Annotated in this window: 51 protein-coding genes (1 of these 51 running past the window's edge); 18 read left to right on the forward strand and 33 right to left on the reverse strand. The window is 34.9% G+C overall.

Features of this window, described 5'->3' with window-relative positions; genetic code table 11:
• Positions 1-102 precede the first annotated feature (102 nt).
• From yiaA to ahcY, 6 genes are all read right to left on the reverse strand, one after another.
• On the reverse strand, positions 103-495 hold the full coding sequence (gene yiaA, locus WH267_RS21270) for an inner membrane protein YiaA (protein WP_115971139.1): 393 nt from the start codon (positions 493-495) through the stop codon (positions 103-105).
• Between the two features lie 163 nt (positions 496-658).
• Positions 659-1,492: a hypothetical protein gene (locus tag WH267_RS21275; protein WP_340010833.1), complete on the reverse strand. Its 834-nt coding sequence runs from the start codon at positions 1,490-1,492 to the stop codon at positions 659-661.
• 289 nt (positions 1,493-1,781) lie between these two features.
• Complete coding sequence (locus tag WH267_RS21280) at positions 1,782-2,564, reverse strand: hypothetical protein (RefSeq protein ID WP_340010834.1); 783 nt, start codon at positions 2,562-2,564, stop codon at positions 1,782-1,784.
• A 164-nt stretch (positions 2,565-2,728) separates the two neighbouring features.
• Positions 2,729-3,535, reverse strand: coding sequence for a hypothetical protein (locus WH267_RS21285; RefSeq protein ID WP_340010836.1), 807 nt, complete (start codon positions 3,533-3,535; stop codon positions 2,729-2,731).
• 234 nt (positions 3,536-3,769) lie between these two features.
• The gene (locus WH267_RS21290; protein ID WP_340010837.1) at positions 3,770-4,918 is read right to left on the reverse strand and encodes an acyltransferase family protein; all 1,149 of its coding nucleotides are present in this window, start codon (positions 4,916-4,918) and stop codon (positions 3,770-3,772) included.
• Between the two features lie 83 nt (positions 4,919-5,001).
• Entirely contained in the window at positions 5,002-6,315 is a 1,314-nt protein-coding gene (gene ahcY / locus WH267_RS21295) for an adenosylhomocysteinase (protein WP_115971143.1), read from the reverse strand.
• 166 nt (positions 6,316-6,481) lie between these two features.
• Here ahcY and WH267_RS21300 point away from each other — a divergent pair, with 166 nt between their 5' ends.
• Both WH267_RS21300 and WH267_RS21305 read left to right on the forward strand, forming a co-directional pair.
• Positions 6,482-6,997 (forward strand): pyridoxamine 5'-phosphate oxidase family protein, encoded by a 516-nt coding sequence (locus WH267_RS21300; RefSeq protein WP_340010839.1) that lies wholly within the window; start codon positions 6,482-6,484, stop codon positions 6,995-6,997.
• Between the two features lie 173 nt (positions 6,998-7,170).
• The gene (locus WH267_RS21305) at positions 7,171-7,785 is read left to right on the forward strand and encodes a 4'-phosphopantetheinyl transferase family protein (RefSeq protein ID WP_115971145.1); all 615 of its coding nucleotides are present in this window, start codon (positions 7,171-7,173) and stop codon (positions 7,783-7,785) included.
• Here WH267_RS21305 and WH267_RS21310 read toward each other — a convergent pair.
• The 4 genes from WH267_RS21310 to porU all read right to left on the reverse strand — a co-directional run bounded on the left by WH267_RS21310 (position 7,766) and on the right by porU (position 16,176).
• A complete protein-coding gene (locus WH267_RS21310; RefSeq protein WP_340010840.1) occupies positions 7,766-8,494 on the reverse strand; it encodes a hypothetical protein in 729 nt (242 codons plus the stop codon). The two genes, WH267_RS21305 and WH267_RS21310, sit on opposite strands and share 20 nt — an antisense overlap.
• Before the next feature lie 73 nt (positions 8,495-8,567).
• Entirely contained in the window at positions 8,568-10,823 is a 2,256-nt protein-coding gene (locus tag WH267_RS21315; RefSeq protein WP_340010842.1) for an FUSC family protein, read from the reverse strand.
• 248 nt (positions 10,824-11,071) lie between these two features.
• Positions 11,072-12,220, reverse strand: a complete 1,149-nt coding sequence (gene porV, locus WH267_RS21320) for a type IX secretion system outer membrane channel protein PorV (protein WP_115971148.1) — start codon at positions 12,218-12,220, stop codon at positions 11,072-11,074.
• A 59-nt stretch (positions 12,221-12,279) separates the two neighbouring features.
• Complete coding sequence (porU, locus tag WH267_RS21325) at positions 12,280-16,176, reverse strand: type IX secretion system sortase PorU (protein ID WP_115971149.1); 3,897 nt, start codon at positions 16,174-16,176, stop codon at positions 12,280-12,282.
• Positions 16,177-16,341: 165 nt separating this feature from the next.
• On the opposite strand from porU, the gene gldJ reads away from it, so the two are divergent.
• The 3 genes from gldJ to WH267_RS21340 all read left to right on the forward strand — a co-directional run bounded on the left by gldJ (position 16,342) and on the right by WH267_RS21340 (position 19,959).
• A complete protein-coding gene (gldJ, locus tag WH267_RS21330; RefSeq protein ID WP_115971150.1) occupies positions 16,342-17,943 on the forward strand; it encodes a gliding motility lipoprotein GldJ in 1,602 nt (533 codons plus the stop codon).
• A 143-nt stretch (positions 17,944-18,086) separates the two neighbouring features.
• Positions 18,087-19,358: a UDP-N-acetylmuramoyl-tripeptide--D-alanyl-D-alanine ligase gene (locus tag WH267_RS21335; RefSeq protein ID WP_115971151.1), complete on the forward strand. Its 1,272-nt coding sequence runs from the start codon at positions 18,087-18,089 to the stop codon at positions 19,356-19,358.
• 223 nt (positions 19,359-19,581) lie between these two features.
• On the forward strand, positions 19,582-19,959 hold the full coding sequence (locus WH267_RS21340) for a helix-turn-helix domain-containing protein (protein WP_340010845.1): 378 nt from the start codon (positions 19,582-19,584) through the stop codon (positions 19,957-19,959).
• A 309-nt stretch (positions 19,960-20,268) separates the two neighbouring features.
• On the opposite strand, the gene WH267_RS21345 is transcribed toward WH267_RS21340, so the two are convergent.
• The 4 genes from WH267_RS21345 to WH267_RS21360 are packed head-to-tail and all read right to left on the reverse strand — an operon-like array spanning position 20,269 to position 25,815.
• Positions 20,269-21,558: a tetratricopeptide repeat protein gene (locus tag WH267_RS21345; protein ID WP_340010846.1), complete on the reverse strand. Its 1,290-nt coding sequence runs from the start codon at positions 21,556-21,558 to the stop codon at positions 20,269-20,271.
• The gene (locus tag WH267_RS21350) at positions 21,555-24,125 is read right to left on the reverse strand and encodes a hypothetical protein (protein ID WP_340010848.1); all 2,571 of its coding nucleotides are present in this window, start codon (positions 24,123-24,125) and stop codon (positions 21,555-21,557) included. Before WH267_RS21350 ends, WH267_RS21345 begins: the two co-directional genes overlap by 4 nt.
• A 23-nt stretch (positions 24,126-24,148) precedes the next feature.
• The gene (locus tag WH267_RS21355; protein WP_340010849.1) at positions 24,149-24,652 is read right to left on the reverse strand and encodes a DUF4280 domain-containing protein; all 504 of its coding nucleotides are present in this window, start codon (positions 24,650-24,652) and stop codon (positions 24,149-24,151) included.
• Between the two features lie 32 nt (positions 24,653-24,684).
• The gene (locus WH267_RS21360) at positions 24,685-25,815 is read right to left on the reverse strand and encodes a hypothetical protein (protein WP_340010851.1); all 1,131 of its coding nucleotides are present in this window, start codon (positions 25,813-25,815) and stop codon (positions 24,685-24,687) included.
• A 198-nt stretch (positions 25,816-26,013) separates the two neighbouring features.
• Here WH267_RS21360 and WH267_RS21365 point away from each other — a divergent pair, with 198 nt between their 5' ends.
• Complete coding sequence (locus WH267_RS21365; RefSeq protein WP_340010853.1) at positions 26,014-26,358, forward strand: helix-turn-helix transcriptional regulator; 345 nt, start codon at positions 26,014-26,016, stop codon at positions 26,356-26,358.
• Positions 26,359-26,448: 90 nt separating this feature from the next.
• Here WH267_RS21365 and WH267_RS21370 read toward each other — a convergent pair whose 3' ends face one another.
• Entirely contained in the window at positions 26,449-27,060 is a 612-nt protein-coding gene (locus WH267_RS21370) for an NUDIX hydrolase (RefSeq protein WP_123318333.1), read from the reverse strand.
• 528 nt (positions 27,061-27,588) lie between these two features.
• On the opposite strand from WH267_RS21370, the gene WH267_RS21375 reads away from it, so the two are divergent.
• The gene (locus WH267_RS21375; protein WP_115971153.1) at positions 27,589-27,978 is read left to right on the forward strand and encodes an SRPBCC family protein; all 390 of its coding nucleotides are present in this window, start codon (positions 27,589-27,591) and stop codon (positions 27,976-27,978) included.
• 372 nt (positions 27,979-28,350) lie between these two features.
• On the opposite strand, the gene WH267_RS21380 is transcribed toward WH267_RS21375, so the two are convergent.
• From WH267_RS21380 to WH267_RS21390, 3 genes are read right to left on the reverse strand one after another with little or no spacing between them, the layout of a single operon-like run.
• On the reverse strand, positions 28,351-29,394 hold the full coding sequence (locus WH267_RS21380; RefSeq protein WP_340010855.1) for an anhydro-N-acetylmuramic acid kinase: 1,044 nt from the start codon (positions 29,392-29,394) through the stop codon (positions 28,351-28,353).
• Between the two features lie 10 nt (positions 29,395-29,404).
• On the reverse strand, positions 29,405-29,995 hold the full coding sequence (gene lptC / locus WH267_RS21385) for an LPS export ABC transporter periplasmic protein LptC (protein WP_115971155.1): 591 nt from the start codon (positions 29,993-29,995) through the stop codon (positions 29,405-29,407).
• A gap of 1 nt (position 29,996) precedes the next feature.
• Complete coding sequence (locus tag WH267_RS21390; protein WP_340010856.1) at positions 29,997-31,298, reverse strand: hypothetical protein; 1,302 nt, start codon at positions 31,296-31,298, stop codon at positions 29,997-29,999.
• A gap of 377 nt (positions 31,299-31,675) precedes the next feature.
• Between WH267_RS21390 and WH267_RS21395 the strand changes: the two genes are divergently transcribed.
• On the forward strand, positions 31,676-32,794 hold the full coding sequence (locus tag WH267_RS21395; protein ID WP_115971157.1) for a DNA polymerase III subunit: 1,119 nt from the start codon (positions 31,676-31,678) through the stop codon (positions 32,792-32,794).
• A gap of 51 nt (positions 32,795-32,845) precedes the next feature.
• Here WH267_RS21395 and WH267_RS21400 read toward each other — a convergent pair whose 3' ends face one another.
• Positions 32,846-33,067 (reverse strand): hypothetical protein, encoded by a 222-nt coding sequence (locus WH267_RS21400; protein ID WP_123318338.1) that lies wholly within the window; start codon positions 33,065-33,067, stop codon positions 32,846-32,848.
• A 48-nt stretch (positions 33,068-33,115) separates the two neighbouring features.
• A complete protein-coding gene (locus WH267_RS21405) occupies positions 33,116-34,240 on the reverse strand; it encodes a hypothetical protein (RefSeq protein ID WP_340010858.1) in 1,125 nt (374 codons plus the stop codon).
• A gap of 97 nt (positions 34,241-34,337) precedes the next feature.
• On the opposite strand from WH267_RS21405, the gene WH267_RS21410 reads away from it, so the two are divergent.
• The 5 genes from WH267_RS21410 to WH267_RS21430 all read left to right on the forward strand — a co-directional run bounded on the left by WH267_RS21410 (position 34,338) and on the right by WH267_RS21430 (position 40,173).
• Entirely contained in the window at positions 34,338-34,976 is a 639-nt protein-coding gene (locus WH267_RS21410; protein ID WP_165852219.1) for a TetR/AcrR family transcriptional regulator, read from the forward strand.
• Positions 34,960-36,276 (forward strand): TolC family protein, encoded by a 1,317-nt coding sequence (locus WH267_RS21415; RefSeq protein ID WP_115971161.1) that lies wholly within the window; start codon positions 34,960-34,962, stop codon positions 36,274-36,276. Before WH267_RS21410 ends, WH267_RS21415 begins: the two co-directional genes overlap by 17 nt.
• A 16-nt stretch (positions 36,277-36,292) precedes the next feature.
• Positions 36,293-37,396, forward strand: a complete 1,104-nt coding sequence (locus WH267_RS21420) for an HlyD family secretion protein (protein ID WP_115971162.1) — start codon at positions 36,293-36,295, stop codon at positions 37,394-37,396.
• A gap of 116 nt (positions 37,397-37,512) precedes the next feature.
• Positions 37,513-39,090: a DHA2 family efflux MFS transporter permease subunit gene (locus WH267_RS21425; RefSeq protein WP_115971163.1), complete on the forward strand. Its 1,578-nt coding sequence runs from the start codon at positions 37,513-37,515 to the stop codon at positions 39,088-39,090.
• Between the two features lie 486 nt (positions 39,091-39,576).
• On the forward strand, positions 39,577-40,173 hold the full coding sequence (locus WH267_RS21430; RefSeq protein WP_340010861.1) for a hypothetical protein: 597 nt from the start codon (positions 39,577-39,579) through the stop codon (positions 40,171-40,173).
• Between the two features lie 324 nt (positions 40,174-40,497).
• On the opposite strand, the gene WH267_RS21435 is transcribed toward WH267_RS21430, so the two are convergent.
• The 3 genes from WH267_RS21435 to WH267_RS21445 are packed head-to-tail and all read right to left on the reverse strand — an operon-like array spanning position 40,498 to position 42,874.
• A complete protein-coding gene (locus WH267_RS21435) occupies positions 40,498-41,511 on the reverse strand; it encodes a TQO small subunit DoxD (RefSeq protein ID WP_340010863.1) in 1,014 nt (337 codons plus the stop codon).
• Between the two features lie 53 nt (positions 41,512-41,564).
• Positions 41,565-41,921: a hypothetical protein gene (locus tag WH267_RS21440; protein ID WP_123947335.1), complete on the reverse strand. Its 357-nt coding sequence runs from the start codon at positions 41,919-41,921 to the stop codon at positions 41,565-41,567.
• A 38-nt stretch (positions 41,922-41,959) separates the two neighbouring features.
• Positions 41,960-42,874 carry an alpha/beta hydrolase gene (locus tag WH267_RS21445; protein WP_340010865.1) on the reverse strand — a complete coding sequence of 305 codons (915 nt, stop codon included), beginning with the start codon at positions 42,872-42,874 and terminating at the stop codon, positions 41,960-41,962.
• Positions 42,875-43,211: 337 nt separating this feature from the next.
• On the opposite strand from WH267_RS21445, the gene WH267_RS21450 reads away from it, so the two are divergent.
• Positions 43,212-43,772, forward strand: a complete 561-nt coding sequence (locus WH267_RS21450; protein ID WP_340010866.1) for a DNA-3-methyladenine glycosylase I — start codon at positions 43,212-43,214, stop codon at positions 43,770-43,772.
• A 188-nt stretch (positions 43,773-43,960) separates the two neighbouring features.
• On the opposite strand, the gene WH267_RS21455 is transcribed toward WH267_RS21450, so the two are convergent.
• Positions 43,961-44,341 carry a winged helix-turn-helix transcriptional regulator gene (locus WH267_RS21455; RefSeq protein WP_123318349.1) on the reverse strand — a complete coding sequence of 127 codons (381 nt, stop codon included), beginning with the start codon at positions 44,339-44,341 and terminating at the stop codon, positions 43,961-43,963.
• 91 nt (positions 44,342-44,432) lie between these two features.
• Between WH267_RS21455 and WH267_RS21460 the strand changes: the two genes are divergently transcribed.
• Positions 44,433-45,020: an NAD(P)H-dependent oxidoreductase gene (locus WH267_RS21460; RefSeq protein ID WP_340010870.1), complete on the forward strand. Its 588-nt coding sequence runs from the start codon at positions 44,433-44,435 to the stop codon at positions 45,018-45,020.
• On the opposite strand, the gene WH267_RS21465 is transcribed toward WH267_RS21460, so the two are convergent.
• From WH267_RS21465 to WH267_RS21485, 5 genes are all read right to left on the reverse strand, one after another.
• Entirely contained in the window at positions 44,965-45,720 is a 756-nt protein-coding gene (locus WH267_RS21465; RefSeq protein ID WP_340010871.1) for a hypothetical protein, read from the reverse strand. The genes WH267_RS21460 and WH267_RS21465 overlap by 56 nt on opposite strands.
• Positions 45,721-46,018: 298 nt before the next feature.
• Complete coding sequence (locus WH267_RS21470) at positions 46,019-46,246, reverse strand: hypothetical protein (RefSeq protein WP_340010873.1); 228 nt, start codon at positions 46,244-46,246, stop codon at positions 46,019-46,021.
• Position 46,247: 1 nt separating this feature from the next.
• Positions 46,248-46,748: a DUF2199 domain-containing protein gene (locus tag WH267_RS21475; protein ID WP_340010875.1), complete on the reverse strand. Its 501-nt coding sequence runs from the start codon at positions 46,746-46,748 to the stop codon at positions 46,248-46,250.
• Positions 46,749-46,788: 40 nt separating this feature from the next.
• Positions 46,789-48,375, reverse strand: coding sequence for a patatin-like phospholipase family protein (locus WH267_RS21480; protein WP_340010876.1), 1,587 nt, complete (start codon positions 48,373-48,375; stop codon positions 46,789-46,791).
• Between the two features lie 254 nt (positions 48,376-48,629).
• On the reverse strand, positions 48,630-49,529 hold the full coding sequence (locus tag WH267_RS21485; RefSeq protein ID WP_123318355.1) for a magnesium transporter CorA family protein: 900 nt from the start codon (positions 49,527-49,529) through the stop codon (positions 48,630-48,632).
• Positions 49,530-49,601: 72 nt separating this feature from the next.
• Between WH267_RS21485 and WH267_RS21490 the strand changes: the two genes are divergently transcribed.
• A complete protein-coding gene (locus WH267_RS21490) occupies positions 49,602-50,624 on the forward strand; it encodes a 3-oxoacyl-ACP synthase III family protein (RefSeq protein ID WP_115971177.1) in 1,023 nt (340 codons plus the stop codon).
• Positions 50,625-50,705: 81 nt separating this feature from the next.
• Here the strand turns inward: WH267_RS21490 and WH267_RS21495 are convergent, their stop codons facing one another.
• Positions 50,706-51,866 (reverse strand): thioredoxin family protein, encoded by a 1,161-nt coding sequence (locus WH267_RS21495; protein ID WP_340010879.1) that lies wholly within the window; start codon positions 51,864-51,866, stop codon positions 50,706-50,708.
• Between the two features lie 294 nt (positions 51,867-52,160).
• Between WH267_RS21495 and WH267_RS21500 the strand changes: the two genes are divergently transcribed.
• Positions 52,161-53,789 (forward strand): tetratricopeptide repeat protein, encoded by a 1,629-nt coding sequence (locus tag WH267_RS21500; protein WP_340010880.1) that lies wholly within the window; start codon positions 52,161-52,163, stop codon positions 53,787-53,789.
• 381 nt (positions 53,790-54,170) lie between these two features.
• Here WH267_RS21500 and WH267_RS21505 read toward each other — a convergent pair whose 3' ends face one another.
• The gene (locus tag WH267_RS21505; RefSeq protein ID WP_340010882.1) at positions 54,171-54,374 is read right to left on the reverse strand and encodes a hypothetical protein; all 204 of its coding nucleotides are present in this window, start codon (positions 54,372-54,374) and stop codon (positions 54,171-54,173) included.
• Positions 54,375-54,583: 209 nt separating this feature from the next.
• Between WH267_RS21505 and WH267_RS21510 the strand changes: the two genes are divergently transcribed.
• Positions 54,584-56,077, forward strand: a complete 1,494-nt coding sequence (locus WH267_RS21510; RefSeq protein WP_340010884.1) for a serine hydrolase — start codon at positions 54,584-54,586, stop codon at positions 56,075-56,077.
• A gap of 80 nt (positions 56,078-56,157) precedes the next feature.
• On the opposite strand, the gene WH267_RS21515 is transcribed toward WH267_RS21510, so the two are convergent.
• Together WH267_RS21515 and pruA are read right to left on the reverse strand one after the other, a co-directional pair.
• A complete protein-coding gene (locus tag WH267_RS21515; protein ID WP_340010886.1) occupies positions 56,158-56,367 on the reverse strand; it encodes a cytochrome C551 in 210 nt (69 codons plus the stop codon).
• A gap of 344 nt (positions 56,368-56,711) precedes the next feature.
• Positions 56,712-57,671, reverse strand: partial view of an L-glutamate gamma-semialdehyde dehydrogenase gene (gene pruA, locus WH267_RS21520; protein ID WP_340010888.1) — the 3' portion only. 666 nt of this gene lie beyond the right edge of the window; only the last 960 of its 1,626 coding nucleotides appear in the window; its start codon lies off the right edge, out of view; the stop codon is at positions 56,712-56,714.

The following is a 57,671-nucleotide window of genomic DNA, read 5'->3' on the forward strand; positions in this document are numbered from 1 at the left end:
TTATTTTATTAACTATTCGAAAGTATATTTGGCGTTTTTATAAATGATATGATTAGAAATCTGCAAAATAAAAAACTCTCCAGCATAGGGAGAGTTTCTGTATTATTCCTGAAGCATATTATCTCTTGTATTCTTCTGGACAGCAATAGCACCAAAAAGTGCCAGCAGGAAAGCAAAGGCATAAAATCCTTTCTCACTTGGAAGGATGGTGGCGTTCCAAAGTCCAACGGCGAGTAATACGATGGAGGACAAGGTAGCAAACCAACAGATTCCATAGTAAATATCCGTTACCGGGATATTTTCCAATTTATCACGAACAGCTTTCTGTAAGGAAACAACAGCAAATAAACCATATAATAAGATCGTAAAATAGTAACCTTTCTCATTCAGCAGCATCTCTGCCCTTACAAGTCCTACAATATACCCAATCATTCCTGCTCCCAATGCGACCCATGAGGCTGCAATAAATGCATTTGATACTCTTTGTTTTTTCATGAATTTAATGTTTTGTTTAAAAAGCTAAATATATTCATTTTTTGTTAACATTGTTGTAATCATGAGAAAATATGGGCAAAATACGGATTGATAAACCTCTGATCTTCATCTTCCATCTTATTATATGTAAGTTGGAAATCTGCTTTAAAAAAGCAAAACGTTCCTAACCTGGAAAGGTTGTATATTGTTTTTGTAAGGTAATATATTCGTAATTATACTCTATCAAGGTCTTACCATTAGCCTCTTTTCCTATGACCTTAGAAGGTAATTGAGAGCTATTATATTGAATTTCATACGTCATGTTTTGAATCTGGATCCAATTTCCTGCACTATCCTTACGGCTTATTTTTTCTGATGTATAATTATTTTGACTTAAAAATTCTGTGCTGGCTAAATAAGTTCTAAAGTATGTATTGGTCAGAGAATAAGGATTTATCTTGTTATCATAGGAAAACTCTCTTTTAAAAGTAGATGGACCACCTATATTATCACTGAATGAAATTTCTGTTGAAACATTATCACCGCTGTAAGTATATGATGAAGTAGATGGAATAGTACAATTTAATGAAAAACAAAGAGAAGTACCAGTGACTTTATCGTTGTTATAGGTGTAAACCTTTGTTGTGTTATTATTAGAATCTGGATAGATTGATTTAATTGTAGTTAGCTGATTTTCATTATAAGTCCAGGTTGTATAATAAGCAATTGTTCCATCCGTATTATAGTAATTTGTTTTTGAAAGTTTTCCGGTAGCATCATATTCAAAGCTTGTTACTCTGCCTTGTGATGAAACTTTGCTTAATTGTTTTTTGCTGTTATAATCAAATGTTACTACACTTGTATTAGGGTTAGAAGGATTAGTGTAATTAACAGTTGTGACTTTACTTAAGAATATTTGAGACTCAGGATTATTGGATGTATCATGATCATCATCACCGCTGCAGCTGCTAAAGAATAAGACTGAGCTTAAAGCCCCCAGAAATAAGTAAGTTTTCATAGTATATTTTTTGCACTCAAAAATAGAAAATGTTCTAAGGGTAGGTAATAAAAAATCCCATTATTTCAAAATAGTGGGATTAAATCATGTTTTTGCTTCTATAGTTTATTGTATTCAGTCATAATTTTCTTTTACAATTATTATTCTAGCCCCGATAGCAGTGGTTACCTAGGAACATATATCAGGAAGTTGTAAGGCTTGAGGTGAGCCAGCTTTGGAGTGAGGAGTATAAGCGTATAGCAGGAATCAGCTACTGAAGAAGAAAAGCTCCCCAAAAATTGGAGAGTTTTTATAAGGTAATATATTCGTAATTGTATTGAACAAAAGTGAATTGATCACTATCTTTTCCTGTGCCTTTAACTGGTAATCCTGAGCTGTTATATTCATAGGTATAAGTAAGAGTATTAACAAAGTCTGATACTTCACCACTAATGGTAGATTTACGAGCTATATAATTGTTGTTGTTATTTATATGATTTAAATCAAATCTTTCTAACCAAATTTTTATATACTTGTTCATGTAGGTATAAGGACTTAATTTATTATCATAAAAATACTCAAATTTTGTAGATGAGAGTTTTTTTACAGAAATATTATTTCCTGAATAAGTATAAAATGTAGTGTTGGATTCGGAACAATCCGGAGACCAGCAGCTGCTACTGGAGGCTATCTGACCATTAGTATTATAAGTATACTTTAAAGTGATGTATTTATCTGTAATAAATGGATAATGTTGTTCTATTTTGTTGATCTGATTCCCATTATAATAAACCTCTGAATCATAGTTTTCTTTATGTTGGTCATCAACATGATAATTTAGTTTTATTGGTTTGTCTTTATCATATTCAATAGTGGTAAATCCATAGTCATTTGATATTTTTATAAGCTCCCCTTGGGCGTTGTATTCATATTTATCTATATAGATTTGGGTTTTAGTATCTTTATAAAAATAAGTTGTGGTTACTTTGCTTAGTAATAATTTCTTTTCTGTAGGTTCATTTTCATCATTACTACTGCAGCTGTTAAAGAATATAGCAGCACCCATCATCCCCAGAAATAAGTGTTTTTTCATCTAATTTTAAATTTTTGGCAAAAATAGAAAATACAATGAGGTTTTAAGATAAAAGGTTTTATTATTTCAAAATACTGGGACTAAATCATATTTTTATCACAGAAGTCCAGCATATAAAGGATTATAAAACAAAAGCTCTCCAATACTGGAAAGCTTGTTTGTTATTAATTAATATACTCGTAACTATATTGTACATAATTATTTCCATTGGCTTCTTTTCCAACAACCTGAACCGGTAGGCCGGAGCTGTTATATTGTATGGTGTAAGTTATAGTCTGGTTTTGCAGCCATACCCCGTTATCTTTATAGCTTATCTTCTCTATGAGGTAATTATTTTTACTTAAATTGTATGCGCTCCCCATCATAATTTTAAGATACTTATTGATATTGGTGTAAGGATTGAGCTTATCATCATAAGAAAAATCCTTTTTATTGCTGTAAGTCATAAATCCACCCCATGTTGAGGTTTCAGATGAAATATTATTTCCATTATAAACATATGTATCAGTTGCAGGGCTGGAACATTCCGGATTCTGACAGAGGGTGGATGAGATCATCTGTCCGTTGGTATTATAATTATAGGTAACCGTTCTGTTGTCATCAGAGTTAGCGTAGATTGCTTTAATGTTTGTGAGCTGGTCACCACTGTAAGTATAGGTTGAATAATAATCTAATGTGCCATCTGAATTATAATAATTCGTTTTTGAAGGCTTTCCGGTAGTATTATATTCGACAGTCAAAGTTCTGCCTTCTGAAACAGTCTTGATTAATTGTTTCTGATTGTTATAACTCAAAGTTGAAACAGTTGTTTCAGGCTTGGAAGGATTATCATAATAAATGGTCGTGACTTTACTTAGCAATAGCTGAGGTTGTTCGGAAGGGATATCAGTTCCTTCATTATCATCATTACTGCTGCAGCTGTTAAAGAATACAGCTGTACTTATTATCCCAAGAAATAAGTAGTTTTTCATGCTATTTTAAATTTTCTGCAAAAGTAAAGAATACCTTACAGGTTGGGAAGCAAAAAATCCTACTATTTCAGATTAGTGGGGTTTTATCATATTCTTTTGCATTTTAGTATCCGTAGTATTCAGGCTTGAATGGCCCCTTTTACATCTACTCCGATATTGTTTTTCTAATCCTTAAAGACTTATGTATTTGTGGTTATATTTTAAATAAAAACTATCTTTTTTGGAACGTTATACTTACTTCTTACTTATTATTTTATAGTATAAATTTATAAATGGCTTCTCAATTAAATAAAATGTAAATGAGCAAATTATATTTAGAAAAATTGCAATGATAAAAATCAAAAACATATAGGTGTTTCCATTCATAATTTTTACAGTATCAAAACCAATACAATAAAAAGTTGTGAATAATAAAATCCCATGAATTAGATAAGTGCTATATGAAATCTCCCCTAAAAATTTTAAAAAATTGATTTTTAAAAAACCAAATAAATTATTACCTAAAGCAATAATAGTAAATGCTATGATTAGAAATGTTTTAGAAAAATAATTACGGCTACTCGAATCGAAAGACAGACCTATAATTAAACACAAAATTGCTAAAAGTGTATATAGTTTATTGCTTACTTTTATATTAGGATGAAAGTAATGAATTATTGCTGGAATCATACCTCCTAAGAATGAAATAACATGGGTTAGGCTAATTGTATTATGATTTATATATACTAAAATAAATAGCATCGATACAATTATAGAGATAACATTTTTATTCTTCAACATAAAAGCTCCAATAATTGGAAGGGTAAAATAGAATAACCATTCATATGGTAATGACCAGACCACACCAGCCAGCATAAAATCAATATTGTAAGTTTGTCCAATAATTACTTTCCCTTTAATATTGAACATATACCACTTTAAGCATTGTGCTAAAAAAACATATAGAGTTGAGTTAAAAATAAAATGATCTATAGCTAATGCGAAAAATATACAAATAGTGACCACAAAAAAATATAAAGGGAACAGTCTGAAAATCCTTGAATACAATAAGTTTCTCCAAAAAGTCAAATTCTGATTTCCTGATTTTAAAAGTTTATTAGTGAATAAAAAACTGGTAATCATGAAGAAAAATGCTACAGAACTTTCACCAAGATGTACAGCAAGATGATTTTTAGGTAATTCCCATGTATTAGAGCTGAGATAATTTTTCCAAATTATAGAATGGTGAATAAAAACCCCAGTTGCTAGAAGCCCTCTAAAACCATCAATACTTTCAAAACGATTGGTTGCAGTCTTAAAATTGACAATCCTGGAAATAAAAAATCCAGAAATAAATATCGATGAGTAACAAATTAATATAAAGAGGTAGCTATCTATGCTCATTAATTAAATTTTCGATAAATATAATGTATAAAAAATTCCTTTACAATGACATGCAAAGGAATTTTTTATAAAAATTAAAGTTCTTAGTATCTGTAGTATTCAGGCTTGAATGGCCCTTTTACATCAACTCCGATATACTCAGCCTGCTCAGGAGAAAGCGTTTCAAGTTCTACGCTTAATTTCTTAAGGTGTAGAGCTGCTACTTTTTCATCTAAATGCTTAGGCAGCATGTATACTTCGTTTCCGTACGCTGCAGAGTTGTTCCATAATTCGATCTGAGCCAAAGTCTGGTTAGAGAAAGAGTTAGACATTACGAAACTTGGGTGTCCAGTTGCGCATCCTAGGTTTACCAGTCTTCCTTCTGCAAGGATGATTACTTCTTTACCTTCAATAGTGTAGATATCAACCTGAGGCTTCACTTCAGATTTAGTCTGACCATAGTTTTGGTTTAACCAAGCCATATCGATTTCATTATCGAAGTGACCGATGTTACAAACAATCGCTTTATCTTTCATCTTAAGGAAGTGTTCTCCTCTTACGATGTTGAAGTTACCTGTTGTAGTGATGATGATATCTGCGTTATCTACCACAGTATCTAATCTTTTCACTTCATAACCGTCCATAGCAGCCTGAAGCGCACAGATTGGGTCAATTTCAGTAACAGTAACAATAGAACCAGCTCCTCTGAAAGAAGCAGCAGTACCTTTACCTACGTCTCCATATCCGCAAACTACCACTCTTTTTCCAGCCAACATTACGTCAGTAGCTCTTCTTACAGCATCTACTGCAGATTCCTTACATCCGTATTTGTTGTCGAATTTAGACTTAGTTACAGAGTCGTTTACGTTGATAGCAGGCATTACCAAAGTTCCGTTCTTCATTCTTTCGTAAAGTCTGTGAACTCCGGTAGTAGTTTCTTCAGAAAGACCTTTGATATCTTTTGTGAATTCAGGGTATTTATCAAACACCATGTTTGTTAAATCTCCACCATCGTCAAGGATCATGTTCAGTGGTTTTCTGTCTTCCCCAAAGAATAAAGTCTGCTCAATACACCAGTCAAATTCTTCTTCATTTAAACCTTTCCAGGCATAAACCGGAATTCCTGCAGCTGCAATAGCCGCAGCAGCGTGATCCTGTGTAGAGAAAATATTACAAGATGACCAGGTAACTTCAGCTCCTAAAGCTACCAATGTCTCGATAAGCACAGCCGTTTGGATCGTCATGTGAAGACATCCTGCGATTCTTGCTCCTTTAAGCGGTTGAGATGGTCCGTACTCTTCACGGATAGCCATCAAACCTGGCATTTCTGCTTCTGCAAGGGTAATTTCTTTTCTTCCCCATTCTGCAAGGGAGATATCCTTAACTTTATAAGGAACGTATTGTGTTGTTGTACTCATATGTAATGAATAAATTTAAATTCAGTTGATAACGAAAGGCAAAATTACAATTTATAATTAAGATAAAAAAACAACAGATCAATTTCAGTTTCATGAGATTAAACATAACTTAATATTATTTAGTCTTAATATAAATAATTATTTTTACCCTTATAAATTATATCTTATGAATACCCATACAGAGAAAAAAACAAAACCTGTAGCTCCCAAGGTACAGGAACTTATTGACAGATCCAAAAGTGTAATTCTGGCTACTGTAGATGCTGAAGGAAATCCTAATTCCAGCTATGCACCGTTTGTGCAGGTAGACAATACATTTTATATCCTGGTTTCATTTATGGCAAGACATACTAAAAATCTTTCGGAAGGAAGAAAAACTTCAATCATGTTTATTGAAGATGAGTCTGCTACCAAACAGATTTATGCAAGAGAGCGCTTAACAATAGAAGCAGCCACTTCCCAGATTGAAAGAGACTCAGAAAAATGGACTCATGTAGTAACAAAATTAAAAGAAACTCACGGAAAAGTAGTGGATGTTATTTCTGAAATGGGTGACTTTATTTTAATTGCTTTGCAGCCTGCAAAAGGTTCTTACGTGAACGGATTCGGAAGTGCTTATTTTGTAGATCCAAATCTAGAAATTATTGAGCACAGGAATGATGTGAATCATCAGGCTAAATAAATTGGAAGGGATGCTGGAAGAGGGAAGCAGGAGGTTATACTTGTTAAACTAGGAGTAGAGCTGCTTTTTAATAGGTCTTCTGCATGAGTATTTGTTTTATCGCCAAATAGAAACTTCCATCTTCCAGCTCCCATCTTCCAACTTTTTCCTTATTTTTGTCCAATAAAAAAAGAATGCCCCTTTACCGAGATTTTTCAGATGATAGTGCCATAATCCTTGTTTGGAAGTATGATGAAAGTGAAGAACTTGACATCAATGAACTTCTGGAACCGGAGAATGCTGAAAAAGTAAAGGATTACCATCCTAAAAAACTATTGGAGGTATTGATGGTTCGTAAGCTTCTGAAAGGTTTAAAACCTAATTCCAAAATTCTATACAGAGAAAGAGAACCTTTTCTTTCTCCCTATGATGCTGAGATTTCCATTACCCATTCTTTTCCATTTGCAGCCATAGCTATTTCTAAAAATAAAATAGGAATAGATGTGGAAAAGTTCAATCCTAAGATCTTAAGGGTCATCGATAAATTCACCTATGAAAATGAAAGAGGTTTTATTCCTGAAGATAAAGCCGATACTTTTTATACGATCATCTGGAGTGTAAAGGAAAGCATGTATAAGATTCACCATTCCAAATATTGGTCGCTGAAGAAAAATTATGAAGTAAAACCTTTTGAATTAAAGCATCTTCATAAGATAAGCTGCCGTGTGTATGACGAGCAGTTTTCCGATGAATTTAAGGCAAGAGTGGAATTTTTTGATGATTACTGCTTTACGATTGTGGAGGAGTAGGCTGTTTCTGCCTGAGTAGCTGCCGTATTGAAACCAGGTGTCCAAAAAGAACTACCGGAACAATAAAAGTAGGTAACCAGCTGAAAGGAAAATACAATATAGCAATATTAGGCTGGTCAAAGGCTATCCTCTGTAACGGTGATGGAGCTGAAAGAAAAGCAATAATGACTATATTGAGCAGCAATGCAAGCCCTATAATATGCCAGTACAAAATCAGGTTTCTGCTTATTTTCGACATTCTTATTCCATAGTAAGCAATAAATGGAGCCGAAATACCTGCCAGAATATCAAAGTTGATTCCTTTAAACGTCATAATTTCCGGTACCATTTTGTATAAGAACAGTTTATACAAGGCTATCTCAACAAAGATCCTTATTATATTAAGGTAAGTAATATGTAAAAGAGAAAGGCTGTCAATAAAGAGTTTCCCTTTTGGTGTATTAAACATAAATAATATTACCAGAACCGGAGGAAGGATACCCAGCAGTACAATTTTTGGGGGAAGAGAATTTAAATGACTATTATAGACATCATTTAAAGATAAAGCTGCCTGAATGATTAGCCAACAGAGAAGGATAAGAAAAATCTTTCCTGTTCCGGATTTTATGATCGCTGAAGCAGAATTTTTTATTGCCCAACAAAATAGCAACAGAGTCACGAAAGTGATGATTCCAAACAGTAATGAAATGGGAATAGTAAGGTTTTCCATGGTTAATTTTTAACTAAGATATTATAATCAGCCAAAAATTAAATTGCCGTAGGACAAGAAACAAAATAAGAGATTAGGATTCCTCTACTTTTTCAGCTTTATACTTTTCTATCACTTTTCTTTGCTCCTTGGCAACATCGTAGATCAGTTCCAGAATATCATGAATGTTTTTAAGTTCCGTTAAATGGGATATTTTATCGGGATCCCTTCGGTCAATAATATCATTTTCCTCAATTTCGGTCTTTCTCTTCAAAAGCATATCTTCAATGGATGAATCTTCAGGTTCCAGGCGGCTTTCCATTCTAAGAGCTTCAGTGATATCATCTCCATTTAATAACGTTGAGGTTTGCTGCATTTCAGCCTCTATTTTTCGGCTCCAGCTTTCTGCATCTATTTCGGGATATTGCTCATTGCTTTTAGAGTATTGAGATAAAGAAGCAGTATAAGCGGTGACAAGATGTGAGGTCGCTACAAACTGGTGAACCACTTCTAACTTTTTCTGCTGATTTTTAGGGTCCGAAATCATTCTCTGAAAATTATCAGAAAGATTGGCTAATGAAATGATGGCATTTTTTCGCTTTACTTTATAGTCTTCAATATCGAAGTTCCCTTGCAAAAATTTAGACATTACACTCTGAAAATAGATCAGATTGTCTGCAGCAGACTTTTTCATCAGATCCAGGTTTTGTGTATGTTCCCAAACAGGTAACACAATATAGGAAACCGCAAATGCTATAATTCCGGCAATAGCTGTATCTACAACTCTGTCTTTAAAAATGATATTTACTTTTCCGGGATTTAAAAAATTAAAACTCAGAAAAACATAGATCGTCATGAAAAGGACTGCCCAAAAATACTTTCCCTTTAAGAAACTGAAGCACATAATCATGCTGATCAGCAGGATGGCAAACAAAACACTATTGATGTGTATGAAATGCAGGATGATATAGGCTATTGTGGCTCCGGTCACCGTTCCGTAGAGACGCAGGAGGTTTCGCTGCTTTGTGATGGAGTAGGCCGGTTTTAAAATAGCTGTAATGGTAATTAATATCCAATACGTATGCCCCAAGCCAAGAAAATCAAACATAGAGAAAAGATATCCCACCAGCAAGGCTGTTGTAATTCTTATTGCATGGCGGAATTGGGAAGATGATAATGAAATATTATTCCTTAAAACCTTAAAGTTCAGTTTGGGCTCATTAGGCATGAACTTTTTTAAGTCTAGCCCGGTGGATAAACTTTTTGCCAGTTTTACATCCTGTGAGAAAACTTTGTAAATCTCATTGATCTCCTTGGTAATTTCATTAATACGCATCAGGATCTGTCGCAGAACCATGAAGTTTTCCAGACTATCAGGTGATAGCTGCCTATTTCTAAGTTCGAAGTAATTATAGTTGAGATTCTTTAATTCTAATTCAAGATTCAACATAGGCTTTGCCCTTGTTCCGCTTTGGAGGGCAATTCCGATATTGGTGATCTCTTCAGCAAGCAGATTAAGATAATCATGGATATTAACCAGGATCATGCTGTCTTCAAAGCTCTGCTGTAGCTTCTGATAATCGCTTTCAGAAGTCATCAGCTTTTCATGAAGGTCCATAGAATTCAGGAACATCAGCATCAATAAGCGGCTGGTCGTCGTAGATTCATTGACGATGGTTCTTGTTTTAAAAACAGTTTCTCTGGTATCTTCCTGAAGGTTTTTAATTTCAATCTGTTTGGCAATAACCTGAGTGGTAAGTTTGTCAAAGTCCGGATTCTTCTGATAATAATTAGCTTTGATCTTTAAAAATTCTGCCAGCTGAAGATAATTTTCTCCAATCATCTGGCTAGCCAATTTATAAGGACGGATAGTTGTTACCACAAGGAATATCAGTAAAAACCAAATACATCCACAGGCAAAAATGAGGAGACTTTTAAAGATATCCGCTCCTGTAAGATGCCCGTCAATAAAGATGGCAAGTACCACGAGTGATAGTGAACCCACTGCTGCCAGTCGCTGGCCATAGACCCCGATGAGGGAGAAGAACATCCCGAAGACGATAATCTCCAATAATACCAATATCTTAAAATTCATTACCAGACTAGCAATGAGTGCCACAAAGACAAAACAGCAAATGGCAAATGCCAGCGCATTTCTTCTTCTTATAAAAGGGCCGGGTTGATCGGTAAGGGCAACAAAGCTGGTCCCGAGTGGGAAAAGAAAGTATTCTTTTAAAATTCCAAAGTGAGCGAGAACCAAACAAGGGAGAACAGTAGCTAATGTAATTCTGATTGCAGAATACAAATACTGACTGGTCACAAATTTTTTTAGTTCCGCCGAATAGTTCATACTACAAAAATAGCTATTGAATTTAAAAAAATAGCCATAAAAGGAAGACTTTTGTGAACTTAAATGTTATATTTTTTTAATAAAGCCGGAGAAAGTGTGAGGAGTGGGGATAGGAGTATTGTCAATGGTCAGTTTTTGTTTTACCAAGTGAATAGGTAGGTATAGAAATTGACTGGTGCGGTGGGGTTAATTAAATAAAAAAGCCTCATACAAAATGGATGAGGCTTTTTTATAATTGTTGAAATGTGTTAACGTTCGTTGTTGGATGTTTCTTCACCAATGTTCCAGGTAAGACCGAAACGGAGTGTGTTATCCAATGCCGTGTTTATTTTAGACATATTGATCAGATAAGAAAGATCAAGCCCGAAAGAACGGTACTTTAATCCGATACCTGCTGTAGCAAACTGTCTTGCTCCCTGCTCTTCACTTTCATGGAAGTAACCTCCTCTTACAGAAAAAGCATTGTCATAAGAATATTCTAAAGCACCACTGTACATGATACTGTTTTTATTTTTAAATGATTTTCCGATACCGGCAATTGGACCTACATTCGGAATTTCGTATCTAGGCTCTCTGTAAGCATTTAATCCAACGTATTCAGATCCGGGTACCAAAAGTTTTGAACCTTCCACGGAGATTCCGATTCTGTTCATATCATCCATATACATATCATATCCAACCCCTAATCTTGCCATAGTTGGAAGATAAGATCTTGATTCTTCATTTCCGGTATAGTCAAGTTTCGGACCAAGGTTCTGGATGGCTAAACCTGCATTTAATTTACCGTCATATCCTCCAAAACTTGAGAATCTCTCGGAAGTATAGTATGCTGAAATATCTACAGCAAAAGAGTTTGCTGCTTTAAGGGTATTATCTGTATTGAATCCTCCGGCTAAGTCTGAACGGATAAATCTACCTGTAACAGCCATGGAGTAGGAGTCAGAAAGTTTAAGACCATAAGCAACATCAATGGAGAATTCATTAGGTTTTGATACCCCATTGGAAGTAACATCATTACCTACCAGCTGAGTAAGGTCTACTTCCCCCATGTTGAAGTAATAGATACTCGCGGAAATAGTAGATCTTTCATCCTGTCCAAGAAATTTATGGAAAGATCCATATAATAAGAATACATCATTGGTAAGTTTTCCCATATAGGGTGTATAGGTAAGACCTATGGAAGAACTTGTTCTGCTGAAAGGATATTTAGCTGCATTCCAAAATTGTGAAAATGCATCAGGAGAGGTTGCTACCCCTTGATCTCCCATACCTCCCGATCTTGCATCTGGCGCAATTCTCAGGAAAGGAGCTCCGGTAAGTACAGGGTTTATTTGTGAATAACCCAGAAAACCAGCACTTAACCCAAGTCCTAAAAGCAGTTTAGTAGTTAAATTCATATATTGTCTTTTATATATTATCAGTTTTTTATTAATTTTATTGTCTATGTTTTATATAATTATTTCAAAAGTACCATTTTTTCTACAGCTGTGGCACTTCCTTTGCATTTTTCTTGGTTTTGACTTTTTGCAAATATCTTAAAAATATATGTACCTTTTGCAACAGTTGCCCCAAAATCATCTCTTCCATCCCATTCTATAGCCTGACGGGGAGTTCTGAATCCCTGTAGGAATGGTTCTGCAACCACTGCCTGAGATAAGGTTCTTACTAATCTTCCGGTTATGGTATAAATCTGCACATTTACATTCAGTATATCATCACAATTATGTTCAAACTGAACATATGTCTTATTGGTGAATGGATTTGGCCAGTTCAACGGACGGTTGATTATCAGATGCTGGTCAGCTTCATCCTTAACCTCAAAATTTAACGTAGCAGTTGTCGAATTATTGTTTATATCCCAAACTTTAAATGTTAATTGATGTTGTCCGACCGGAAGATTCCTGAAAGGATAGCTTACATTTCCTTTTTGATACTCAGCAAGACTCGGGTTTAAGCATCCGTTTCCTTCCCCCGGAGAATAAAAATCATTCAGAATAACAGTATTGATCACCTGACCGTCTAAATATACAGTAATGTCATGACCTATCCCTGATCCTGCAGAATTAATTCCTGTATCATCTGTAAGACACGCCAGAAGCATTGGGTTCTGGTTAGTAATTCCACCATCAGCAAAGTTGGTATTGTTCATATACAGCTTTACTTTTGGCGGCTGGTTATCATTAATTCCGTTAGGATTGATGTCTCCAATCTGTACAGCCTGATTATTGAATACATCGGTTGCTTTATTGTCTGCATAGCCCATTATTCTTCCTTCTCCAACAGCATAATTGATGTCTTTCGGAACATAGAATTCTGCAGTGAACACACCGTTTACTGCAATTCCTGATGCTTTTACAATAGCACTTCCTTCTTCTGTATAATTAAGTATAGGGTGAGACCAGTTATTATTGTTCAGCGTTTTCTTATTCAGTCTTTTATCAAAAATATTTATAGAAACCCTTCCGTTGAAAGTATTGTTCAAAGTTCCGTTAGGGTTATTGATGTGTCCTTTTATTTTAACAAAATCAAGTCCACGGATCAATCCCGGGACAGGTGTTTCAATATTGTCAATGGTAAGTAATCTTTGAGGTCTGCTAAGTTTCATCGCCGGATCACCCAGTAAATTTACTCTTAAATGGTTCTCATTAACTCCTTTTTCCTTTTTTGCGTTTAAATGGGCATACCCTAACGTATTGAAGTCATCATTGGCCAATTTGAAAATATTTCTGGTAAAAATATCGGTGAAAGTACGCCCATAACCAATATCTATGGCACGGCTTGAAGTGACCATTGTAGCAGGACCTCCCTGCTTAAGCTTCATGAACTGCTCTCCTGCAGAATTGGTAGAAGGCTCGTCCCACAATGTAAACTCACAGGTTATGGTAGAGACCAAAGGGAATCTGCTGTATACGCTGGTGAAGTTATTGGAATTTTGCACCTCTGTAGTGGTTAATATCCTTTCCTGGGCCCAACCGTTGACTCCTCCATGTCCAAAATAGAATAAATATAAGCTGTTTCCTATACTGTTGGAGATGGCCTGGTTTACCTGTGGATATCTTGGTCCTGCTGCAGTACTTTGCATGGTAAAAGCATCCAGGTACAGTTTTCTTACATTATATTCTTTCAGAGTCGGTACACCCGGCTGTTCAAATATATCGACCAGTGCTTTATTCATAACATCATGGAAAGGGCTGCCACCTTCTTCATTATCATCTACCACAAAATCCAGTTTCATTCTCCAGTCTCCAAAAGGACTTGATTGTCCCGGAAGGGCATTGTAATATGCCAGAGTTTTATCAATCATATTAGCTGCCTCCGTATTATTGGTAGCAGGAATTCTTCCTACAGGCAGATTCGGCAAATTGTATCCTATATTAGTGGCAGTCTGCGGCTGAGTCATTACAATATAGTCATCCGTAACGTAGGACTGTACATAATCTGAGGAATGCTCGCTTTGATACGCTGAAACAATATTGTTATTACCAGATATTCTGTTCTTGTAGTCATAAGAAGCATCTCCCAGAATGAATACATACTGAAGTCTGCCTTGCGGGGTATTTAATTTGGTAACGAAATCCCTTACTGCGGTAATATCCTTACTTCCGTTTCCAAATTCTTCATAGACCTTATTTACATCTACAATTTCTACTTTGTAATTGTTTTTTGTCTGATGATAGTTGGCCAGTCTTTGTGCCTGTCCCATCAGTTCAGGTACAGTAAGGATCAAATAATCTATATTAGAGATCGCAGAGAGGTTCTGATTGGCAATTCTTCCTACAAACTGAGGCGTAAAAGCAGCATCAGCACGGAACGCTACAAATTCATTATTGAAATCTGTACTGGAAGCTTTATATGCAAAATTGAAAAACCCTGTTCCTGTCTTATTGACTCTTCTGTTGGCATTGGTGATATCAGTAACATCCCATACCTGTTCTATAGAAGACGCATTAGAAATACTGAAACCATAATCCGTATTGCTTCCGCTTATTATAGAATAATCCCTGAAGTTCATCTGAGAACCGTTGAATGCAAGATTCTCTTTATACTGTACCTCCAGGTAATCAAAGTAGAATGTTCCGTTAGGGTTTTTAGAAATATCCGGATTGTATTTCAATGTGATCTGATTTCCGCTTTGGTTGGTAATAAAACCATTATATCTCATCGGATAATAATTGTACTGATAGGTTGGGTCATCAGTAGGAACGGAATTATGGTACAGGTTCAGATCATTGATTTTAATATCAATGGAATTCAGCTGTGACCTGTATCCTATTACCTGTGATCTGTATTTTATGATATCATTAGGCTGTATAGGCGAATTGGTGGTCAGAGTAATAACCTTTTCAGTACTGAAAGGAGTATCTTCTACCCATATTCTACCTACTTTCAATAAATTTTTCTGATCATTGTTGATCACCTGGTAGCTATCGTAACGGGTAATCATCTGAGCAGGTAAATCCCCATCTATAGTTGCGACTCTTTTCCCTGCACCTTTATCAAAGTTGATATAATAATAGGCAGAGTCATCATATATATTTTTGAGATTGTTACTTGTATCGGATCTTGTTTCTCTTCTCTTAAAGCCTTTCCCATTATTGGTATCATAAAGATTGTAACCGTTCGGGCCCTGTGCATAGAATAAAGCATAATCATTGTCATTCCATATTCCGTCATCTTCACCCGCTACCTGAATAGCGTTTTCCTGTAAAGAATTATATCGCGGGTCCTGATTGAATTCAGGCAGCATGACTCCTCCGTTTCCGTAAACTCTGAGATTTTTTGGATTTACAGAAGCAGGATTAATTCCGTTATCTCTTAAAAACTGTGCCGTGATTTTGAAGATTCCGGATTTATCCACCTTTATTTTATAAAAGTTTCCGCTGGCAAGAGGATTGACTGTAGTTCCTATTTTATTGGTGCCTCCAAAAGTATTGATAGGAGTAGAAGCTTCTGAAACATTAAACGAAGATAATCTCTGAACCTGCCCATTTATATTTTTAAACAGACCTACACTGATACCTGCATATCTTTCTCCATCTAATGTATAATAGGTTACTTCAGCAATGTCATGATCAGGAAGTACTCCTTTTTTGAGTTCATATAAATCCTGGTTGGAAACTCCATCCCAGACAAGATCCGAAATTTTCAGCTCCTTTTCTCCGATTTTTTGCTTGGTTACTATAAAAACATTATTTTGGCTGAAAGAAAAACCTTCATTTTTAAAGTTGGGAAGATTTAATTTTGTCTCACCAAAATCCTGAATTTTAGAACCATTCCATTCTATGGTGTTTCTTTGGGCGTAAAGTGTTGATGCAAAAGCGATTAAAGATAAAAGCGTGATTTTTCGTTTCATGTTTATTATTGAAATTGCTAAATTACAAAATAAATGAAAATTTTAGAATTAAATTGCAATACAATAAAATTAATTTGTTATCGTTGTTCAAAAAAATCAAATCTTTATTTGATTTATTGAATAATTTATTTTTTCTTTGTACTCTTGAAAATATTTATATCGACTATGAAAAAACTAAAGTTGTTTTCATTAATAGCATTAAGTTCTACACTTGCATTAACCAGCTGTGGCGGATCAGGAACCAGCAAAGGTGGCGGTACCAAAAAATTTGTCAGTAAAACGGGTTGGAAGCCAAACGAAAAACAGGGTTGGTTTTTTGCAGGAAAGCAACAGAAGCAGAAGGGTTGGCCGGGAATGGTATATGTAGAAGGAGGAACTTTTACAATGGGATTAGTGAAAGATGATGTTATGCACGATTGGAATAACACGCCGCGCAGAATGCAGGTAAGTTCATTCTTTATCGGAGAAACAGAAATTACTAACTACGAATACCGCGAATACCTTACATGGTTGAAGTATGTATTCCCACCAAGTGACCCTAGCTTTAAGGAGATCTATAACGGTGCTTTACCGGATACCTTATTATGGGACAACAAATTATCTAGAAACGATTATAATGAAACCTATCTACGTTCTCCGGAATTCGATTATTATCCGGTAGTAGGAGTTTCTTGGACACAGGCAAACAGATACTGTGAATGGCTGACAGACAGAGCGAACGAAAAAGCTTTGATGCAGGCAGGTATTATTGCTAAAGATATGTATATCAACGAATCCAATAACCAGGGAGGAACAGCATTTAACATGGATAAATTCAAAGCGAATGATCCGGAAATGCAAGGATATATCAACGAAAAAAGAATGCAGCAAAAATCTGGTATGAAAACTACCAACCAAAGATTATTGTCGGCAAACAGAGCTCCTAATGGTGCAATGGTTCAAAAATTCAGACTTCCTACAGAAGTTGAATGGGAATATGCAGCTTTAGGAATGGCAAAAAACAGAGAATATAACCAATACCTTGGTAAAAAACCAGAAATCGAAAGATTAAGAGGTACCAAAGGAAGAGAAAGAGGTATGTTCCTTGAGAACTTTAAAATGGGTAAAGGAGATTACTCTGGTATCGCTGGATGGAAAAACGATGGGTCTGCACAGACTTCAGACGTAAGACAATATCCGTCTAACGACCTTGGAATCTATGGAATGTATGGTAACGTTGCAGAATGGACTGCCGATGTTTACAGACCGATCATTGATGAAGATTACAACGACTTCAATTACTACAGAGGAAATATGCCTCAGGCTATCGTAAAAAATGGAGACGGAACTTACAAAATGGTTGATGAAGGTACCATTAAGTATGATACTTTAGCGGATGGTAGATTAGTCTACAAAGGTCTTCCGGGACAATTCGAAAGAGAAACGATTGCTGACTACAGAAACTATAGAGATGGTGACAGACAATCTTCTTTAGAGTATTACAGAGCTTCAGATTCTGCTTCAGGATTTAATATGTACAATGCTCCTAAAAAAAGCTTTGTTGTAGATGCTAGCGGTAGAGTTAAGATGCAGAAAGATACCAAAGACAGAACATCCGGAATTTCTAACGATGTTAGAGTTGTAAAAGGAGGTTCTTGGCAAGATACTGCGTACTGGCTGGACCCGGGACAAAGAAGATATAAAAATCAGGGCAGGGCTTATGGTTGGATTGGTTTCCGTGTTGCACAGGATGCCAGAACTAATGATAAGAACAGAACTAGAAGATAATATTTATCAAAAAATACTTTTAAAAAACCTTCCGGATTTTCGGAAGGTTTTTTATTTTTGAACCATGAAATTGCTTGACTGAAAAATTCTGAAATACTAATGCAGATTTAGCGATTTCTATTTGAAAATATATATAGTTCCACATGAATATAGAACAGTTTTATCCTTTGCTTTTACAAGCCGGTAAAGTAACGATTGATAGCCGAAAAATAGACAGAAATGACATTTTTTTCGCATTTTCCGGTGATAATTTTAATGCAGCAACCCTGGCGGAAAAAGCCATTGATGACGGAGCCTTAGCTGCCATTGTTGAACAGCCTGAGTTTGAAAATAAGGATAGAAATATCTTCTATGTTCCGTCTACACTCGAATTCCTGCAGCAATTGGCCATCTACCACAGAAGTAAACTGAATATTCCCTTTATAGGCCTTACAGGCAGTAATGGGAAAACAACCACTAAAGAGCTGATCCATGCCGTGTTGTCTGAGAGGTTTAATGTTCAGTATACGTATGGAAACCTCAATAATCATATCGGAGTTCCACTGACGATTCTTTCCATTAAGCCGGAGCATGAAATGGCTGTGATTGAAATGGGGGCTAATCATCAGAAGGAAATAGAATTCCTTTGTACCATTTCACAGCCGGATTTCGGATATATTACCAATTTTGGAAAAGCACACCTGGAAGGTTTCGGCGGTTTTGAAGGTGTAATTAAAGGGAAGTCTGAGCTTTATGATTATCTTAAAGAAAATCATCAGACAATTATCATTAACGAAAATGACCCTGTTCAGGTTGAAAAAACAGAAAACTATTCACCTAAGATCACTTTTGGAAAAGCAGGGTCAGATTATGATTTTAAACCGTGTACAGAAGATCATTTTGTAGGACTGATTTATCAGGGAGAAAAAACCGTATCTAAACTGACCGGAGAGTATAACTTTACCAACCTTTGCGCTGCAGCAAGTCTTGGCCTTCATTTTGGAATCAGCTTTGAAAAAATAAAGCATGCAGTAGAACAGTATACCCCAACCAATATGCGTTCGCAGGTGGTGAAAAAAGAGAACAGAACATTAGTGTTGGATACTTACAATGCCAACCCAAGTTCAATGACTGCATCATTAAATAACTTTATCACGTTTGAGGGCCGTAAAACCATTATCATCGGTGATATGCTGGAATTGGGCACAGAGAGTGAAAAAGAGCATCAGAATATCTTGGAATTGGCCAGAACTCTTGGTTTTGATACCATCATTACAGTAGGGAAACACTTTAAAGGAGTGAATTCATCAGACCTGGCTTTTGAAAATACTGCTGAACTGACAGCATATTTACAGCAAAATAAAATTCAGTCAGAAAATATACTGTTGAAAGGATCAAGAGGAATAGCACTGGAAAAGGTAATTGATTTTATTTAGCCTTTAAAGCCCAGAATTCCTTTACAATAAGTTTAATATTTTTGAATGTGCTTGGGAAAACTTCATCTTTTGTTTGTTTTACTTCTACCAAAACACAAAAATAAAAAGTATTCTCATTTTGTACAAGTTGGCGTTTATTCTGTTTTGTAAAGGCAATACTATGTTCCTTCAAGATAATAAATATTTATTGGATTTTTTTTTGCAAATTTGTAAAAAAGACGTCATGCAAAAAGAAAAATTACGTACACTGAGAAAGAAGAAGGGATTTACTCAGCAGCAAATTGCCAATATTATTGCAACTGATGTATCTAACTATAGCAGAAAAGAAACTGGTGATGTAAGAATTTATAAAGAGGAATGGGAAAAAATTGCCCGTTTTCTGGAAGTTCCTGTGGACGAAATTTATGAAGAGGAAGAGGTAAGGGTTATTGTAGAAAACCCTGTTTTTAATGACAGTCCTGGTTCTTCGGCGGGGGGTAATGTCACTAATTTTACTAATAAAGAAAACACCTCAATCATTAAAAATCTTCAGGATTATATATCCCTATTAAAAGAAGAAAATCAGAGGTTGAAGGAAAGATTGAATAAATATGAAAAATAAAAACTCCGTCTCATTTTTTGAGACGGAGTTTTTTTAGATATGCATTATCGGTCAAGACCTAAGGCATTTTAATAATCATACTTATCTGAAAAGTAATAGTTTACGATATAGATTAACGCTCCCACAAATAGTGAGCCAGTCGATATATTCTTTAAAAATGTGAGAATTGAGCACCAATTCGATTTTGCTTTATTGATGCCAAACATGTCATCGCCCACAATAACTTTATTTCCACAGTTAGAACTTTCTAACAGAAAATAAGAGACTACTAAAGTTATTACAGATACTAGGAATATCCAATAAATTAATTTATTTACTTCTTTCATATACTCTATTTGGAATTTTTTTTAGGTCTTTACCCTGGCTTTTCATTAATAAAATGTATTGTTGATAGGATTTTTTAGCCTCATTTTTATTACCCAATTCCCATTGTAAATCAGCCAAATTAAACCATGCCACAACCCTATTCGGGTCTTTTTTTAAAATTTCTTTGATTAATAATATTGATTCATTATATGCACCTTTTTCATACAAGTAATAAGCAATATTATTATATTGCAGTATATTACTATTATTTATTGGGAATTTAAGTAATAACTCTTGATACCTTTCAATGCCCGTATAGTTAACTGAATTCTTTATATTTTCTTCAAATTGTCCTAAAGTATCCTCAAACTTATACCTTGATTTACATACCTTATTTCTTACGGTTTCATCAGGCATTGGATGTAATTTTTCTCTTATTTTTTTATCATCTAAAGCGATATTTTGTTTTACATCACAATAGTATTCTTTATTTACATCTGAACGCCAATCTGAAGTTATATAAACGGACCTAGTTAATTTCCATTTGTTGCCTTCATAGGCAACATAATTTATTCGTTGAGCCCCGCCTGAACCATCAAAATATGTAGTAATATAAAAAACTTCGTTTGTTGAATTATTAGTAAGAGGCTTTATATCATCAATCACAAACCCGCCATCTTCCGAAAAATTATAGGTTTTTAAAGCAAATTGATATTTTGACTTTTCATTCCCTAAAAAAAATATTAAATCATCACCCATATTTTTTTTACTAGAAACAACTTTATCTTTGAAACCATCCTTATTGATATCAATATCTCTAGTAAAATAATCGTCATTTTTCTCATAGTAAGAAAAGTCTCTATTTTCTTTCCCTTCTCCATTTAAAGACATATAGTAGTCTACTAACGAATATACTTTTGGCTTACTGCCTTCATTATAATTTATAATTAGCCATTTATCACTATATGCATTCTTTTTAAAAACATAATCTTCTCTGCTAAAATTAATATTTTTATAACGAATTTTATTTAATTTTTGAGGGGAAATATCTCTAATTTGAGAGACATAATAATTAGCATCATCTGCAATAGTATAAAAATTATCTTCCCCATGTTTTTCTTTTAGTTCCTTTATTTCTATATCATCAGGAGTTAATAAGAAAATTACAGAACTATTCACTATTGTATCTTTTTTTTCTTGAGAATTGATGTTTTGAGAATCATTCTTTTCATTTTTTTTACAAGAAAACAAACATGATACAATTAGGAAATGAAGGATTATTATATTTTTCATTTTTGTTTTATTTGAATATGATAACATCTGTTTTCATTAAGTATGGCATCTAATTCAGGACGTTTTTCCATCTCATTCCAAAATTTAGTTTTGTTGGAAAGATTATCATAAGACACATCGAAGGTATTTAAAACCTCTGGATTGGCCAAATGTTTTGACACAGTTGAAGGACCTAATTCATTAATCTTATTTTCCATTAACTTAACAACTTCACTTTTAGGCTTTTTAATATTAGCTTCATAAACGGCTATAACTTTTTTTCCTGGAGCTTTGTATATTCTTTTTTGTTCGTTTACATCAGTCTTACAATTATCGTACATAATTCTAGCTTGATCATAAGAGCTTCTTGCAGTACTGGTTATATATATATCATAGTTTCCTGATACTTTTCCAACTTCTTTTAATATTTTTTTTGTTTTGTCTGATAGAGCATTTTCTTTAGCAGTTTGACCAACAAAATGCAATGTGACTTCATTGTCATCCTCTTTCTCTTTTTTTACTACGGCAATTTGTTTTTTATTAATACATTCTTGTGGATAGTTAAATATACTTTTTAATGTTATAACATAGTTTCTTCTTTCTACCAATCCATTTTCTCCTCCATTAACCAAATAACTTATTAAATCAACTTTATCATCATCCGCTATTAAACCTAAATCTACAGTTCCATACTTAATTGTTTTTTCGCCATGTTTATAACTAATAGTTTTCTTTGGGTAATCTGGTTTATGAATTTTCACGTATGTTGGAGGATTTGGAGGTCCTGTCCACCTCTTTCCTACACTAAGAACTTTGCCTTGTTTCCAAAACCATCCGGCTGAGTCACAAGCATAGGAAAAATTATTTGCAATACTATCATAATCTTTAACACAATCAATTTTACTATAGTCTTTATATACTATGTAATTGCTTTCCCAAGTTAATTGCATTAATCCTCTACCAAAATAAGGTTTATATTTTTTATTTGTATCATATTCCAAAGTAGTTTTTAGACGATCTGTTTCGTGATAAATCTGAGCCAGAAAATGTAACTTTCTTATACAAGTATTTATTTCATAAGTATTAAAAACTTTATTAAGTTCAATTCTTAATTTTTCAATTGTTTTATCCCCTTGTTTTAATTTGCAGTTACTTGCACCAAATAATGTATAACCGATATTTTTTTTAACCATTGGTTCACTATCTCTTAGTCCATGAATTATTTTTTCAAATTCATCAGGTGTAAAATCTCTATTACAGAAACACTTTCCTTCTTTTTTTGTTTTTTCCTGCTTAGGTTCCTTAATAATCGCAGGAGAATCATTTGGATCTACTTTTACTGGTTCAGCGCTTGGACTTATCGGGATAACCTGAGAGGTGACAGAAGTATTGAGATGTTCAACCTCTATAAAATACTCCCGCTCATTTCCCTCTCCAAAATCATTACTCTTGTTATACATATCTTTTGTAAGAGTAACATTATTAATAAAATTAGAGGTATCATGAATCAATGTTACAGATACTTCATATATAAGATCGTTGCTGTATCGAGAGAAGTCTTCTTCCCAAATTCTTATTTTTACATTTTTACCTCTCATACCCTGAGAAGTTATTTTAATAGATACTGTATCTCCTGTTTTGGCATTCTTAAGCGTTTTTCCTGTAGCATCTGTAAACTCCGCATTTAATATTTTTCCTTCAGGATCTGCCTGTTTCTTTGCCGCAGGAGTCTGGGGATATTTTGCTGTTTCCTCTTTGGGTTTCGGCTTATTGGGTTTTGGTTTATTATGCTCAGGAGCAACCGGAGGCTTCCTGTGCGGTGGAGTATTGTCCACCGGTTCAGCTTTCTTAGGCGGTGGCGGAATATGAGCTGGGTTGGCAACATTTACATTAGGGCTGGCCTTTAAAATATGTTTGGCAACTACTTCTGCAGTTACATAATATTCATGGGTTTTTCCTTCGCTTTTATCTCCTTTTGCTACTCCGGCATTGGCAATTTGAACGGCCATCGTGTAGACAGGCAGTCTGAAATAAACTTTAGCAACCCCCTCATGATTCACCTCCCCAATGAGTGGTACCTGGTTAATCTTATTCATCATATTTACAATAGGATCGTGTCCTTTTCCTATGGCATCATCCTCCCAAAGGGTAAAGGCCACTTTATAACCAAACATTCCAACACAATGAGCTTTAGCTATTATAGTGTCAGTATAATGTAACAGCTTTCCTTTTGGTAATTTTTCAGAATTTATGTCTTGTAGCTCAACACTTACTATTTTCGGTTCTTCAGCTTCCTGTGGTTTTATATAAAGTTCTCCTTTATCTTTCCCCCTTACCACTTCAATTCTTAAAGCTTTATATTTAAGACTCTTAGCTGTGAATTTATAGGTTACATTTTCTCCTTCCTTTATATTTCCTTTGGCGATCCGCCATCCGTTTCTGTCTTGTACATAGATATCCCATTTTACTTTAGGAGGTGGGAAAGAAAAAGAATTGGATGTCATTACATTATCAAATACCGAAAGTGAATAAGCCTCCATATTTCCAACAATAGGTTTTGTATTCCCTCTAATAGTTAATTTTGCCATATTGGTTAGTTTTAGATAGAATTTTATTCATAAATCTGGTCAGTCCCTTCCAGCTCACTTTGAGACTCCTCAAAATTCATAAATGGGTTAATCATGTTATAGGTCTTGGAATCAGCAGTTGTTATACTTTGCTTATTCATGGTTGATGTTTGTCCATGTTCTTTTACTGTGATTTTCCCCCCAACACTGCACATCAATTCAGAAATTTCAGAAAGGCAGCTTTTATTCATGATCTTTGTTTTTTCATACGTTTTCTGCCATTTTCCGGCTGGAGCAAATGCACAGGGTAAATATCCCCCGGACGTTGGTTTCAATTTACATTGTCCAAAACTTGGCCCGGGAGGATTGAATTGTAGATCGTCTTCTGTTACGGCTAAGTAATCTTCCGTTGTATTTTTATTATTCCAATAGTGCTTTTGATGGGATGTTACTTTAAATTGTGGGAACTGATTGCCTTGATTGCATTGAGCTTTGCCTTTTTGAATGACAAAGTGCTTGCCACTATGTTCTGATGAATTTTCTGACATATCTTTGTGATTGATGGTTCTAAAAATAATTATTACCCTACTAGCTTTTCCAAGTCAAAAGTCATTGTCTTCTCGTAATCGGCAATCTGTATATCAAATCTGGCTTTTATCCTTTGAATAGAGAAGTCCATAAAATCCAACGTGTATGTAGCTGAATGATTAGCTTTTAATGATTTTGAATGGGGCATTATTTGCTTGTCATACTCCAAGTCTGTATAATACAATTCAGCAGCAGTTCGGTGATCTATGGATTTCCCTGTTTGTACTAACTCTACTAAATTGGAGTCGTTTTGTGGTAAGATTTGATGAACCATTTCCAGTCTAATAGGAGAAGCCGGAGCTAACCACGAAAATTCATCATGATATGGAGTCGTAGTATCTTTTGAATGATAATTTGCTTTATAAAATTGATTGAAAATGAATTGAAAGGGTAATATTTCTTTGAGACTATTATAGATCATCTGTGGATCAGTCATTTTGTGTTTCATTTGGTCAATATGAGAAACAGCATAAGATCCAGCATAATATTGCTTTAATGTTTCAAGGTCGTTAATTATATCTTGAATCTCTTTAATAGGATTTGCTGCAATAAAATTTCCGGATTTGTCTATAATCAATGTTATAGGATAAATTATTTTAACAAAATCGGATGCCAGATTATTTATTTTCTCCTCAGGCTTCTCTTCATTTTTTTTGAAATTGTTCATGGTGAATTCTACATAATGTCCTTTTTCTTCCTCCTTTATATATTTAAAGTGTAGCGTGTATGAATCTTCACTTTTTTTAATCCCTTCATCACTTTCAGACTGTTTCACTTCATAGTCCCCGTCTATTAATTCTATATTGAAAGAGATTTTTCCCATTGGAAGTAGATAACATAAGCTTTCCCCTGATTTTCGTATTTGCTCATTGAGTTTTAATATTTCGTCTGAGTTGGGTATATGCAGTTTCTGCAAAAATCTTAGAGTTCCATCTTCAGGAATAAGGTCTAAGTAGCTGCATCTTGAATTGTGATACTCACGAAGATATTTAGGATTTTCAAGGGTCAAATCCCATGAAATACTTTCCAGTGTTTCTCCTTGTTTTACAAAGTAGATGTCCTGTTTCAAAGAGGAGGTAATTCCCCTGGGAGAATTCCCCGAATTTGGGATATTTTTTTTCATAATATAGGGTGTGTTTTTTGTAATAATTCCTGAAAGTTAGAAATATTATTTTATTTAAATTCCATTCTTTTCATAAATTTAAAAAAGTGTCGTAATTCTACGACTCCTGATTAGAAAAGGTTTTAAAGTTAAAAAAAGTCTTTTTATATCCCATTGTAATGAATTGTATTTTTTTTGCATATTTGCAAAAAGACTTTGATGCAAAAAGATAAATTACGTACAATAAGAAAGCAAAAAAATTATACACAACAACAGGTGGCCGATGCTCTTACAACCGATGTTTCTAATTATAGCAGAAAAGAAAGTGGGGATGTGAAGATCTCTGAGGAAGAATGGAACAAACTTTCCAAATTTCTAGACGTACCTTTAGAAGATATTTATGAGGAGGAAGCATCTAAAAAAATCACAAATGAAGAATCTCAAAGAGCTCCTTCTGTCACACCTGAAGACGATCTAAATGTTGAACTTATTAGAAACTTACTGGATTATATTGCGTTATTAAAAGAGGAAAATGCAAGATTAAAGGAAGGATCTGAAAACTAAATCAAAGAAGATTGTATGACTATGTTTATTAAAATAGACTTAATAATGGGTATTACTACATGGCAGAGTTTAGATTCATATAGTTTATATTTATTTAGCCTTTAAAGCCCAGAATTCCTTTACAATAAGTTTAATATTTTTGAATGTGCTTGGGAAAACTTCATCTTCAATCTGAGGAGTGTTTTTCCAGGCAACTTCAGTAATTCCTTCTTCGATCTGTGGCTTTGAAGTATCTTCACCATTGAAGTTCATTTCAAACCAATGAGTACATTTCAGGATTTTCTCACCGTTTCTTTCAATATAGATGTGATAAGTAGTATTGATAAACTGTACAAGTTCCACATCCTTTAAACCGGTTTCTTCTTCAATTTCCCTTACTGCAGATTCTTCCCTGGATTCTCCCTTTTCCATCTTTCCTTTTGGAAGATCCCATTTGCCTAGCCTTCTGATGAAAAGCATTTCACCTTCAGGCTTGATAACCAGTCCTCCGGCCGCTTCTATAATTCTGAACAGTTTTTGGAACTCCTGCCAGATCTCATCAATATTCTCACCATAAACATTAAGTTCGTTTACAGAAGTGTTTTCTAAAAGATCCAATGCGATCTCTAAAGTCGTGAAACTTTCATACCCAAGTTTTTTTTCAAGTTCTTCGGGATGCTTAGATATCAATAATTTTTTTTCGTTCACAAAAACTTTATACATCTCAGATAGTTATAGTTAGTATTGATCCTTAGGGAGTAATGGTTTTAATATACGATAAAACAGATGGTTTTTACCGTGCTTTATACCACAATTTATACGCAAATATATCAAAATATAGCAACAAAATATACCTCTTTAAGTGCTTTATTTTTCTTAATGAGAACAATTGTTTGGTTTTTTATTATAATATTCTTTCTTGAATTGTATTATTTTGAAGAAGCTTTTTTTAATAGATTTAAGATTTGAACAATTATGGAAAAATTACACAGACAAAGGTATTTTTCCTGGTGATAGTTCAAAGTATGAAAATCAATGCGCAATCCGGATGAAGGTAGCATTTCAATAGGGATGATGATTAGTTTTTAGCTACAATATGCTCCTTTCGTAATTAATTTCTTTTAGGAAGCATACTTCCGTCTTTAAAAGTATGCTTTGGATAACGTCTTTGTCTATTTTTTTTATAATTTTGTTGTTATCATAAATGTAAAGAAGCTTATCTTTATAAGAATTTAAATACAGAATAAAAAAATGAATTTAGAAGGACGAAAAATTATTGTCAATAAATCATCTAAGGAGTTAAGTGAATTACTGAAAACTCCTGAAAATTACAAAGATTTCATGCCGGATGGTCTTCAGAAATTTGAAACAAGAGATAATGGTTTTAAATTCGGATTACAGGGAATGCCGGAAATCGCATTAAAGATAGATGAGGTAACCGATCAGAAAGCTATATTGAAATCTGCAAGTTCAAGCCTGGATTTCTCTTTAACAGCTACTTTAAATCCTATCAATGAAAACCAGACAGAAGTTCAGATGTTGTTTGAAGGGAAGTTCAATCCGTTCATCAAAATGATGGTAGAAAAGCCATTACAGAACTTTATCAATACATTGACAGATAAGATCGAAGCTTATAAATAATAAAAAAAACCTTCAGAAATGAAGGTTTTTTTATGACTAGAGGTTCTTTTTTCTTTTGTTGATTTATTTTGATACAGTTGTTTCTTTATTTCTGGAATTAGCTTGTAATGAATCATTTGTTGGGCAGACAACCCACAGAATTGTTTGCAGATTTTATTAAGAAATCCAGAGCTGGTACTAAGTATTTTTGAATAAGCTTCAACACTTCGGCCGTTCACAAATTTCTTTTCCAATAAAGATCTGAACCGATAAAACCTGATTGTATAGGTATCTCTCTGCACATTGTAAATACTTACATACTATCGGTTGAGAATTACAAGTAATTGTTATAGATGTGATCTGATCAAATGATTGCTGTCATTTTGAAGCTGTTTAAACGATTATTCCAGAGCAGTGGTCAGCAATACTTCCTGTAGCAGAAGAAAGAACATTAATTTCATTATTCATTTTTAAAACTCCCATAAAGGCAAAGATCAGAGCTTCCTTATATTCGATGATTTCCTTTTCAGGGATAATGATCTCAGCTTCTGTTTTAGCTTTTATTTTCTCGATTAAAAATGTGTTATATGCACCTCCTCCGCTTACCAATATATTTTGAATATTATATTTATTGATGACCGCAGAGATTTGTTGTGCAATATGTTCTGTAAATGTAGCCAGGGCATCCAGGGTAGGTATGCCGTTGAGCTTTGGAAATATATGTTGGTTGCACCATTCTATGCCCAGCGATTTAGGATGAGGACGCTGATAGAAATCTAAAGAATTAAGTTGGGTCAGTAAAGCCTCATCAATCTCTCCTTTTTTTGCCAGATCACCATTTTCGTCAAAGTTTTCATTCAGTTGTTGAGCCAAATGATTCAGGACGATATTGACCGGGGATATATCAAAAGCAATTCTTTTCTCCTCTGATTTTAGAGAAATATTTGAAAAACCACCCAAATTAAGACAGGCATCATATTGTGAAAAAAGAAGTTCATCACCTATAGGAACCAAAGGCGCTCCGTTTCCTTGCATCAGGACATCCTGGCTCCTGAAATCATAGACTACCGGCACACTGGTTTCCATTTTAACGGCTCTGCCGTCTCCAATCTGAAGTGTAAATTTTCTCTGAGGCTGATGAAAAACTGTATGGCCGTGAGACGCAATCAGATCAATGTTTTCAAGCTGATGTTTTTCAATAAATGTCTTTGCTTTTTGGCCTAAATAAAAACCATAGTCAGAATGCAGTTCCAAAAGGTCTGCTGCCTGAAGATGGATAGAATTTCTGAGTTTTTTTTCCCAATCGGCAGGATAGGGAAGGGTTTCTGCTTCCAGGATCTGGAAATGCCATTTGTCCTTCTTTTCAAATTCAGCAAGACAGATATCCAATCCGTCTAAACTAGTTCCGGACATAAGTCCAATGGCAAGAGTTTTCATAGGGAAGACGCTATTTTTTATTTTCGGAAAGTCTTTTTGAGCTAAAGTCTCCGGAATTGTTATAAAAAGTATATTCAGAAAAGTCGTCCTTGGCAGTCATCCCATTAGCACCCACAAGGGTTGAGCCATCTTCCATAGTTACATACACAGTATCTTTGGTATAGATACGTTTTTTTCTCTGATCCCAATAAACGCTCTGCATGGCAAATTTTTGACCTTCATTGGTGGTGATTCTTACATTGCCTTTAGCTTCGTAAAATTGTTTATAATCAAAAAACTTGGCATATTTGGCTTTGATGGTTCCCGGGAGCTTTGGTTTTTTCTTATCGAAAAATTCAATATCAATTCCTTTTCTGGCCACAGTATAAGGACTGTCGATCAGCTCATATTTTTCAATGATAGCAGCTTTGGCTTTCAGAATTACAAACCCTGAATCACGCTGTATGATATTGGCATTATTAATGATCTGTGAGGGAAAGTTCTTGCTGTTGTTACCATTTTTTTTGGTAAGATCCTCCTCACAGGATGTCAATATAAAAAATATAGCACAACTAAAAAGGCATGCTATATTTTTATATACTATTTTTTTTGAAAAATTCATTCTAGTTATAAAGAGACTTTCTGAACCATTTATCAGCAAAATTAAAGCCGATTTTCAGGTTGATAAAGTTCTGGTTGATAAGGTTGTTCTTAAGAGTACCTCTTTTCCCCAGTTCTACTCCAATTTCAAGACCACTCATTCTTGTGATACTGCTGTTTTTGAATGGAAGCATTACACCGGCAGAAATACCGAACTTGTTAATACTGTTACCTTCCAGTTTAAGGTTTCCTCTTTCATAGAAAGCTCCATATCTGTAGACTACTCTTGAGAAGTAATTTCTGAAGTTATTGTAATTGGGTAGATACCATCCTCCGGCAGAAATTCTGTAAGTATCCTGCAGGCTGTAAGAGGTTCCGAAATAAGAAATATCTTCTCCTTTTTTATAATCAATCTGCCCGGAAAGGAACCAATGGTTATCGCTTCCATATCCAACCCCTACGGATGCCTGTAATGGAATAAGGTTTTTAGATTTTGTTTCCTTATGATCAATAAAAATTTCATCTCCTTTAGTACCTGCTGCATCAATGTATCTGTAAGTACTGTTGTTATATTCAGTTACCATGTTACTGGTATTCCCGAATGTAGCCGTTGCTCCGATGGTTAATTTTTTATCAGTACGGGTATTTAGCTTCTGGTAGCTGGTACCTAAAGTAAAGTTGAAATTCCTGATTCTGTTTTTCGTTTCATACCCATTGATATATTCCGAATTGTTGGCACTAAGCTCAGTAAGATCATAAAGGTCTCCGAAATATAAATTGGCTCTTGCTCCCACAGAGAATTCCTGGTTGACTTTATAAGATACGGCCACTGCGGCAGTGCTTACACTTCCACTCCCTTTAAATTGGTTTCGGTAAGTAATACTATTGGTAATGTCCCCTTCTGTTTTGGTTACTACCTCGTCATTCAGAATATCATAGCTTTTTGAGCTGTATGGCTGATAGGAAAGTCCCATTTTAACTTTTGAGGAAATAGGGAATGCCAATGATATATTAGAAAGATACGTAGAATGCTTTGTAGATTTCATATCGTTAAAATTCGATTTGAAATAGTTATTTTCGTTGGTAGCTTCCAGTCTGATACTTGTAAGTTCGAAATTCGCGTTGTTTGCAGGGTTTGCAAAGTTGAAACTACTCGTAAAATCACTTATAAAAGCGGTTGAGATACCTCCCATGGAAGCAGTTTCGATCGTATTATCATATTTTACATCTCCAATTCCGTATTTTGCATAGGGCGAGTTACTTAGACTCTGTGCATTTAGAAAATATCCAACTGATATGAATGATACTACAAAGATTTTTTTCATTCTTTATTTTTAAAACAATGCGCAAATATCTTAAATATTAATGAATTGTAAAAATTATATGTGGTTAAAGTTTGTTAAGGGCTGGTATCATGGGGAATTTTTAATCTTTACAGATTATTAATATCAATTGTGAAAGGCAAGTTTGCTTCATTTGTCAACTTGTATGTTGTTGATTAATAATTCACTATTGAAACTGACGTGAATGATGAACAAAGAATCAGTTTTGCATGTAAATTTCTTTTCCCATATATTCATTATTGTCTTCGGGAAACAAAAATTGACCATTCACAGTACTTAAAAGAATAGATAATAATGAATCTGCTTCACTCATAAATTTCTTTACCCCAAATTTATTCCCGATTTCTTATCTTTGAAACATGAATTGGGAGAATATCGCCGGACAGGAAAATCTGAAAAAACTTCTTAGAGAAAGCATTACCGAAAATAGAGTAAGCCATGCCCAGCTTTTCGTAGGAAAGGAAGGATATGGAACTTTACCTATGGTATTGGCTTATGCAAAGGAGATTTTAAGTCAGGAGAACGAGCATGCAGCTTCAAAGGTAGAACATCTTAATCACCTTGATCTGCACTTCAGTTTCCCTGTTTTTACAGATAATAAAAACTCTTTAAGTAAAAATAAATTTGAAGAATTCAGGGAAATGATTCTGGCTTCTCCGTATGCAAGCTACGATGACTGGACTGCTTTTTTGGAATCAGAAAATAAACAGCTTTTCATTTCCGCAGATGAAATTGATGACCAAAATCAGAAATTTGCTTTAAAAAGCTTTGAAGGGGGAACTAAAATCCTGATTGTCTGGAGAGCTGATAAAATGAACATAGCAGCATCCAACAAGTTTCTGAAGTTTCTTGAAGAACCGCCGGCAAAAACCATAATTCTTCTTACTGCAGAGAGTACGAATGATATTCTTCCTACCATACTTTCCCGTACTCAGGTCGTAGAAGTTCCAAGAATTCATGATGAAGATCTTGGAATCTATTTAAAAAAGAAATTCTCTGTTTCTGAAGAAAAATCAAGAGAAATTATTCATGAGGCGCAGGGAAACCTTAATGATGCTATAAAACTTCTTAATTCAGGCGACAAAAGTAATGAATTTGAAAAGCTCTTTGTACAATGGGTTCGTGATGCCTTTATGGTGAAGAAAAAACCGGAGTACCTCAGAAGTATTATTATCTGGGCAAGGGAAATAGCAGGCTGGAATAGGGAAAAGCAGAAGAATTTTTTAAATTACTGTTCTGAAATTTTCAGATTGGCGCTTCTTCAGAATTATCAGTCGGAGAATCTGGTCTATAAAAAGATTGATGCTAATGGATTTAACTGGGCAGGTTTTTCAAAATTTATCAGTGGTGCCAATATTGAAAACATTCTGGAGGAGATCAATACTGCAGATCTGCATCTTACAAGGAACGGAAATCCTAAAATTGTCTGGACCGATCTTGGGATAAAATTATCGAGATATATTCATAAAAGTACATAAAATAAAACTCCGGAAATTTTCCGGAGTTTGTTTTTTAAGCAGTAGTGCAATTTAAGCTGCTTTCTTTTCTTTTGACCCCTTTTTTGAAGCGTTATCAGCTGTTTTTGCTTTTGCATCACAACCTTTATGGTGAGCATCCGAACATGCTTTTTTATCCTTTACAGAACATTCTTTTTTATCTTTTCCGGCACAGCAGCCTCCTTCTTTAGGTTTTTCCTGAGCATAGCTGAATGCAAATAAACCGATAGCAAGAATTGAGATTATTTTTTTCATGATTTTAAAATTTTTTAAGTGGCTAAATGTAATACTTTTTTGTTTACTCTATAAATTTTTTAATGAAGCTTGGAATTCCTGAAGTTCTTTCTCCATGAAATCCGGATCGTTGAGCTGCTTTCGCATTGATTTAATATTACCAATGGTACTTTCAAGAGCTGTTCTGAACCAGGGGAATTCCTGGCTTAAAGAAGTAAGCTTTGCCAGAGCTCTCAAAGACTGATCAGTTTGAGCTAATTGTACCGCATGTTCATATCTGAAGACAGGGCAATAATAATATTCTTCTGCGACATAGTCCCATGTCTCATTATCTGCCTCAGTGTTTATAAGATACAGCATTGCGAAAATAGAAGAGTCTGTATAGCCTTCTGAGAATTTGAAACATTTGAAGACAGATTCCGTATCACTCTGTTGTATTTTTTTATCCAGCACTTCATGAAACAACGCATGAGAACTTTCTTTTTCAGAGTGATTTCCTATGATATGAAGTACTGTGGCATATTCTACTTTTACAGCATCATCTTCCGGATAGTTTTGATAAGCTGTTTCAATATATTCCTTTGCTGCATGATTATTCAGTAATACACGATGAAGTTTTGAAAGCGAAACAAGCTCTTCGCCTGTCAACTGTCTTTTATCTGACATACTTTCTTCAAAATACTGAAGTGCCTTTTTTGAATAACGATCTTTTACAAACCTTTCAATCACTTGCCACTGCTCAAGTTTTTCAAATTGAGACTGATCCCAGAATTGGTAAAATAATGATATACGGTCCCATTTTGACTGAATGCCTGCCCATTCCTTGAAAAGAGTTCCATAGGCTTGATGGGGAGAAATGCTATTACCTCTGTCATCATCGAGAGGAAAACTGACATCAAGATTTGGATTACAATGATATCTTCTGAAAGCTTCTATGATTTCAAGATCGAAACGATTTCCTTCTTCATTTAGCGGAAAAGTGGTTTCTTCTAATTCTACTGGTATTTCTTCAATAGATTTGGTATTCGTCTCTTCGGTTAATGGAATAGTTATTTCTTCTAATGGAACAGATATCTCTTCGGTGAGTGGAGTGGTGATCACCTCATGCGTAAAGTCATTCTTAAAAGTTCCTTCATCTGTCTGTTGTTTTTTCTCTCTCTTAAATATCTTAAAAAAGAAATCGAATAAGCCCATAGAGTTTGTTTTTTGTAAATATAAATTAAATCTATATTAAAAAATCAATCAATCGTTTGATTTATTTCAAAACTTGTGTAAATTTGCACCCTGAAAAATGAACACTAACATGGTTTCAAAAGAAGAAAATATATTATTCGCAGCAGAAAAGCTCTTTGCAGAGAAGGGTTTTGAAGGAACTTCAACCCGGGAAATTGCAAAAGCGGCTAATGTAAATATCTCTATGATTTCGTATTATTTTGGTTCTAAGGAAAAGCTTTATGAGAAACTGGTGGAGTATAGAATGAAGGAAGGACAGTTTTTTTCAAATGAAATCCTGGAACGGACTGATATCAATGAGTGGGAGAAAATTGTAAAAATAATAGATCAGTTCTCTAACAGAATCAAAAATCACAAATGTTTTTACAGGATTATGCAGAGAGAACAGTTACACGCCGAAAACCCTCAGATTTTAGAATTTTTAAAGGAAACAAAAATAGGATTCATTTCCATGTATTCTCAATTGTTAGAGCGAGGTTTGAAAAAAGGAATTTTCACAAAGAATCCTCCTATTTACCTTCTTCATTCAACGGTAAGTGGGACCTTATTCTATGCCCTTAATGCCAAGCCAATGTATAAGGAATTCCTGAATAATACAGAAGAAGAGAGCGTTTTTGACGAAAAATACTATACAGAACTTAACAAACATATAAAACATTTACTAAAAGACCTTTTAGGTTATGAAGAGAATAAATAACTCAGTGATTGCATTATCACTATTCGTAGGAATAGCAAATGCAAATGCTCAGGAGAAAAAGACCCTTTCTCTTGACGAAGCTGTGCAGCTGGGAATCCAGAACAGCAAGAATCTCAAGATCGACGCAGCCAAGATCGAGGAGGCTACCGCTGATCTTTTGGAAGCTAAAAACAGACAGCTTCCGGAACTGAAGATTTCAGGAAGTTATATGTACCTTCCGATGAAACCGACAGTAGATATGAAACTTGGAGGAGCTTCAGGTGGAGCGGGTGGTCCGGAGATTCATCAGGTATTGTATGGTTCTGCTAATCTTAGTGTTCCTATTTACAGTGGCGGAAGAATCAAATATGGGATTCAGTCAGCAAAATATCTGGTAGAAGCATCAAAGTTAAGCACTGAAAATAATAAGACTGCTATTGCTTATAATGTTGCCCAGGCTTATAATAACCTGTTTAAAGCCAATCAGTCAATCAAAGTTTTTGAAGAAAATCTTGCCGCTTCCCAGAAGAGAGACGAAACTTTCCTTAAAATGGAAAACAACGGATTGATTGCCAGAAACGACAGGTTAAAAGCCAATCTTCAGACTTCTAATATTGAACTTCAGTTGTTGGAAGCTAAAAACAACTACAATATTGCGAACATCAATATGGATCTGTTATTAGGACTTCCTGATAACACAGAACTAGAAGTGGATCAGAATTATATTGAAGAAGGCTCGGAGGTAAAAGCTGTTGACTTTTATGTAAACGAAGCCAGAGAAAACCGTAAGGACCTTCAGGCTTTAGTTCAACAAAGAAAAGCAGCAGAATTGGGAACAAAAGCTGCTAAGGCAGAAAACCTACCTTCATTGGCATTCACCGGCGGTTATGTAGCAGCAGATATTCCTAAGTTTCTGACTGTATATAATGCATTAAATGTAGGAATCGGAATTTCTTACAACTTATCCAATATCTGGAAAGAAAACTCATCATTAAGACAGTCACAAGCAAGAGAAAAGCAATTGGCAGCTACCGACGAATTACTGAATGATAACATTAAGCTTGATGTGAACAGGGAGTATCAGAATACAGACTTTTCTAAAAAGAGAATTTCTGTTTTTGAAAAATCAGCTGAGCAGGCTAATGAAAACTACAGAATTACAAAAAACAAATATGACAACGGTCTTGCAACCATGACAGAATTACTGGATGCAGATGCTGCTCAGATTGCAGCTAACGTTGGCGTAATCAATGCAAAGGCAGACGCCGCTTTAGCTTACAGAAAACTATTGCAAACAACAGGAACTTTAACAATTAAATAATCAGATCGAAACCAAAATGGAAAATAAAAATACACAGGACGTTGAACCTAAAAAGAAAAAAAGTTTAGTTTTTCCTATTATTTTAGCAGCTGTCGTAATCGGAGGAGGAATCTACGGTTACAGAGCATACAGCTACGGACAGTATCATGAAGAAACTGATGATGCTCAGATTACTTCCAATATGGCACCGGTAATTTCCAAAATCTCAGGATATGTAGCTGAGGTAAAAGTAAAAGATAACCAGTTCGTAAAGAAAGGGGACACGCTTGTGATTTTAGATAACAGAGATCAGAAAATGGCTCTTGAACAGTCACAGGCTGCATTAACAACAGCAAAAAGTAATATTTCTACAGCAGAAGCTACTACTACTGCTACTTCTAAGAATATCAACAGCTCTGAAGCCGCTGTAGCAACAGCCAATGCACAGATTGAAGCTGCGAAAGTAAACGTTTGGAAGACATCTCAGGATTTAAAAAGATATGCAAATCTTGTAAAAGATCATTCTATTACAGAACAGCAGTATGAGCAGGCTCTGGCTGCAAAGCAGTCTGCAGATAAACAGCTTCAGGTATTGGTAGAGCAAAGAAATCAGATTGCTCAGCAGACTACTATCGCTTCTTCTCAAACGGCGGCAAGCTCTCAACAGATCAGTGTAGCGAGTTCAGTGGCAAAACAAAGAGAAGTAGATGTAGAAAATGCTAAACTAAACTTATCATACACTGTAATTTTAGCTCCTGAAGACGGATATGTTGGAAAAGTATCTACACAGGCAGGTCAGTATCTTCAGGCAGGAGCCCAGCTATTTGCTTTGGTTAAAAATGACCAGAAATGGGTAGTGGCGAATTTTAAAGAAACGCAGGTAGACAAGATGGTAGAAGGTCAGAAAGTAAAAATTGAGATTGATGCTTTCCCTGATAAGGAATTTGATGGAGTAGTAAGCTCATTCTCTCCGGCTACTGGTGCTACATTCTCTATTCTTCCTCCAGATAACGCGAGTGGAAACTTCGTAAAAGTAGTTCAGAGACTTCCTGTAAAAATCGATTTTACAAATCTTGATAAGAATATTGCAAAAAGATTAAGAACGGGAATGAATGTGAAGGCTGAAGTTTCATTGAAATAATATCTAAAATTGTTAAAAGTCAATTAAGTGAGAGATCAATAGTAAATCATTTTAAAATTTACTATTCACTTACGTAACAAAATTGACCATTGACTTTTTAACATCGAAAAAAACTTATGCAAGATTCATTAGTAGAATATGGAGCCCGAAGAGTGATTATTACCATCACAGCTATTCTTTGTGCTCTGCTTGAAATTGTGGACTCCACGATTGTGAATGTTGCCCTTAATGAAATGAAGGGTAACCTGGGAGCTACACTTTCAGAAGTGGGCTGGGTGATTACGGCCTATGCCATCGGAAATGTAATTATCGTACCGATGACCAGCTGGCTTTCTCAGCAGTTTGGGCGTAGAAATTACTTTGCTGCTTCCATTATCATATTTACCATATTTTCATTCCTCTGCGGAAATGCAACGAATATCTGGGAACTGGTATTTTTCAGACTGATGCAGGGAATTGGTGGAGGAGCCTTATTGGTAACCTCACAGACGATCATTACGGAATCTTATCCGATTGAAAAAAGAAGTATGGCACAGGCCATTTATGGTCTTGGAGTAATTATTGGTCCTACATTGGGCCCGCCTCTTGGAGGGTATATTGTTGATAATTTCAGCTGGCCCTATATTTTCTATATTAATATCCCGATTGGAATTGCGGCAACTTTGATGACGCTGCAGTTTGTGAGAAGTCCGAAATATGCAGAAAAACGTAAAATTTCGGATGTTGACTGGATAGGTATTGCTTTGCTTGCAATAACAGTGGGTTCATTACAATTCATTCTGGAAAGAGGACATGAAGAAGACTGGTTTGCCAGTGGAATGATTGTAGCGTTTACCATAGCAGCTGTTTTAGGATTTATATTATTCCTTTGGCGGGAACTTACCTTTAAGTATCCGATTGTGGAGCTTAGGGTACTTAAAAACAGTAATTTAAGAATTGGAACAATGATGTCATTTGTACTCGGATTTGGGCTTTATGGGTCCACATTCATTGTTCCGCTGTATACTCAGAGTATTTTGGGCTGGACGGCACTTCAGTCAGGGGCATTGATGATTCCGGCTGCACTGACAACGGCCTTTATGATGCCTATCATTGGTAGATTATTGGCAAAAGGAGCCAAACAACAGATCCTGGTTTCATTAGGGCTATTTATCTTCTTTGTCTATAGTTTCTGGGGATACAAAATTCTAACTCCGGATACGAGTAAAGATGCCTTCTTCTGGATGCTGATTGTGAGGGGAGCAGGTTTGGGATTATTGTTTATTCCAATTACATCTCTTTCATTGAGTACTCTGAAGGGGCAGGAAATTGGTCAGGGTGCTGCCTTTACCGGTATGATGAGACAGTTGGGTGGATCCTTTGGTATTGCAGCCATCACTACTTTCATTGCTAATGCAGGCCAGACCTACAGAAATAACCTGATTTCCCATTTAGATGTCAACAGTTTTGATGTTCAGCAAAGACTGGCAGCCTTGAAGGCCAGTTTCATTGCAAAAGGAATGACTCCTGATGCTGCAATGAATGCTGCTTATAAAATGCTTGACCTCTCTGTTACCAAACAGGCAACAGTATTATCTTATATGGATGTATTTCTTTACCTCGGCGTAATATTTTTAATATGTATTCCGTTTATCTTATTTATAAAAGAAAGAAAAAGTAAAGAAAAGATAGATTTAAGTGAAGCCATGCACTAAATTTTAATTAAAACCTTCGGAATTTCCGGAGGTTTTTTTGTTTAAAATGACAGTGGATTAAGGTTGCTCACATTGATTATTCAGACTTCAATAACTTCCATCTTCCAGCCCCCTGCTTCCTTTCCAAATTTATTTATAAAAACAATATCACTTATTGGAGAATTTGTTTATTTTTTTTAGCTTTACAATACCAAATGAAAAAATATGAACAGAGTCCCTCATCCCTATAAAACCTTTTCAAAAGGTCCAGATTGGAGCAAAATAGTACAGTCTTATTTGTGATCCAATACTTAATACATAGTTTTCCATTACTTTCAGGCATCTTTTGTTACTAAAGTAAAGGCTGAAATTCCTATTTCTGAAATTCAACAAAGAAATAGAGCATACATGTTTTATGTATTCATTAATTATTTTAAATCAATACTGTATTTCATGATTTAAAAATATTTTTATCTACTGATGACCAGAACTTTATAAAATTTAAGTATGAATTCAATACAACTGCCGGAAACTTTTATGGCATTATCAGATTTCAGAAAAAATGATGTGTATCTTCCTGAAATGGATCAGGATCAGATCATTTCAGATTTCTTTCCCGCAACATTTACAGAACTTACCCAGCGCCTTTCGGATATTACAGGAGCATTTTATGGTGGATTATTGAAACAGGCAGGTAAGCTTTACGGTGAAGAGGCTGTTAATGAACTTTCTACCGCCTTTATGTATGATCTCGGATCAAAAATGGCTTTGAGAAATCTGGAAACAAAACCAGGTTTGCAGCCAGGCATTGTGGCAATAGCAAAAATATTAATAGGAGCAGTTTTTACATCCAGTCCCGAATATAATTTTGATTTCAAAGAATTAAATGACCACAGAGTTGAACTACTGATTAAAGGAGTAGACCGCTACCACAAAATCACACAAAGTCTCCAGATCGCAGGACTGCTGAAGTGGCCGGTTATAGAACCTTTTATACAGGGAGCATGCGATACTATGGGACTGGATGTTTTACTTGAGATGAAAGTACTGAAACTGAATCCTGACAGCTCATGTACCTACAAGGTAATTGTGACGGAGAAATAGATTTTGTTAAGATAAAAGATAAAAGATAAAAGATAAAAGATAAAAGATAAAAGATTTTGTCGTTAAACAACAAATCCCCATATGTATATCTACACGGATATCAACATCAATAAGAGCGGGCTTTAGCCCGCTCTCATTATAAATCCTTATTCATTTGGCTTTAGCCAAAACCTAAGAATATTTGAATATATTCATTCAGCTATACCTTCATAGATTTTCAATAGGAAAGGATATTGTATTTATATCTATATTCCTATTTGGTGAAAATTAAACGGAATCAGTACAGGGGAAAATGATAAATCATTCCATTGGTGAAGCCTAAATTTAATTTACATTTTCTATCCACTCAATCCCACTGATGTCAATCAGTTTTAAAGTATGAATTTCATCTTTCTGAAGAATATCATCAATCCCAATATTGACATCTGCCTTGGCACCTAATGGAATAATAAGACTATGTTTTCCCGGTTTTACTTTGGCCACATAATGGTTTTTAATACGGCCTTTAGAAAATTTTGAAAGCTCTTTATGATCGATTTCCTTTAAAATATTTCCGTTTTTATCCAGAATATGAATGCCAATGAGGAAAGATCCATATACATCGGCTCCTTCTGTTCTATAAACCTCGAATGTTAACTCCGAATTATTATGGGAAATATTGGAAATTTCAAGTTTAGGTTTTACCGATTTATTATGCAGGGTTCCCCAAACACCGCCATGGAAATACTGATTGGTATAAAGGGTAAGCCCGAAAATCAATAGAGATCCGGCAAGTACAAATACCTTTGGCTGAGCAATAGGAAGAATTCCGGAACCCAGCCACTGAAACCATTTTGTTTGAGTGAAAGGTTTATTTTTCTTTATAAAATAATCATCCAGAGAATATGCACCACTTCCCGTAAGGAACAGGACAAAACCACCTGCTACACCAAGAACACCAATTTGCCATTCATCCACACAGGTTGTTCCCAGCCATCCCGAACCTAATAAAATTCCCAGTGCAAGGCTGAAAATTCCTATACTCATTAATCGGGTAAAGAGACCGAGAATGATAAATAATCCTACGATAGCTTCGATGATTGTAAAAGTCATCATAGATCTTTGTAAGGCATCCGGATGGGTAACCAGATATTCTATAATAGGTTTAATTCCCAGGGCATTGGGTAAAAAATGATTGAATTTTTCTCCGATATATCCCTTTTCATCGGGAATAAGCTTGTTTTCGAGGACAAGTCTGCGCCAGAAGGCTGAAAAATAGGTCCATCCGATAACCATTCGGAGTGATAAAGTATATAATCCGGCCAGGTCATAAGACTGGCTGTTTGTAGTATGTTTCATTGAAGTTAATATTGTATTGTAAAAAACTGATTTTTGATGGCTTAAATAAATTTTTAAACCAGATTCAACTTCAGTCTTTTAAATAAAATATACTTCGGCGGGCTGTTTCCTGTGGTGTACCCTGAATATTTATTAAAAAAAATAGTGCCTCCCTCTGTATTGTTTACTATAGCATTAAAATCTAAAAGAGATACTTTACATTTGTATTTTGCTTCAGCTTTTGAAATGGAAATCTTTGAGGAAGTAGTGGAAGTATCACAGTTTAAAGAAGGTCCGGATGTTACCTTTACTTTGTTTAAACCACTGATATATTGAATGTCAAAAATATCAAGAACATCTCTTTTAACAGAACATGGTGACAATGAAAACACAAGAATAAGCATCGTAATGATGGCTTTATAGGTCTTCATATGGATCTTGTTATCTGACATTCCTGCAAAACTACACTTTATTTTAATGTAAGTTCAATAAATTTTAAAAATTCATCCTGCTGATCTACAAATAAATAGTGCGAACAGTTATCTATAAGTTTAAAATTCTTCTTTCCAACGGTATTCTTAAGAGTGTTCAGTTGCTTTTCGGAGAATATTCCGTCATTCTTTCCATACACCGCAAAAAGAGGGATACCTTTTCTTTTGATCTCTTTTAAAATAACGGTATTATCAAGATTGTTCAAAGGTTCATTCTGGTAGAATTTGATAGGAGAATTGTGATTTCTGATATTATTTTTATAGAATTCACCAGCTTCATATTCCTCTCTCAGGCTTCTACTTTCCCGGGTAGGAGTAGGCATATTGAAAAAATTAAGTTTACTGGCAATTTCGTAGCATCTTTTTCGATAAATAGCGGAATTTTTATCCAGGTTTTCTATTTCGGAGATCTCTTTTAGCTGGGCAGGATCATTTTTAAAATGCTCTTTGGCCTGTTTCAAAATATGATCGTAGGTTTCCTGTTGGGTAAATAAAGCGCCTGCTAATGTCAACGTTTGTACTTTTTCCGGAAACTGATTGGTAAAAAGTGTACCGATGATCCCTCCAAAACTATGAGCTAGAATATGGGCTTTTGGGATATGATAAGTATGATAAATCTGATTCAGATCTTCAAAACTTTCTTTGAAGGTCATTGTAGCTTTTTCATCTTTCGAGCGACCTTCACCACGTCTGTCATAGACAATAACATAAAATCCTTTATCCGCCAGTTTCTTAGCTGTCGTTCCTTCGAATAGAGTGGCATTGCCACTTGGTCCGCCGTGAATAAAAATAATGGCAGGGTTTTGTTTATTTCCATAAGCTTTTGAATAAATATTCTGAGCATGTATGGAAATTAAGAACAAAGAAAGGAGAAGGGAAAACAATGATTTCATGGCTGATACTTTGGGATTGCTAATCTAGTTAATATTTTTGTGGTGTTGAGTGAAAAGTTGTTGGTTGGGGAATGTTGCCAACCACCCCGTCAAAAATTCTTTGAATTTTCGCCACCCCTCCAGAGGAGTGGAATTTTGTATCTTCAATTGAGATTTTCAGAATCATTGAAAAAAATAATCTATTAATTAAAAAGCTTTTGAGAAGTTCTTTCTCACATAAGAAACTTCCATCTTCCAGCCTCCATCTTCCTTTCTTTAGAAAATAAAACCCTACTGACTAACAGTTGTCACAACCTTGTCTTATCTTTATCCCGTTGAACCAAAACCTATATTTCAAATGAGTTATTGCTTAGCCATAGAAGGAATGCAGCCCGAGAGCAGAAAAGAACTGCACAAAAATTATCACGACAACTATTATGGATTTCCGATTCATGATGATAATGAATTGTTTGGAAGGCTTATTCTGGAAATCAATCAGGCAGGGTTAAGCTGGGAAACGGTTTTAAAGAAAGAAGAAAGTTTCAGAAAAGCTTATGATGACTTTAATATTCAAAAAATAGCAGCCTATACAGAAGAAGACCGTGAAAGACTTTTGAGCGACAGTGGAATTATCAGAAATAAACTGAAAGTAAATGCCGCTATTGAGAATGCAAAAACAATCATTGAACTGCAAAAAGATTTCGGTTCTTTTGAAAAATGGATAGAACATCACCATCCCAAAACATTACCGGAATGGATGAAACTGTTTAAGAAAACCTTCAAGTTTACAGGAGGAGAGATTGTAAATGAATTTCTGATGAGTACAGGATATTTGAAAGGGGCACATCATGAAACCTGTCCGATTCATGCAAAAGTATTAGAAGAGAAACCTTTGTGGAAAGTAGCGGAGAAGGATTAAAAGGTTTTGTACTATAAAATTTAACACAAAAGTCACAAAAGAACTAATCACTTAAGTAATTTGAAGTGAGAAGCTTTGTATATAAAAGTTCTAAAGTGTTTAAGCGTAAAGCTTTTGTGGCTTTTGACTTCGCGGAAATGGCATTCATCAACTAACAGGAGATAACCTTCGATTTGTGGTGTAGAATATTATTCCTTGTTATGGATGTCTTTTGCTATCAGTTCTTTATGTTCTATTCCCCATTTCTCAAACTCAAGAATAATAGGTTTCAGCTTATAACCAATTTCTGTTAATTCATATTCAACCCGTGGCGGAACTTCAGCATACACGGTTCTTGTGATGATCTTATCTTCTTCCAGCCTTCGAAGTTGTAGCGTAAGCATACGTTCTGTAATGTTCTGAAGACTTTTCTTCAATTCACCAAATCTCATCTTACCATTAATGAGATAACAGCAGATAGCCAATGCCCATTGTCCACCGACGATATTCGATGCATAAATCTCCGGACATTCATCTGCAAGGGCTTTTTTATTGGCAAAATTGGTTGAGGTTTCCTTTATTTTAGTCATTACTTACATTTTTTATAGTACCCTACAATAGGTTGCTAATGTACGAAATGTAAGTAATGTGTAGTAATTTTGCAGTAGAAATTTAAACATAATGAAGACTTTAGTAATCGTTACCCATCCTGAAATTGAAAAATCAGTCATCAATAAAAGATGGATTGAAGAATTAAAAAAATATCCTGAAAAATATGCTGTTCATCAATTATATGAGGCTTACCCCGATGGTAAAATTAATGTTGCCAGAGAGCAGGAACTTATGGAGTCTTATGATAAAATCGTATTTCAGTTTCCTTTTTACTGGTTCAGCAGTCCGCCCCTTTTGAAACAATGGCTGGATGAGGTTGTTTTATATGGCTGGGCATATGGAAGTAACAGTGGATATAAACTGGCAGGGAAGAAAATGACTTTGGCCGTTACTGCTGGAATTGACGATGAAGAATATTCTGCTTCGGGAAAATATAAATATACAATGAAAGAATTGCTCAGACCTTATGAACTAACCTTTGATTATATTAAGGCACAGTATGAGGACCCATTCGTTTATTATGGCATCGAGCGCGATTCTTCAGATGAGTGGATTGAAAAGAGTTTGCCCATGTATCTGGAGTTTTTGGATGCTCTTTTGGTCAATAACTGTGATCAAGATAAATTGGTCCTTGATAGCTGCCAAGATTCTCTTTAATGTTCATCATTATATCAGGAATATATTCATAGCCACCTTCAAGAAGATGTTCCATTTCATCATGATACAAATAATCAGAGTATTGAAGATAGGTGTTTAGTTGGTTTTCTGTACTGATATGCAGATTGAAAGAGGTATCAAACCGTGAAATATCAAGTGATTTTCTCATTTCCTCTACGTCAGGTGATTTTTGGAAAACAGCTGCTTTAAAAGAAAGAAGAATAAGGTAATCAACCATAAGAAGAAGTTCATCACTGCTTAAAATACTATCAATGGTCAATTGGGGAGAAGTATCAAGAAGTGGAATATAAAATTCCTCAATTCCCATGGTTGTAACTGAAAAGAGTAAGGGAACTTCATAACGGGTAGTCAGATGCCAGATACTGACGAATCCATGATTAGCAAAGATTTCTTCGTCGCCCTCATGATCATTCTGATAATACCAGGTAAACCAATCGAAAAGAGCTGTAAATTCGTCATTTTCTAAGATATAATCTTCTTGCTGAAGTTTTAACATAAGCTTTTCATAGGATATTCCTGAAAATTCTCTCTCGCTTTTCAGAAAATCCCGGAAGGTTCCAAAACTTTTATCAATGACCTCTAAAAATACATCAGGAAGACTTGTATCTGAAATCTTAGGATACAGGTTTTCTCTGATCTTTGTTTTATCCAGTCTGTAAAACTCTATAAATCCACCCATTGTTCTTATTGATATGTGATTTTAAGATAAGTCCTGAAGTTTTATAATTTTTCTTTATTAATATACTTTGCATTGAAAGCATCTAAGTCAATGGCTTGTTCCTGAAAATATTCTTTAAAGGTATCCGAAAGATTTTCATCCTTAAATTTTACAATCGTATATCCACTGTCAAAAGCAGTAATCTCTAAAATGCTTTCCGGAATTGAAAAGTAATGGCTATCCCATACCTTAGAATCTTCAGCGGATACCTGGGAAATATTTATTGGATCAGGCTTGATATGATAGGGAACAGCAGCAATTATCCCCCAAATAATTGAGTTCTGCTATGATAAATCTGCTCAAATTGCTGTTGATTTAAAATAAAAAAATCTTGCTCAAAGTTAATGGGAATATCATCATCAGATAAAAAATCCAGATCAGTCAGAACCCAGTTATGTATTGGAAGATCTTCCCAAATAGGCTTTAAAATCTCCTGTAGGTTAGTATGAAATTTTACTTTTTTTGTACTTCTGATAATCCAGTTCATGTTATTTGCTATTTAAAACCCTGTTAATCCTTTTCTCCGCCTCATCTTTCGTAATTCCATTATAAAAATCATCTACAAAAGGATGTTCATAGCTTTGATGCGGGAAAACAAACGGACGCCCGATGGTATTGTCTACCACAACTGTGGTAGGAATGCTTTCTGAAAAATCATAGTCGGGAAGATAGGTATTAAGCCATCCGAAATATTCAGCTTTGAATTCTTTATTGTCATAATTTTCGACGTATTCAGTATAGCTCTTTTCACTTAATGAAACCCAGACTCCATAATCAAGATCCCTGCAGTCATCGGTAACTTCCTGTATTAAAACAGCCCGAATAAATCTATTGGTTTCTTCAGGGCTCTCAACAATACAAAGATCTGAAGTGAGCTTTGCATTTTTCATTTCTTCGTCAGAAAGGCAAGAGTAAAAATAGGGAGTATTATAAGCTAGAGCAGGCCAGTCTTCTTTTTCTTCGCCACAGCATTCACAGATGTATTTCATGATAAGTTTTTTGTTTTGGGCTAAAATACCTAAAAAATCCTTATCCCACCGTCGGTGTATCCTCTTCCTTCAGTATTTTTTTCTCTTTAATGGTGAGCATCATGCGTTCATACTTATATTTCTCCCAGTCAAATTGGTTCAGGAAATCAAGAGCAGCCTGAAACCCTCTGTTGAAAAGATCTTCTTTCTCTTCCTTTTTCATAAAGAAATTCAGCCAGCTGCTGGTTCCGCAATTAACGGTCTGTATGCTGTACAGACGATAGAAACTATGTTTGGTAAGAAAAACTTTATCATTAAACCCCTGCAAAGTACTGATGATATTTCCGGCATAGCTGAACGGAGTTTTGAGAATTTCCTCACTCGTTTTTCCTCTTTCAGAAAGAAGATCAGAATCACTGGTGAGCTGAACTCCAAAAAGAGGCATCCTTGGATAAAAAACTTCATCTGCGTGAAACAGGTCAATAGGAAAATTGGAAATACTGCCACCATCAATGAAGACTCCTACAGGATTAATATCTTCCTGTTTGGTATTCATCCAGAATTTCCATGCATATTTTACAGAACTGTCATCTTTATTGATTCTCTTCTGAAAAGGTTCAAAGAAAAAAGGAACAGACATGGAAGCTCTCACAAACTCTGCCGGACTGATGTGCTTCAGTTCCTCTTCAGACCAGTATAAATTAGCCATGGTAGGAAGTTCTACCTTTATTTTAGCATTGATATCTGTGGTAATAACAACATATTCAGACCGAAGCAGGTAAAATGGATTGTTTTTATAATAATCATTATTGAGAGCGCTGTCATAGAAAATTTTATATCGGGTGTGGTCAATATGTTCAAGGTTTTTTGCCCTGATTTTTTCAATGCTTTCCAATGTAATGTTATAATATTCCTCTCCGTTTCCATAACGGTAGTTGAGGTTGAGATCGCGCTCCTTTTGTACAAATTTATCATTGAGATTGGCTACCGTTTTAATTCCAAAATTATCCAGAGCTGTTTTCATAGTATTTATAAAAACATTTCCAGGATTAAGCCCACTGTTTTCTTTTCTGAAGTTGTTATATAATTTTTTGATACAGAAAAAAAGAATAATTGCAGGAATCAAAGGGATTAAAAACATTAGTTTGGTGCTCAGTATACTTCCCGGAGATACTGCAAAAGGAATACTGACAAGAATAATGAATAAAATAGCAGCAATGATAGCATTTATTTTAAAGAAATTCTTATTATTCAACATTCCGTGCAGGGTTGTTTTCACATAGGTTTTCCCATCCATAAAATCTGCAAAATCCCAGCTGAACAGAATATCTTTGATCAATTCACTTTTGGGTTCTTCTTTTGTTTTGCAGGCTGCAATAAGGATGGTATTGATCGCTCCGGCACTGGTTCCTGCCACTTTCAAAAAACGGATTCCGAAGATCTCCAGTCCATAAAGGTAACCTACCAATGCACTTCCCCAAACACCACCGCCTTCCTGCACAAATTCTATATACTGATTGCCTTCTGCATCCAACAGGTCAGAAAACTCCTTGGCAGAAATATTTCCGTGCAAAGCAGCAAGTCTGTCTTTAGACGCCTGTGAAAGAGAATTATCTTGCAGAATTTTATTAAGGTTTTCAGTTTTCATAGTCTCTGGTTTTTTTGTCATTGCGAACCGCAGGTGAAGCAATCTCTAAATTACTATTAATTTGGAAACCCTAATACTGCTTTATAGCAAAGATTGGTAATACCTTAGATTTATAACTGGAACATAAAAATCAAAGAATAGCATAAAAATATTACCAGGTTACATTCTCTCAGGTTTCACGGATGAAACATATTTTCACAATCATCTGCATAATCTGTGAAATCTGCGGGAGATAAAATTCAGCAGCATCCTGTTTACCATTGTCTGCGTCTTACATAGATAAACGTACTGATAACAACTAATGCCATGCCTCCTATGGTAAAATAATACCCATATTTATGGTGAAGCTCAGGCATGTTATCAAAGTTCATCCCGTAAACTCCTGCAATAAAGGTGATCGGTAAGAAATAGACAGAATAAATAGCTAAAACCTTCATCACCTGATTGGCTTTCTGGTCAGAAAGTGCCAGAAACATTGAAATAAGGTTGGTAATCTGAATGTTCAGATGGTCAAAATCGGCCACTACATCTTTATGTTTATCTTTTAAATCTACAATTTCAGAATCCTGAAGGTTCAGTAGCTTAAATTTATCAATAGCATCTGTAGAAATAACCAAAACCCGAGAATTCAACCCTGATTTTCGTTTCAGTTTGTATAGTCTTCGGATCTGGCTGGTATGATTTGTATTCTTAAGGAAAATTTCATTCTCAATATTGTCCATGGTTTCCAATAAACTTATAGATTCATCATCAAAGCTTTTCATAATCAATATCGCGATCATTAAAGCTACTTTCTGGGGAGTTACTTCTTCCTGCGTGAGTGTAAGCTTTTTTTTCGTTTCAGAAATACTTCTGGTTTTCATTCTGTGGATGGTGATAATGGTTTTATCCAGAATGAAAATTGCAATTTTTGTACTGATATCGCTAATGGTGTTCAGATTTTTCCTTTCCAGTTCTGTACTTTCACGGAGAAGAAAAAACTTTACATTCCCATCTTCTTCATATTTGGGAAGGTGATTGGGATCTATAGTGTCTTCCAGAAGAAGATTGTTGATTTCGTATCGTTCATGAAGAAATTTCAGGTCTTCTGCTGTAGGAGCCTCTACATCTACCCATTCGCAGTGGGTGCTTCTGTATATTGTATCAATTGGCATAAAGTAAAAATACTAATATTTTGAAATACTATGTTTTAAATAAGTTTATCTTTGCCAAAATTATAAAACTATATGATTAAAAGTACAATAAAAGGTGTGGGATTTTATGTTCCAGATAACGTTGTTACCAATGATGATCTAGCCAAACTAATGACTACCAATGATGAATGGATTACAGAGAGAACAGGCATTAAGGAGCGAAGACACAGAAAAAACAGAAATGATTCTCAGGAAACAGCTGCATACCTGGGATTCAAAGCATCAGAAAAAGCCATTGAAAAAGCTGGTCTAACAGCTAAAGATATCGATTATATTGTTTTTGCAACACTTTCTCCGGATTATTATTTTCCTGGCTGTGGAGTTTTACTTCAGGAAATGCTTGGATGTGATACCATCGGAGCATTAGACGTAAGAAACCAGTGTTCAGGATTTGTATATTCTATGAGTGTTGCCAACGCTTTTATTAAATCAGGAACCTATAAAAATATTCTTGTGGTAGGAGCGGAAGTTCATTCTTTTGGATTAGATTTTTCTGATGAAGGAAGAGGAGTTTCAGTTATTTTCGGAGACGGGGCAGGAGCTGTAGTTCTTTGTGCAACGGAAGATGAAAATTCTGGAGATATTCTGGCCACGAATATGCATTCTGAAGGTAAATATGCAGATGAATTATGTACCCAGTTTCCAGGTTCTAAGTTTGGATGGAGTGACAGGATGAGAAAAGAACCGGAAAATGTAACAGATAAAGAAGTTTATCCTATCATGAACGGAAACTTCGTATTCAAACATGCGGTAACAAGATTCCCGGAAACGATGATGGAGGCTTTGAACAAAGCGGGAAAAACAGTAGAGGATCTTGATATGTTTATTCCTCACCAGGCTAACCTTAGAATTGCACAGTTTGTTCAGCAGAAATTCGGATTGCCGGATGAGAAAATCTTCAACAATATTCAGAAATACGGAAATACAACAGCAGCTTCTATTCCAATTGCGTTAAGTGAAGCGATTGAACAGGGAAAGATCAAAAGAGGTGACCTTGTACTTCTTTCAGCTTTCGGAAGCGGATTTACATGGGGAAGTGTCCTTTTTGAATATTAATTGAGTAAAAGAACAGTTACTTAAAACCATAAAAAAACCGCAGAAATTTCTGCGGTTTTTATTGTATATTTTACCTGTATATTAAAGGCTTTTCAATAACTTCTCAGTATCGGAAGAATCCTGTCCTTCATTTTTTGCCAATTCAATGGATTTTTCTGCCCACATCTTTGCATTTTTTTTGTCACCAATTTTATTGTAAAGATTAGCCAGTGTATCTGTATTGGCATAACTCTGATCTTTCTTTATAGATTCCTGGCCCCATGCTATAGCCTGCTCCAAAGATGCTTTATTGTTTACATTTTCAAAAAAGTTCCACGCAGCAGAATTGAGTTCTGAAGAATTAGCCTTAGAATAGTCTTGGTATATATCTAAAGTTAATTTCTCATAAAGTGCAATATCTTTGTTTTTTAAAGCTCTGCTGGCTTTTAGTTTTTTTAATAATTTTTCTGCATTTTCTTTGCTTACCAATTTCTGAGCTTCAGTAATAAAGTATTGGTCATTCCAGGTTTTAGTATCAGCGTTATAGGCCTTTTTTGAGATGGTATTTATTTGGATGTTCTGATTTAATTTTTCATACTTATCCTCAGGGAGAAATTTTAAAAGCTCTGTTTTTTTCTCCTGGAAAACCTTATATAATGGGCTTTCTGTAGTCTGTATACCGGAAATAAGCAATTGTGCATCATCCTCATCCATGGTAGGTTTACCCTGAAAATAACGGTTCAGGACTTTAGCAGCAAATTCTGAATCATTATAAATGGTAAGCTCTGCCAGATTTTTTAAAAATGCAGGATCTTTTTCTCCTTTTTCAAATTGTTGCTTTAAAGAAGTCAGTCTTTTGTTGGGATTTCCGGCATCCATGGCAAACTGTATGAAGTCTTTCTCTTCAACGTACCCTAATGTTCTGTGGACCGCTTCACCATTTCCATCAATAAATAAATAGGTTGGGAATGCCTTCACATTGTATTTTTTAGCAAGATCAATACCTTCTCCTTTTTCCATGTCAATTTTAGCATTGATAAAATGGCTATTATAATAATCTCCTACATTTTTCAGGGGAAAAATATTTTTTACCATCAGTTTACATGGTCCGCACCATGATGCATAAGCATCTACAAAAACCAGTTTGTTTTCTTTTTTGGCTTTGGCAAGAATAGAAGCAAAGTTGCCCTCTTCAAATTTGATGCCCTGTGCCCATGCTATTGCACCTATAAATAGAGTAGAAAGTATTGCTATTTTTTTCATAAAAAACGTTTTGTTCCCTGCAAATGTAATAAATATGATGACATTTAAGTTAGTCACATTGAAAATAATTATTGAAGAACCTTATTTTTAATACAGGTATAGACTTATATGAAAGAAAACCATCTATTGTTTTGAGATTATTATTAAAATTAATGTAAATGCTAAATTTAGTTAAATGATTAAATTTCAGCAGAATATTTTAATAAAAAGTAAAATATTACTAATTTTGTAAAAAACAAAAAGACACCCTTGAGAAAATGATGAATTATTATAAGAATAATAATTTGTTTTTTTATGTCTAATAATCTATTGAAACTTTTGTTTTTGCTGACTACAGCAATCTTCATATCTGCCCAAAAAAAAAACGACTTCGATCAGGCATGCGAAAGGACTTCCGCTATCATGGCCTATAAAGATCTGCCCAAAGCAATCAAAACTGCCGATTCTCTTTATCTGGCTGCTCATAAGCCATCAGAGAAAGTAAAAAGTCTTATGTTGTCCTCAGAATTGTATCATCATGGCGGAGATCTTAAAAAAGCAATATACTATAGCGAAAATGCCCACTCACTGATTGAACAGACTGACAATACGGAATGGATGTCCCGTGTATGCAGATTACTGGCGAGGCAATATAGACAGGTAGGGTTATACGAAAGAGCAAAAAAATACATTATCAAAGGACTGCAGGCTTCCAGAAAAATTTCCGGTTTTCAGGAAAGTAATGAGGTGGAAGGACTGCTGAATCAGGAGATGGCTTTTTATGAAATGGAGGCTGGTAACTATATGAATGCCATACAGTATGTTGAATTTTCTCTGAAGAATTTTGAAAAAATAAACAGCCAGAATGAAGACAGAACTGAAGCCGCTTCTTATCAGTTATTGGGAGATATTTATTTTAAACTTAATGATTATGACGTTTCTGAAAATTATTACAGAAAAGCTGAAGATTTACTCAGAGCCGGCAGCTGTACATTGGGATTGGTGTATAACGGATTGGGAGGAATTCGCGTAAAGCAGAAGAACTGGAAAGATGCAGAACTATACCTGAAAAAGGCCGAAAAAATAGCTGACACTTCCCGAAGTCTGAAGCTTAAAAAGGCTGTTTATTCCAATATTAATGATTATTACGAAGGAATAGGTGATAATTTTAAGGCATCTTTATATGCTGTGAAATATGTAAGAGCCTATGACAGTATTGCTGCCCGTAACCAGGAGTTTTCTGTAAAATCTAAAGAGGTTTCTGGTAAAATGAGCAACAATGGCCAGATGAATATGGCTAAAAATAGTGCAATCATCATATTGTTTGTTTCCTTAGTCGGGTTGATTATCTTTTTCAGAACAAGGCAGAAAAGACAGCTTTCAAAACTGAGAACTATTATAAGAACTCAGGGAAATATGGCTAATGAAAACAGAATACCATTACTAAGACAACCCTTGAATTCAGAATTTTCAAATATTTCTGTAGAAGAAATAGATGAAAAAGACAGCGAAACAGACCGAAAAAGAAATGATTCACTAATGACTTCTGAAACTGAAGCTAAATTGCTTGAGCTGCTTGAAGAATTTGAAAAAGGTAATCTTTATAACAATAAGGGAATGTCTCTTTCTTTTCTGGCAGGAGAACTTAATACCAATACCAAGTATCTTTCGTATGTCATTAATCAGCACAAAAGTGCAGATTTTAAAACTTATATCAACCGGTTAAGAATCAACTATATTGTAGATAAACTTATCAATGATGAAAAGTACAGGCAATATAAAATCAGTATCCTTGCTGATGAATGTGGCTTTTCTTCACACAGTAAATTTGCAGCAGTATTCAAGGCCGTTACAGATTTTTCACCATCGGCTTATATTAAACATCTTGATGCTGAAAATCAGTCAGATAAAAATGTCTATTTTCGTGAAAACAATAAACAATAAATAACTTTCTATATTCTGTCTTACCATTTTCACGAAAATGGATAACCTATTGTTTTTTGTAAGACAGCTGCAGTCCTATCTTTGCGACAGTGTTACGGGAATGACTACAATTACATCTCATCTATTTTATTCTTTAAAAGAACAGTCTTTTTTTGAAATAAATATGATTCCCCCACAACAGGTCAAACCATGAAACTTCAGATATGGAACACGTGTATATTTCTTTTGATGAAATAGTCACGGTTCCTCTTTTTATCTGCCTAATAAGAAAATATTCGATTAGAATATGATTATACAATATAATCGGGGTTGATTGCCCGGTTTTTTTTCAGTCAAGTTTTTTTAAGTGCAAATCCACAGATATTCTGTGGATTTGCGATTTTATTTAGTTTTGGTACTGTCGGTTTTTGTTTTTGAAGTCTCTGTTGGTGATGGAATAGAATTGGCCACTGCAGAATCACCCATTCTGTTTACTAAGGAGTCTTTGTTGTGGGCATCTTTAAATTCTTCTCTTTTCTCTTTATTCTGAGCACAGCTTCCAAGGAAAAGAAGTCCAAGAACTGCTCCGACCCATAATTTTTTCATATAATACTTTTTGGTGTTATTAATATCAAATATAGTAAAATATTGATATTTTTATCAATAATAGATAGAATCTTTAAATAAAATTATTTTTAGTGTAATTAAAAGGGAGATATTGTTACTTATTATAGAAATACCAATATCAATAACAAATGAAAATGACTGGAAATCTATTATTCAGTGAATCTCTATTTTACTTTAAAAATAAAAATATGGAAAAAGTATTGTATTTAGTAAGCCTGTTGTCTTTCAGTTTAATGTTAAGCCAGAGACCAAAAGAAAACTTGAAAGGGCTTGATCAGGAAATCAATAACATTCTGGATAATTACAAAGCTGTGGGATTATCTGTTGCCATTGTGAAAAATGACAGCATGATTTATTCTAAAGGGTTCGGTTACAGAGACTATGAAAAAAAACTTCCGGTAACTCCCAATACTCTTTTTGGAATCGGAAGCAATACCAAATCATTTACATCTGCCTTGATTGGTATGCTGGAAGATGGAAAAAAGCTGTCAGTTCAGGACAAACCTTCTCAACATATTCCATATCTCACATTTTCTACGGATAGAATGAATAATTTGATCACTATTGAAGATCTGTTGGAACATAGAAGCGGGCTGGGAAGTGTAGATGGAGCTTATATATTTTTCCCTTCAGAAAAGCGAGTAGATTTAATGCAAAAGCTTCCTTTTTTAAAAGAAAACGGTGAGCCTAAAAATAGTTGGAGGTACAGCAATTTCGGATACATTATTTTGGGAACCATTGCAGAACAGCTTAATCATAAAGGTTGGGATGAGCTCATCAAAGAAAAGATATTTGTTCCTCTAAAAATGAATAACAGCAATACATCGATCAATGAAATGATTAAACAAAAAGACTTTTCCTATCCCTATGGAATGTATCAAAAAAGCATTGAAAGAGTATTATTTCAAAAACCTGATAATGATAAGCCAGGAGCAGCGATCAATAGTTCTGCAACAGATATGGCAAATTGGATCAGGCTTTGGCTCAGCTACGGGACTTTTGAAAATCAGGTTGTGCTTTCAAAGAAATATACTACAGGTGCTATGAGTACTAGAACTGTGATTGATGGAGTACCTCCTGTAACTTCAGATCAGAAAAATTTTTTGCTGGGTTATGGATATGGTTGGTTTACACAGATTTTAAAAGGACATTATAAAGTATGGCATTCAGGAGGGGTATCCGGTTTTAGTTCGGCTGTTTTATTGTTTCCTGCAGAAAAATTTGGTCTTGTTGTATTAAGTAATCAACATAACTCAGATATTGCAAGTACGATTGGTAATATGATAGCAATCCGGATGCTGGGGTTGGATAACAATACACCTTATTCTTATGAAATGGAAGTGAATGACATTCTGAAACCTAAAAAAGATATAAGCTCTTCTATTAATGAAAAGAAAAAGCCCACTCATGATTTAGAGGCATATTGCGGGGAATATTCAAATAAAGGATATGGAACTTTTACTATTTCAAAAGAAAAGAATAATTTATACATCACTTTTCCGACATTTAAATTTATTTTGGTTCATCAGCAATATGAATTATTTTCATCAAAAATAATAGAGGAGGTGCCACAACAAATGAATCCTGATTTTGACTTTAACTTCATACTGGATGATAAGGGAAATGTAAACGGTGTCACCATGGATATACAAGGTGGCACAATATTTAAAAAAACAAAATAACAGTTGGAAGATACTAACCAAAAAAAATCTGCAGGGCTTTCATCTGCAGATTTTACATTTTAAATTAAACGTATATAATACTATTTGGCAGGAGATGTTGCCATCGAATCCTTTTTCATCTTAATGCTGTCCGGATTCGTCATTTTTGTAGTCATTGTATCTGTAGCAATGGGTGCTACAGCCCGTGTATTAGTCGAATCACTATTACTGGTAGACATTGATGACTCCTTGGTTCCACAGCTCACTGCAAATAATCCTATTCCGATGGCTGTTAGCAATAACTTTTTCATACAATTTTATTTTGGGGTGTAATAATGAAAAAACAACTATTATTCCTAACGAGGGTTGATAAATCGTAAAATATAGGTAAAATTTGTTAAAAGATGTTAGATAAACTTGAGTTGGAGGGATTGAGAGTCAGAGAGTATGAGAATGGGATTGAATAAAGGGGTTGATGACAAGCAGAATCAGAACCTTGAAATTTAAACATTGGCATTCTCACTCTCAAACGCTAATACTCTCTGACTCTCAAACTTTATCATATCCCAATAAAAAAGCCCCGAAACCGAAATTCCGAGGCTATATTGAAAGAACAGACAAAAATTACTCATTGCCCGTTACTCATTACTTATGATTACCCTAAGTATGGATATTTATAGTCTTTTGGAGAAACAAAAGTTTCTTTTACGCTTCTTACAGACGTCCATCTAAGAAGATTCATTTTAGAACCAGCTTTATCGTTAGTTCCTGAAGCTCTACCGCCACCGAAAGGCTGCTGTCCTACTACAGCTCCTGTAGGTTTGTCGTTGATATAGAAGTTACCGGATGCGTTTTCTAAAGCTTTGTAAGCTTCAGCAATTGCATAACGGTCTTGAGAGAATACAGAACCTGTTAATGAATAAGGAGAAGAAGAATCCACTACTTTAAGAGTCTCTTTCCAGTCCTGATCTTCATACACAAATACAGAAAGAATTGGGCCGAAGATCTCTTCTACCATACTTTCGTATTGAGAGTTTGTAGTTTCGATTACTGTTGGGTGTACAAACCATCCTTTTGAATCGTCACATGTTCCACCAATAGCTACTGTAGCCTCAGAAGATTCATTAGCTCTGGTGATATATCCTTTACATTTTTCGAAAGAATTTTTGTCGATTACAGCATTTACGAAGTTAGAAGTGTCTTCAGGAGAACCCACTTTAATCGTAGACATCTGAGCCTCCATTACTTTTTTCACATCAGCCCAAAGGGACTTAGGAACATAAGCTCTTGAAGCAGCAGAACATTTCTGTCCTTGGTATTCGAAAGCACCTCTTACTAAAGCAGTAGCTACTGCTTCTACGTTAGCAGATGGGTGAGCGATTACAAAGTCTTTACCACCTGTTTCTCCAACGATTCTTGGATATGTTCTGTAGTTGTGGATGTTGTCACCGATCATTTTCCACATTCCCTGGAATACTTTTGTAGACCCTGTGAAGTGAAGACCTGCGAAATCTTTGTGAGCCAATACTTTCTCAGCAGTTTCTTTACCATCTGTAAAGATCATGTTGATAACCCCGGCAGGAAGACCAGCCTCAATTAATACATCCATGATTAC

The sequence above is a fragment of the Chryseobacterium sp. MYb328 genome (genome assembly GCF_037572595.1).
Classification (GTDB): Bacteria; Bacteroidota; Bacteroidia; order Flavobacteriales; family Weeksellaceae; genus Chryseobacterium; species Chryseobacterium pennae.

Excerpts from the sequence above, each read along its gene's own strand:
- yiaA (WP_115971139.1), bottom strand. The coding sequence starts at position 495 with ATGAAAAAACAAAGAGTATCAAATGCATTTATTGCAGCCTCATGGGTC.
- WH267_RS21275 (WP_340010833.1), bottom strand. The coding sequence starts at position 1,492 with ATGAAAACTTACTTATTTCTGGGGGCTTTAAGCTCAGTCTTATTCTTT.
- WH267_RS21280 (WP_340010834.1), bottom strand. The coding sequence starts at position 2,564 with ATGAAAAAACACTTATTTCTGGGGATGATGGGTGCTGCTATATTCTTT.
- WH267_RS21285 (WP_340010836.1), bottom strand. The coding sequence starts at position 3,535 with ATGAAAAACTACTTATTTCTTGGGATAATAAGTACAGCTGTATTCTTT.
- WH267_RS21290 (WP_340010837.1), bottom strand. The coding sequence starts at position 4,918 with ATGAGCATAGATAGCTACCTCTTTATATTAATTTGTTACTCATCGATA.
- ahcY (WP_115971143.1), bottom strand. The coding sequence starts at position 6,315 with ATGAGTACAACAACACAATACGTTCCTTATAAAGTTAAGGATATCTCC.
- WH267_RS21300 (WP_340010839.1), top strand. The coding sequence starts at position 6,482 with ATGAATACCCATACAGAGAAAAAAACAAAACCTGTAGCTCCCAAGGTA.
- WH267_RS21305 (WP_115971145.1), top strand. The coding sequence starts at position 7,171 with ATGCCCCTTTACCGAGATTTTTCAGATGATAGTGCCATAATCCTTGTT.
- WH267_RS21310 (WP_340010840.1), bottom strand. The coding sequence starts at position 8,494 with ATGGAAAACCTTACTATTCCCATTTCATTACTGTTTGGAATCATCACT.
- WH267_RS21315 (WP_340010842.1), bottom strand. The coding sequence starts at position 10,823 with ATGAACTATTCGGCGGAACTAAAAAAATTTGTGACCAGTCAGTATTTG.
- porV (WP_115971148.1), bottom strand. The coding sequence starts at position 12,220 with ATGAATTTAACTACTAAACTGCTTTTAGGACTTGGGTTAAGTGCTGGT.
- porU (WP_115971149.1), bottom strand. The coding sequence starts at position 16,176 with ATGAAACGAAAAATCACGCTTTTATCTTTAATCGCTTTTGCATCAACA.
- gldJ (WP_115971150.1), top strand. The coding sequence starts at position 16,342 with ATGAAAAAACTAAAGTTGTTTTCATTAATAGCATTAAGTTCTACACTT.
- WH267_RS21335 (WP_115971151.1), top strand. The coding sequence starts at position 18,087 with ATGAATATAGAACAGTTTTATCCTTTGCTTTTACAAGCCGGTAAAGTA.
- WH267_RS21340 (WP_340010845.1), top strand. The coding sequence starts at position 19,582 with ATGCAAAAAGAAAAATTACGTACACTGAGAAAGAAGAAGGGATTTACT.
- WH267_RS21345 (WP_340010846.1), bottom strand. The coding sequence starts at position 21,558 with ATGAAAAATATAATAATCCTTCATTTCCTAATTGTATCATGTTTGTTT.
- WH267_RS21350 (WP_340010848.1), bottom strand. The coding sequence starts at position 24,125 with ATGGCAAAATTAACTATTAGAGGGAATACAAAACCTATTGTTGGAAAT.
- WH267_RS21355 (WP_340010849.1), bottom strand. The coding sequence starts at position 24,652 with ATGTCAGAAAATTCATCAGAACATAGTGGCAAGCACTTTGTCATTCAA.
- WH267_RS21360 (WP_340010851.1), bottom strand. The coding sequence starts at position 25,815 with ATGAAAAAAAATATCCCAAATTCGGGGAATTCTCCCAGGGGAATTACC.
- WH267_RS21365 (WP_340010853.1), top strand. The coding sequence starts at position 26,014 with ATGCAAAAAGATAAATTACGTACAATAAGAAAGCAAAAAAATTATACA.
- WH267_RS21370 (WP_123318333.1), bottom strand. The coding sequence starts at position 27,060 with ATGTATAAAGTTTTTGTGAACGAAAAAAAATTATTGATATCTAAGCAT.
- WH267_RS21375 (WP_115971153.1), top strand. The coding sequence starts at position 27,589 with ATGAATTTAGAAGGACGAAAAATTATTGTCAATAAATCATCTAAGGAG.
- WH267_RS21380 (WP_340010855.1), bottom strand. The coding sequence starts at position 29,394 with ATGAAAACTCTTGCCATTGGACTTATGTCCGGAACTAGTTTAGACGGA.
- lptC (WP_115971155.1), bottom strand. The coding sequence starts at position 29,995 with ATGAATTTTTCAAAAAAAATAGTATATAAAAATATAGCATGCCTTTTT.
- WH267_RS21390 (WP_340010856.1), bottom strand. The coding sequence starts at position 31,298 with ATGAAAAAAATCTTTGTAGTATCATTCATATCAGTTGGATATTTTCTA.
- WH267_RS21395 (WP_115971157.1), top strand. The coding sequence starts at position 31,676 with ATGAATTGGGAGAATATCGCCGGACAGGAAAATCTGAAAAAACTTCTT.
- WH267_RS21400 (WP_123318338.1), bottom strand. The coding sequence starts at position 33,067 with ATGAAAAAAATAATCTCAATTCTTGCTATCGGTTTATTTGCATTCAGC.
- WH267_RS21405 (WP_340010858.1), bottom strand. The coding sequence starts at position 34,240 with ATGGGCTTATTCGATTTCTTTTTTAAGATATTTAAGAGAGAGAAAAAA.
- WH267_RS21410 (WP_165852219.1), top strand. The coding sequence starts at position 34,338 with ATGAACACTAACATGGTTTCAAAAGAAGAAAATATATTATTCGCAGCA.
- WH267_RS21415 (WP_115971161.1), top strand. The coding sequence starts at position 34,960 with ATGAAGAGAATAAATAACTCAGTGATTGCATTATCACTATTCGTAGGA.
- WH267_RS21420 (WP_115971162.1), top strand. The coding sequence starts at position 36,293 with ATGGAAAATAAAAATACACAGGACGTTGAACCTAAAAAGAAAAAAAGT.
- WH267_RS21425 (WP_115971163.1), top strand. The coding sequence starts at position 37,513 with ATGCAAGATTCATTAGTAGAATATGGAGCCCGAAGAGTGATTATTACC.
- WH267_RS21430 (WP_340010861.1), top strand. The coding sequence starts at position 39,577 with ATGAATTCAATACAACTGCCGGAAACTTTTATGGCATTATCAGATTTC.
- WH267_RS21435 (WP_340010863.1), bottom strand. The coding sequence starts at position 41,511 with ATGAAACATACTACAAACAGCCAGTCTTATGACCTGGCCGGATTATAT.
- WH267_RS21440 (WP_123947335.1), bottom strand. The coding sequence starts at position 41,921 with ATGAAGACCTATAAAGCCATCATTACGATGCTTATTCTTGTGTTTTCA.
- WH267_RS21445 (WP_340010865.1), bottom strand. The coding sequence starts at position 42,874 with ATGAAATCATTGTTTTCCCTTCTCCTTTCTTTGTTCTTAATTTCCATA.
- WH267_RS21450 (WP_340010866.1), top strand. The coding sequence starts at position 43,212 with ATGAGTTATTGCTTAGCCATAGAAGGAATGCAGCCCGAGAGCAGAAAA.
- WH267_RS21455 (WP_123318349.1), bottom strand. The coding sequence starts at position 44,341 with ATGACTAAAATAAAGGAAACCTCAACCAATTTTGCCAATAAAAAAGCC.
- WH267_RS21460 (WP_340010870.1), top strand. The coding sequence starts at position 44,433 with ATGAAGACTTTAGTAATCGTTACCCATCCTGAAATTGAAAAATCAGTC.
- WH267_RS21465 (WP_340010871.1), bottom strand. The coding sequence starts at position 45,720 with ATGGGTGGATTTATAGAGTTTTACAGACTGGATAAAACAAAGATCAGA.
- WH267_RS21470 (WP_340010873.1), bottom strand. The coding sequence starts at position 46,246 with ATGAACTGGATTATCAGAAGTACAAAAAAAGTAAAATTTCATACTAAC.
- WH267_RS21475 (WP_340010875.1), bottom strand. The coding sequence starts at position 46,748 with ATGAAATACATCTGTGAATGCTGTGGCGAAGAAAAAGAAGACTGGCCT.
- WH267_RS21480 (WP_340010876.1), bottom strand. The coding sequence starts at position 48,375 with ATGAAAACTGAAAACCTTAATAAAATTCTGCAAGATAATTCTCTTTCA.
- WH267_RS21485 (WP_123318355.1), bottom strand. The coding sequence starts at position 49,529 with ATGCCAATTGATACAATATACAGAAGCACCCACTGCGAATGGGTAGAT.
- WH267_RS21490 (WP_115971177.1), top strand. The coding sequence starts at position 49,602 with ATGATTAAAAGTACAATAAAAGGTGTGGGATTTTATGTTCCAGATAAC.
- WH267_RS21495 (WP_340010879.1), bottom strand. The coding sequence starts at position 51,866 with ATGAAAAAAATAGCAATACTTTCTACTCTATTTATAGGTGCAATAGCA.
- WH267_RS21500 (WP_340010880.1), top strand. The coding sequence starts at position 52,161 with ATGTCTAATAATCTATTGAAACTTTTGTTTTTGCTGACTACAGCAATC.
- WH267_RS21505 (WP_340010882.1), bottom strand. The coding sequence starts at position 54,374 with ATGAAAAAATTATGGGTCGGAGCAGTTCTTGGACTTCTTTTCCTTGGA.
- WH267_RS21510 (WP_340010884.1), top strand. The coding sequence starts at position 54,584 with ATGGAAAAAGTATTGTATTTAGTAAGCCTGTTGTCTTTCAGTTTAATG.
- WH267_RS21515 (WP_340010886.1), bottom strand. The coding sequence starts at position 56,367 with ATGAAAAAGTTATTGCTAACAGCCATCGGAATAGGATTATTTGCAGTG.